The 55,688-nt window shown below is 47.1% G+C and carries 70 protein-coding genes, 1 rRNA gene and 1 other annotated feature (1 of these 72 running past the window's edge); all 71 genes read left to right on the forward strand.

The genetic code is table 11. The features are described 5' to 3' along the window. Window positions 1-249: 249 nt before the first annotated feature. A 5S ribosomal RNA gene (gene rrf, locus ABEA66_RS30465) occupies window positions 250-366 on the forward strand. Between the two features lie 215 nt (window positions 367-581). Further along, window positions 582-1,043 carry a CtsR family transcriptional regulator gene (locus ABEA66_RS30470; RefSeq protein ID WP_079915013.1) on the forward strand — a complete coding sequence of 154 codons (462 nt, stop codon included), beginning with the start codon at window positions 582-584 and terminating at the stop codon, window positions 1,041-1,043. A 12-nt stretch (window positions 1,044-1,055) separates the two neighbouring features. Further along, on the forward strand, window positions 1,056-1,574 hold the full coding sequence (mcsA, locus tag ABEA66_RS30475; protein WP_079915012.1) for a protein-arginine kinase activator protein McsA: 519 nt from the start codon (window positions 1,056-1,058) through the stop codon (window positions 1,572-1,574). Window positions 1,575-1,602: 28 nt separating this feature from the next. Next, complete coding sequence (gene mcsB / locus ABEA66_RS30480; protein WP_079915011.1) at window positions 1,603-2,676, forward strand: protein-arginine kinase McsB; 1,074 nt, start codon at window positions 1,603-1,605, stop codon at window positions 2,674-2,676. 58 nt (window positions 2,677-2,734) lie between these two features. Continuing rightward, on the forward strand, window positions 2,735-5,176 hold the full coding sequence (clpC, locus tag ABEA66_RS30485; RefSeq protein WP_192705823.1) for an ATP-dependent protease ATP-binding subunit ClpC: 2,442 nt from the start codon (window positions 2,735-2,737) through the stop codon (window positions 5,174-5,176). Window positions 5,177-5,329: 153 nt separating this feature from the next. Continuing rightward, on the forward strand, window positions 5,330-6,697 hold the full coding sequence (gene radA, locus ABEA66_RS30490; protein WP_079915009.1) for a DNA repair protein RadA: 1,368 nt from the start codon (window positions 5,330-5,332) through the stop codon (window positions 6,695-6,697). 321 nt (window positions 6,698-7,018) lie between these two features. Beyond that, a complete protein-coding gene (disA, locus tag ABEA66_RS30495; RefSeq protein WP_079915008.1) occupies window positions 7,019-8,095 on the forward strand; it encodes a DNA integrity scanning diadenylate cyclase DisA in 1,077 nt (358 codons plus the stop codon). Between the two features lie 74 nt (window positions 8,096-8,169). Further along, entirely contained in the window at window positions 8,170-8,904 is a 735-nt protein-coding gene (pssA, locus tag ABEA66_RS30500) for a CDP-diacylglycerol--serine O-phosphatidyltransferase (RefSeq protein WP_079915007.1), read from the forward strand. Window positions 8,905-9,055: 151 nt separating this feature from the next. Continuing rightward, complete coding sequence (locus ABEA66_RS30505; RefSeq protein ID WP_192705825.1) at window positions 9,056-10,150, forward strand: PIN/TRAM domain-containing protein; 1,095 nt, start codon at window positions 9,056-9,058, stop codon at window positions 10,148-10,150. Between the two features lie 52 nt (window positions 10,151-10,202). After that, window positions 10,203-10,907, forward strand: coding sequence for a 2-C-methyl-D-erythritol 4-phosphate cytidylyltransferase (gene ispD, locus ABEA66_RS30510; RefSeq protein WP_345593566.1), 705 nt, complete (start codon window positions 10,203-10,205; stop codon window positions 10,905-10,907). After that, on the forward strand, window positions 10,904-11,389 hold the full coding sequence (gene ispF / locus ABEA66_RS30515; RefSeq protein ID WP_079915004.1) for a 2-C-methyl-D-erythritol 2,4-cyclodiphosphate synthase: 486 nt from the start codon (window positions 10,904-10,906) through the stop codon (window positions 11,387-11,389). The genes ispD and ispF overlap by 4 nt, the downstream gene beginning before the upstream one ends. A 52-nt stretch (window positions 11,390-11,441) precedes the next feature. Next, the gene (gene gltX / locus ABEA66_RS30520; RefSeq protein WP_345593569.1) at window positions 11,442-12,899 is read left to right on the forward strand and encodes a glutamate--tRNA ligase; all 1,458 of its coding nucleotides are present in this window, start codon (window positions 11,442-11,444) and stop codon (window positions 12,897-12,899) included. A 379-nt stretch (window positions 12,900-13,278) separates the two neighbouring features. Beyond that, the gene (gene cysE, locus ABEA66_RS30525; protein WP_079915002.1) at window positions 13,279-13,941 is read left to right on the forward strand and encodes a serine O-acetyltransferase; all 663 of its coding nucleotides are present in this window, start codon (window positions 13,279-13,281) and stop codon (window positions 13,939-13,941) included. Then, window positions 13,932-15,329, forward strand: coding sequence for a cysteine--tRNA ligase (gene cysS / locus ABEA66_RS30530; RefSeq protein ID WP_345593571.1), 1,398 nt, complete (start codon window positions 13,932-13,934; stop codon window positions 15,327-15,329). The genes cysE and cysS overlap by 10 nt, the downstream gene beginning before the upstream one ends. After that, on the forward strand, window positions 15,326-15,763 hold the full coding sequence (locus ABEA66_RS30535; RefSeq protein ID WP_345593573.1) for a Mini-ribonuclease 3: 438 nt from the start codon (window positions 15,326-15,328) through the stop codon (window positions 15,761-15,763). The genes cysS and ABEA66_RS30535 overlap by 4 nt, the downstream gene beginning before the upstream one ends. Window positions 15,764-15,803: 40 nt before the next feature. Next, the gene (rlmB, locus tag ABEA66_RS30540) at window positions 15,804-16,544 is read left to right on the forward strand and encodes a 23S rRNA (guanosine(2251)-2'-O)-methyltransferase RlmB (protein WP_079914999.1); all 741 of its coding nucleotides are present in this window, start codon (window positions 15,804-15,806) and stop codon (window positions 16,542-16,544) included. 12 nt (window positions 16,545-16,556) lie between these two features. Next, window positions 16,557-17,075 carry an NYN domain-containing protein gene (locus tag ABEA66_RS30545; RefSeq protein WP_079914998.1) on the forward strand — a complete coding sequence of 173 codons (519 nt, stop codon included), beginning with the start codon at window positions 16,557-16,559 and terminating at the stop codon, window positions 17,073-17,075. Between the two features lie 125 nt (window positions 17,076-17,200). Further along, window positions 17,201-17,845: an RNA polymerase sporulation sigma factor SigH gene (sigH, locus tag ABEA66_RS30550; RefSeq protein ID WP_028552032.1), complete on the forward strand. Its 645-nt coding sequence runs from the start codon at window positions 17,201-17,203 to the stop codon at window positions 17,843-17,845. Between the two features lie 286 nt (window positions 17,846-18,131). Then, entirely contained in the window at window positions 18,132-18,281 is a 150-nt protein-coding gene (gene rpmG / locus ABEA66_RS30555) for a 50S ribosomal protein L33 (RefSeq protein WP_079914997.1), read from the forward strand. A gap of 18 nt (window positions 18,282-18,299) precedes the next feature. Next, entirely contained in the window at window positions 18,300-18,524 is a 225-nt protein-coding gene (gene secE, locus ABEA66_RS30560; RefSeq protein WP_079914996.1) for a preprotein translocase subunit SecE, read from the forward strand. 15 nt (window positions 18,525-18,539) lie between these two features. Beyond that, window positions 18,540-19,073 carry a transcription termination/antitermination protein NusG gene (gene nusG, locus ABEA66_RS30565; RefSeq protein WP_079915016.1) on the forward strand — a complete coding sequence of 178 codons (534 nt, stop codon included), beginning with the start codon at window positions 18,540-18,542 and terminating at the stop codon, window positions 19,071-19,073. A 43-nt stretch (window positions 19,074-19,116) separates the two neighbouring features. After that, a complete protein-coding gene (rplK, locus tag ABEA66_RS30570; RefSeq protein WP_079914995.1) occupies window positions 19,117-19,542 on the forward strand; it encodes a 50S ribosomal protein L11 in 426 nt (141 codons plus the stop codon). Between the two features lie 241 nt (window positions 19,543-19,783). Then, on the forward strand, window positions 19,784-20,476 hold the full coding sequence (gene rplA / locus ABEA66_RS30575) for a 50S ribosomal protein L1 (RefSeq protein ID WP_079914994.1): 693 nt from the start codon (window positions 19,784-19,786) through the stop codon (window positions 20,474-20,476). A gap of 54 nt (window positions 20,477-20,530) precedes the next feature. Further along, window positions 20,531-20,689, forward strand: a sequence feature (ribosomal protein L10 leader region). Between the two features lie 162 nt (window positions 20,690-20,851). Beyond that, complete coding sequence (gene rplJ / locus ABEA66_RS30580; RefSeq protein WP_192705831.1) at window positions 20,852-21,361, forward strand: 50S ribosomal protein L10; 510 nt, start codon at window positions 20,852-20,854, stop codon at window positions 21,359-21,361. A 54-nt stretch (window positions 21,362-21,415) separates the two neighbouring features. Beyond that, window positions 21,416-21,781, forward strand: a complete 366-nt coding sequence (gene rplL, locus ABEA66_RS30585) for a 50S ribosomal protein L7/L12 (protein WP_079914992.1) — start codon at window positions 21,416-21,418, stop codon at window positions 21,779-21,781. A 113-nt stretch (window positions 21,782-21,894) separates the two neighbouring features. Continuing rightward, window positions 21,895-22,491, forward strand: a complete 597-nt coding sequence (locus tag ABEA66_RS30590) for a class I SAM-dependent methyltransferase (protein WP_079915015.1) — start codon at window positions 21,895-21,897, stop codon at window positions 22,489-22,491. A 327-nt stretch (window positions 22,492-22,818) separates the two neighbouring features. Beyond that, entirely contained in the window at window positions 22,819-26,355 is a 3,537-nt protein-coding gene (rpoB, locus tag ABEA66_RS30595) for a DNA-directed RNA polymerase subunit beta (protein WP_345593582.1), read from the forward strand. Between the two features lie 101 nt (window positions 26,356-26,456). Next, entirely contained in the window at window positions 26,457-30,080 is a 3,624-nt protein-coding gene (rpoC, locus tag ABEA66_RS30600; RefSeq protein ID WP_345593584.1) for a DNA-directed RNA polymerase subunit beta', read from the forward strand. 188 nt (window positions 30,081-30,268) lie between these two features. Beyond that, window positions 30,269-30,526 (forward strand): ribosomal L7Ae/L30e/S12e/Gadd45 family protein, encoded by a 258-nt coding sequence (locus ABEA66_RS30605; RefSeq protein WP_079914989.1) that lies wholly within the window; start codon window positions 30,269-30,271, stop codon window positions 30,524-30,526. A 119-nt stretch (window positions 30,527-30,645) separates the two neighbouring features. Then, a complete protein-coding gene (gene rpsL, locus ABEA66_RS30610) occupies window positions 30,646-31,068 on the forward strand; it encodes a 30S ribosomal protein S12 (protein WP_079914988.1) in 423 nt (140 codons plus the stop codon). Between the two features lie 41 nt (window positions 31,069-31,109). Beyond that, on the forward strand, window positions 31,110-31,580 hold the full coding sequence (gene rpsG, locus ABEA66_RS30615; protein WP_079914987.1) for a 30S ribosomal protein S7: 471 nt from the start codon (window positions 31,110-31,112) through the stop codon (window positions 31,578-31,580). 35 nt (window positions 31,581-31,615) lie between these two features. Further along, window positions 31,616-33,691, forward strand: a complete 2,076-nt coding sequence (gene fusA, locus ABEA66_RS30620; protein ID WP_079914986.1) for an elongation factor G — start codon at window positions 31,616-31,618, stop codon at window positions 33,689-33,691. 33 nt (window positions 33,692-33,724) lie between these two features. Continuing rightward, a complete protein-coding gene (gene tuf / locus ABEA66_RS30625; protein ID WP_079914985.1) occupies window positions 33,725-34,915 on the forward strand; it encodes an elongation factor Tu in 1,191 nt (396 codons plus the stop codon). Between the two features lie 243 nt (window positions 34,916-35,158). Further along, window positions 35,159-35,467: a 30S ribosomal protein S10 gene (gene rpsJ, locus ABEA66_RS30630; protein ID WP_006212922.1), complete on the forward strand. Its 309-nt coding sequence runs from the start codon at window positions 35,159-35,161 to the stop codon at window positions 35,465-35,467. A gap of 52 nt (window positions 35,468-35,519) precedes the next feature. Beyond that, a complete protein-coding gene (gene rplC, locus ABEA66_RS30635; protein WP_079914984.1) occupies window positions 35,520-36,137 on the forward strand; it encodes a 50S ribosomal protein L3 in 618 nt (205 codons plus the stop codon). Window positions 36,138-36,163: 26 nt separating this feature from the next. After that, window positions 36,164-36,787 carry a 50S ribosomal protein L4 gene (gene rplD, locus ABEA66_RS30640; RefSeq protein WP_079914983.1) on the forward strand — a complete coding sequence of 208 codons (624 nt, stop codon included), beginning with the start codon at window positions 36,164-36,166 and terminating at the stop codon, window positions 36,785-36,787. Further along, a complete protein-coding gene (gene rplW, locus ABEA66_RS30645; protein ID WP_028552014.1) occupies window positions 36,787-37,077 on the forward strand; it encodes a 50S ribosomal protein L23 in 291 nt (96 codons plus the stop codon). The genes rplD and rplW overlap by 1 nt, the downstream gene beginning before the upstream one ends. Window positions 37,078-37,108: 31 nt before the next feature. Beyond that, window positions 37,109-37,939: a 50S ribosomal protein L2 gene (gene rplB, locus ABEA66_RS30650; RefSeq protein WP_079914982.1), complete on the forward strand. Its 831-nt coding sequence runs from the start codon at window positions 37,109-37,111 to the stop codon at window positions 37,937-37,939. Window positions 37,940-37,978: 39 nt separating this feature from the next. Continuing rightward, window positions 37,979-38,257 carry a 30S ribosomal protein S19 gene (gene rpsS, locus ABEA66_RS30655; protein WP_079914981.1) on the forward strand — a complete coding sequence of 93 codons (279 nt, stop codon included), beginning with the start codon at window positions 37,979-37,981 and terminating at the stop codon, window positions 38,255-38,257. Window positions 38,258-38,302: 45 nt separating this feature from the next. Next, on the forward strand, window positions 38,303-38,638 hold the full coding sequence (gene rplV, locus ABEA66_RS30660) for a 50S ribosomal protein L22 (protein ID WP_079914980.1): 336 nt from the start codon (window positions 38,303-38,305) through the stop codon (window positions 38,636-38,638). 13 nt (window positions 38,639-38,651) lie between these two features. Then, window positions 38,652-39,317 carry a 30S ribosomal protein S3 gene (rpsC, locus tag ABEA66_RS30665; RefSeq protein WP_079914979.1) on the forward strand — a complete coding sequence of 222 codons (666 nt, stop codon included), beginning with the start codon at window positions 38,652-38,654 and terminating at the stop codon, window positions 39,315-39,317. Between the two features lie 2 nt (window positions 39,318-39,319). Next, on the forward strand, window positions 39,320-39,754 hold the full coding sequence (gene rplP / locus ABEA66_RS30670) for a 50S ribosomal protein L16 (protein ID WP_079914978.1): 435 nt from the start codon (window positions 39,320-39,322) through the stop codon (window positions 39,752-39,754). Further along, window positions 39,744-39,944, forward strand: a complete 201-nt coding sequence (rpmC, locus tag ABEA66_RS30675; protein ID WP_079914977.1) for a 50S ribosomal protein L29 — start codon at window positions 39,744-39,746, stop codon at window positions 39,942-39,944. Before rplP ends, rpmC begins: the two co-directional genes overlap by 11 nt. 24 nt (window positions 39,945-39,968) lie before the next feature. Then, on the forward strand, window positions 39,969-40,232 hold the full coding sequence (rpsQ, locus tag ABEA66_RS30680; RefSeq protein ID WP_079914976.1) for a 30S ribosomal protein S17: 264 nt from the start codon (window positions 39,969-39,971) through the stop codon (window positions 40,230-40,232). Window positions 40,233-40,273: 41 nt separating this feature from the next. Then, a complete protein-coding gene (rplN, locus tag ABEA66_RS30685; protein WP_079914975.1) occupies window positions 40,274-40,642 on the forward strand; it encodes a 50S ribosomal protein L14 in 369 nt (122 codons plus the stop codon). 113 nt (window positions 40,643-40,755) lie between these two features. Further along, on the forward strand, window positions 40,756-41,109 hold the full coding sequence (gene rplX, locus ABEA66_RS30690) for a 50S ribosomal protein L24 (RefSeq protein ID WP_079914974.1): 354 nt from the start codon (window positions 40,756-40,758) through the stop codon (window positions 41,107-41,109). A 32-nt stretch (window positions 41,110-41,141) separates the two neighbouring features. Continuing rightward, window positions 41,142-41,684, forward strand: coding sequence for a 50S ribosomal protein L5 (gene rplE, locus ABEA66_RS30695; protein ID WP_079914973.1), 543 nt, complete (start codon window positions 41,142-41,144; stop codon window positions 41,682-41,684). Between the two features lie 33 nt (window positions 41,685-41,717). Further along, a complete protein-coding gene (locus ABEA66_RS30700) occupies window positions 41,718-41,903 on the forward strand; it encodes a type Z 30S ribosomal protein S14 (RefSeq protein WP_026326663.1) in 186 nt (61 codons plus the stop codon). 32 nt (window positions 41,904-41,935) lie between these two features. After that, window positions 41,936-42,334, forward strand: coding sequence for a 30S ribosomal protein S8 (gene rpsH, locus ABEA66_RS30705; protein WP_028552003.1), 399 nt, complete (start codon window positions 41,936-41,938; stop codon window positions 42,332-42,334). 31 nt (window positions 42,335-42,365) lie between these two features. Further along, window positions 42,366-42,908 (forward strand): 50S ribosomal protein L6, encoded by a 543-nt coding sequence (rplF, locus tag ABEA66_RS30710; protein ID WP_079914972.1) that lies wholly within the window; start codon window positions 42,366-42,368, stop codon window positions 42,906-42,908. Between the two features lie 50 nt (window positions 42,909-42,958). Further along, window positions 42,959-43,327 carry a 50S ribosomal protein L18 gene (gene rplR, locus ABEA66_RS30715; protein WP_079914971.1) on the forward strand — a complete coding sequence of 123 codons (369 nt, stop codon included), beginning with the start codon at window positions 42,959-42,961 and terminating at the stop codon, window positions 43,325-43,327. 29 nt (window positions 43,328-43,356) lie between these two features. Continuing rightward, a complete protein-coding gene (gene rpsE, locus ABEA66_RS30720) occupies window positions 43,357-43,854 on the forward strand; it encodes a 30S ribosomal protein S5 (RefSeq protein ID WP_028552000.1) in 498 nt (165 codons plus the stop codon). An 11-nt stretch (window positions 43,855-43,865) separates the two neighbouring features. Further along, on the forward strand, window positions 43,866-44,054 hold the full coding sequence (rpmD, locus tag ABEA66_RS30725; protein ID WP_079914970.1) for a 50S ribosomal protein L30: 189 nt from the start codon (window positions 43,866-43,868) through the stop codon (window positions 44,052-44,054). 37 nt (window positions 44,055-44,091) lie between these two features. Further along, window positions 44,092-44,532, forward strand: coding sequence for a 50S ribosomal protein L15 (gene rplO, locus ABEA66_RS30730; RefSeq protein WP_079914969.1), 441 nt, complete (start codon window positions 44,092-44,094; stop codon window positions 44,530-44,532). Then, window positions 44,532-45,833, forward strand: coding sequence for a preprotein translocase subunit SecY (gene secY, locus ABEA66_RS30735; RefSeq protein WP_079914968.1), 1,302 nt, complete (start codon window positions 44,532-44,534; stop codon window positions 45,831-45,833). Before rplO ends, secY begins: the two co-directional genes overlap by 1 nt. Before the next feature lie 84 nt (window positions 45,834-45,917). Continuing rightward, window positions 45,918-46,571: an adenylate kinase gene (locus ABEA66_RS30740; protein ID WP_079914967.1), complete on the forward strand. Its 654-nt coding sequence runs from the start codon at window positions 45,918-45,920 to the stop codon at window positions 46,569-46,571. Next, entirely contained in the window at window positions 46,568-47,317 is a 750-nt protein-coding gene (map, locus tag ABEA66_RS30745; protein WP_079914966.1) for a type I methionyl aminopeptidase, read from the forward strand. The genes ABEA66_RS30740 and map overlap by 4 nt, the downstream gene beginning before the upstream one ends. An 8-nt stretch (window positions 47,318-47,325) precedes the next feature. Beyond that, window positions 47,326-47,634, forward strand: a complete 309-nt coding sequence (locus ABEA66_RS30750; protein WP_079914965.1) for a KOW domain-containing RNA-binding protein — start codon at window positions 47,326-47,328, stop codon at window positions 47,632-47,634. Between the two features lie 2 nt (window positions 47,635-47,636). Next, entirely contained in the window at window positions 47,637-47,855 is a 219-nt protein-coding gene (gene infA / locus ABEA66_RS30755; protein ID WP_009676800.1) for a translation initiation factor IF-1, read from the forward strand. Window positions 47,856-47,913: 58 nt separating this feature from the next. Then, a complete protein-coding gene (gene rpmJ / locus ABEA66_RS30760) occupies window positions 47,914-48,027 on the forward strand; it encodes a 50S ribosomal protein L36 (RefSeq protein ID WP_003333770.1) in 114 nt (37 codons plus the stop codon). 16 nt (window positions 48,028-48,043) lie between these two features. Then, entirely contained in the window at window positions 48,044-48,412 is a 369-nt protein-coding gene (gene rpsM / locus ABEA66_RS30765) for a 30S ribosomal protein S13 (protein WP_079914964.1), read from the forward strand. A gap of 20 nt (window positions 48,413-48,432) precedes the next feature. Further along, window positions 48,433-48,828 carry a 30S ribosomal protein S11 gene (gene rpsK, locus ABEA66_RS30770; RefSeq protein WP_013921137.1) on the forward strand — a complete coding sequence of 132 codons (396 nt, stop codon included), beginning with the start codon at window positions 48,433-48,435 and terminating at the stop codon, window positions 48,826-48,828. A 125-nt stretch (window positions 48,829-48,953) separates the two neighbouring features. Beyond that, complete coding sequence (locus tag ABEA66_RS30775) at window positions 48,954-49,898, forward strand: DNA-directed RNA polymerase subunit alpha (RefSeq protein ID WP_079914963.1); 945 nt, start codon at window positions 48,954-48,956, stop codon at window positions 49,896-49,898. Between the two features lie 40 nt (window positions 49,899-49,938). Next, complete coding sequence (rplQ, locus tag ABEA66_RS30780) at window positions 49,939-50,304, forward strand: 50S ribosomal protein L17 (RefSeq protein WP_028552489.1); 366 nt, start codon at window positions 49,939-49,941, stop codon at window positions 50,302-50,304. A gap of 91 nt (window positions 50,305-50,395) precedes the next feature. Next, window positions 50,396-51,172: a tRNA pseudouridine(38-40) synthase TruA gene (gene truA / locus ABEA66_RS30785; RefSeq protein WP_345593630.1), complete on the forward strand. Its 777-nt coding sequence runs from the start codon at window positions 50,396-50,398 to the stop codon at window positions 51,170-51,172. A gap of 221 nt (window positions 51,173-51,393) precedes the next feature. Further along, window positions 51,394-51,831: a 50S ribosomal protein L13 gene (gene rplM / locus ABEA66_RS30790; protein ID WP_079914961.1), complete on the forward strand. Its 438-nt coding sequence runs from the start codon at window positions 51,394-51,396 to the stop codon at window positions 51,829-51,831. 20 nt (window positions 51,832-51,851) lie between these two features. Beyond that, window positions 51,852-52,244 carry a 30S ribosomal protein S9 gene (gene rpsI / locus ABEA66_RS30795; RefSeq protein WP_028552486.1) on the forward strand — a complete coding sequence of 131 codons (393 nt, stop codon included), beginning with the start codon at window positions 51,852-51,854 and terminating at the stop codon, window positions 52,242-52,244. A gap of 210 nt (window positions 52,245-52,454) precedes the next feature. Continuing rightward, complete coding sequence (locus ABEA66_RS30800) at window positions 52,455-53,147, forward strand: phosphoadenylyl-sulfate reductase (protein WP_345593636.1); 693 nt, start codon at window positions 52,455-52,457, stop codon at window positions 53,145-53,147. Window positions 53,148-53,164: 17 nt separating this feature from the next. Further along, complete coding sequence (sat, locus tag ABEA66_RS30805) at window positions 53,165-54,343, forward strand: sulfate adenylyltransferase (RefSeq protein ID WP_345593639.1); 1,179 nt, start codon at window positions 53,165-53,167, stop codon at window positions 54,341-54,343. Between the two features lie 70 nt (window positions 54,344-54,413). Next, window positions 54,414-55,169 (forward strand): N-acetylmuramoyl-L-alanine amidase CwlD, encoded by a 756-nt coding sequence (cwlD, locus tag ABEA66_RS30810; protein ID WP_079914958.1) that lies wholly within the window; start codon window positions 54,414-54,416, stop codon window positions 55,167-55,169. Window positions 55,170-55,226: 57 nt separating this feature from the next. After that, a protein-coding gene (locus tag ABEA66_RS30815) for an Mrp/NBP35 family ATP-binding protein (protein WP_345593641.1) crosses the window boundary here: on the forward strand, window positions 55,227-55,688 show its 5' end (the start). 621 nt of this gene lie beyond the right edge of the window; only the first 462 of its 1,083 coding nucleotides appear in the window; the start codon lies at window positions 55,227-55,229; the stop codon falls past the right edge of the window.

Genomic DNA, 55,688 nt, shown 5'->3' on the forward strand with positions numbered 1-55,688 from the left:
AGATAGGTTCGGGGTGGAAGCACGGCAACGTGTGGAGCTGACGAATACTAATCGGTCGAGGGCTTATCCATAACCCAAGAAAGTGAAGAGAAGCGTTGAAGCTTACTCCTAGTACTTTCTCGGGGCCCGGAATAAAACGGGAAACTAATTCACGAACTTTACGCATGTATTTCGTATCTAGTTTTCAGGGTGCAAGCCACCTTGAATGAAATGAAACTTAGATGTTTCCTGGCAGAAACATCGATACCGTTTGGTGATGATGGCGGAAGGGAACCACGCGTACCCATACCGAACACGAACGTTAAGCCTTCCAGCGTCGATGGTACTTGGACCGAAGGGTCCTGGGAGAGTAGAACGTCGCCAAGCAAATCCAAAAGTCTTTCCGTATAATACGGGAAGGCTTTTTTGCATTTACAGCATCTTTTGCATGAAACGACCTTGCCGCAGGGCATAAAAAAAATTGTAGAGTCAACAATAAATTGAGTGAGCTCCATAGTTGCAAATTTTCAGAAAACTGCTATAATGATATTAAAGTCAAAGAAAGTCAAAGTCAATTTACTTCTGGGAAGGAGGATGAATTGATGCGTAATGTCTCTGAAGTCATTGAACACTATTTGAAACAGATCATCCAGCAGAGCACTGACGGGATTGTGGAAATTCAGCGCAACGAGCTGGCGGATCAATTCGACTGTGTCCCTTCCCAAATCAACTACGTTATCAGTACACGGTTTACTTTGGAAAAAGGATACATCGTCGAAAGTAAACGCGGTGGCGGAGGCTATATCCGCATCCAGAAAATCGAGCTCAAGACCCATGGGCCGGTGCACGACCACATTTTCAAAACCATCGGAACCCACATCGATCAAACCGCTTCGGAAGGCTTACTGTATCAGCTAGAGGAGAACGGCTATCTCTCCCCTAGGGAAGCAGCGATTATGAGAGCCGCGATAGCGAGGGAAGTGCTGGTTTTGAAGTTGCCGCTGCGCGATGAGATCCGGGCAAAAATGTTAAAGGCTATGCTGATATCCTTGTTGAGCAAATAAGGAGGGACTTGTATGCTTTGTCAGGAATGTGGTAAAAAACAAGCTACATTGCATTTCACCAAAATCTTGAATGGTGAAAAGACCGAGTTCCATATTTGTGAATCATGTGCCCGTGAAAAGGGGGAGCTGATTCCAGGAACGCCGAACGGCTTTTCCATTCATAATCTTTTATCGGGACTTCTTGATTTTGAACCGTCCTCCCATAACTCTATGGCGGCCAAGGCGCCTCCAAGCCGATGTGAGCAATGCGGATTGACTTACTCGCAATTCAGCAAGCTGGGACGGTTTGGATGCAGCTCCTGCTATAAGTATTTTGGAGAAAAGCTTGATCCTTTGTTTAAACGAGTACATGGAAATATTCACCACACGGGAAAGGTTCCAAAACGTTCCGGTGGGTTAATTAAGCATAAGAGAGAAATCGAAACCTTAAAGAAAGAGCTGCTGGTGAAAATTGAGAAAGAAGAGTTCGAAGAAGCGGCTCATCTGCGTGACGTCATACGCGATCTGGAAAAAAAGGTAGCCGAAGGCTGAATTCCTTTTTGAGTAGGGAGGTGTACTTATGACAGCAAAACGATTTACAGAGCAGGCTCTAAGCGATTGGATGAAAGGTGACGGACCGGATTCGGACATTGTCATTAGCAGCAGAATCCGCATTGCAAGAAATTTGCAGTCTTACCCTTTCCCTATGCTGGCTACAAACCAGCAGTCCAAGGAAGTGCTGGATCAAGTATCGAAAGTTCTAAGCAATGAAGATCTTCATACCATCAGTCATTTTTCTCTGGTCCCGCTGGATGAATTGAACGAGCTGGAAAAGCGGGTGCTGGTTGAGAAGCATCTGATCAGCCCGGCTCTGGCCGACGAATCCCGTAACGGAGCCGTCATCCTGAGCGACAACGAATCGATCAGCATTATGGTGAATGAAGAGGACCATTTGCGAATACAATGCTTGTGCCCGGGTTTTCAAATCAAAGAGGCCTGGGATATGGCGAACCAGATTGACGATATTTTTGAGGTACAGCTGGACTACGCATTTGATGAGAAAAGAGGCTTTTTGACCAGCTGTCCGACGAATGTGGGAACGGGTATTCGGGCCTCCGTCATGATTCACTTGCCAGCACTGGTTCTGACCCAGCAGATTAACCGCATTTTATCGGCGATAACACAGGTGGGGCTTGCGGTTCGCGGTTTGTATGGCGAAGGCAGCGAGGCGCTGGGCAACCTGTTCCAAATTTCGAACCAAATTACGCTAGGGCAATCCGAGCAGGAGATCATAGACAACCTGCACGGAGTTGTAAGACAGCTTATCGAGCACGAACGGGCTGCCAGAGAGAAGCTCCAGTATGAAACGAAGGCGAAGCTTCTGGACCGTATCAGCCGCTCCTACGGGATTATGTCCTATGCGGCTATTATGGATTCCAAGGAAGCCGCTCAGCGCCTCTCAGACGTTCGATTGGGCATTGATTTGGGAATCATCAAGAATGTCCCCACGCAAGTCATGAATGAGCTTTTGGTCATGACCCAGCCGGGTTTTTTACAGCAATATGCAGGAGAAAAGCTTACTCCTGAAGAAAGAGACATAAGAAGAGCGCAGTTGATACGCGAGAAATTTTCGCAGGAGAAAGCTTCATGCTAATTAACGCACTCTTCCGGCGTGCTTTCGATCAATTTATTCTTTCATGGAGGTGTTACACATGATGTTTGGCAGATTTACGGAACGAGCGCAAAAGGTGTTGTCTTTGGCACAAGAAGAGGCCGTTCGTTTAGGTCATAATAATATCGGCACCGAGCATATTTTGCTGGGGCTGATTCGTGAAGGCGATGGTATCGCAGCCAAGGCGCTTATCGCTTTGGGGTTAGGACTTGAGAAGATTCAAGACGAGGTTGAGGCATTAATCGGCAGAGGGCAAGAACAGCCGACGAATATCGCTTATACGCCGCGCGCGAAAAAAGTGATTGAACTGTCGATGGATGAAGCCCGCAAGCTGGGTCACACCTATGTAGGAACCGAACATATTCTGTTGGGACTCATCCGTGAAGGAGAAGGCGTCGCAGCCCGCGTTCTGAATAATCTCGGGGTTAGCCTGAATAAGGCTCGCCAGCAAGTTCTTCAGCTGCTAGGCAGCAGCGAAGTGGTGTCTACGAACCATGGTAACACCGCTAACGCGAATACACCTACGCTGGACGGATTGGCTAGAGATTTGACGGCCTATGCCAAAGAAGGCAATCTGGACCCTGTGATTGGACGCAGTAAAGAAATCGAGCGCGTGATTCAAGTGCTTAGCCGCAGAACCAAGAACAATCCGGTCCTGATCGGGGAGCCGGGGGTTGGTAAGACGGCGATTGCCGAAGGGCTTGCGCAAAAAATTATTAATAACGAAATTCCTGAAACGTTAAGAGATAAACGGGTTATGACCCTGGATATGGGCTCGGTCGTTGCCGGTACGAAGTACCGCGGCGAATTCGAGGACCGTCTGAAAAAAATTATGGATGAGATTCGCCAAGCGGGTAACATCATCTTGTTCATCGACGAGCTTCATACATTGATTGGTGCAGGCGGAGCCGAGGGCGCAATCGATGCTTCCAACATTCTGAAGCCGGCGCTGGCTAGAGGCGAGCTGCAATGTATCGGTGCTACGACATTGGATGAGTACCGTAAGTATATCGAGAAAGACGCGGCGCTGGAGAGACGTTTCCAACCGATTACGGTGGATCAGCCATCTCCGGAAGAAGCGATTCAAATCTTGCACGGACTGCGTGATCGTTATGAAGCGCATCACCGTGTGAAAATTACCGATGAAGCGATCGAACAAGCAGTAAAACTATCCGACCGTTACATCACAGATCGATTCCTGCCGGATAAAGCGATCGACCTGATCGACGAGGCGAGCTCCAAAGTAAGGCTTCGCTCTTACACGGTACCGCCAGATCTGAAAAAGCTGGAAAGCAAGCTCGAGGATATCCGCAAGGAGAAGGACGCGGCGGTTCAAAGCCAAGAGTTCGAAAAAGCGGCTTCCCTGCGGGATACAGAGCAAAAGCTGCGTGAAGAGCTGGATTCGACCAAAAACGAATGGAAAGAAAAACAGGGACGTACCGATTCCGAAGTTACACCTGATGATATTGCTCAGGTTGTGGCAAGCTGGACCGGCATTCCGGTAGTGAAGCTGGCGGAAGAAGAAACCGAGCGTCTGCTGAAAATGGAATCCATCCTGCACGATCGCGTGATCGGGCAAGAGGAAGCCGTTAAAGCCGTCAGCCGGGCTATTCGCCGCGCTAGAGCCGGATTGAAAGATCCTAAGCGCCCGATGGGCTCCTTCATCTTCCTGGGACCTACAGGGGTTGGTAAAACCGAGCTGGCACGCGCTTTGGCCGAATCCTTGTTCGGTGACGAGAATGCCGTGATTCGGATCGATATGTCCGAGTATATGGAGAAGCATTCGACCTCCCGTCTCGTAGGGGCTCCTCCGGGATATGTAGGCTACGAAGAAGGCGGCCAGTTAACCGAAAAGGTTCGCCGCAAGCCGTACTCCGTCGTTCTGCTGGACGAAATTGAAAAAGCGCATCCGGAAGTATTCAACATCCTGCTGCAGGTGCTCGAGGACGGACGTCTGACCGATTCCAAAGGCCGCACAGTGGACTTCCGCAATACGCTGATCATTATGACCTCCAACGTCGGAGCCGACACCATCAAGAAAAATTCATCGCTGGGCTTCACAGCAATGCATGATGCCGGCAAGGATTACAACAATATGAAAGACAAAGTGATGGGCGAGCTGAAAAAGAGCTTCCGTCCGGAGTTCTTGAACCGGATTGATGAAATCATCGTGTTCCACTCCCTGGAGGAAAAACACATCGCCGAAATCGTAACCCTGATGGCCGAGGATCTTCGCAAGCGCCTGAAAGAGCAGGAAGTGGACTTTGTCTTGACGGATAACGCCAAGGCATTCCTGGCTAAAGAAGGCTTTGATCCGACTTACGGAGCAAGACCGCTGCGCAGAGCCATTCAGAAGCATATAGAGGATCGGCTGTCTGAAGAATTGCTTCGCGGACATATTTCCAAGGGCGATACGTTGACGATCGACGAGCAGGACGGGGAATTGACCGTGACTCGCAATCAAGGCGTTGCAACATCTTAATAAGCTTTTACGTTATACATCCTGTACCCTGACTCGGGTGCAGGATGTTTTTGCGTTTTATGGGGGATAAGGGTTTTCTTTACCCCCACAAAATGGTAAACTTTGATAAGATGCGATAGGCAACGGATGGAACATCAGCTAGGAGAATAATCAATGGCCAAACAAAAAACGAAATTTTGCTGCCAGGAGTGCGGCTATGAATCGCCGAAATGGCTGGGGAAATGCCCCGGCTGTCAAGCATGGAATACATTTGTGGAAGAAGTGGAAACCGTCACCAAAACGCAAGGCATCTCTTCTTCCTTACTGAAGTCGAAAGAAAAGCCTGTTTCGATCATAAATATTAAGAGCAGCGAAGAACAGCGTATCGTAACACGGAACAAAGAATTGAATCGGGTTCTTGGCGGAGGCCTGGTGCCGGGGTCGCTGCTGCTTGTCGGCGGAGACCCGGGGATAGGCAAATCTACGCTGCTGCTGCAAACCTCGCATGATTTGACCCTTAGTAATCAAAAGGTGCTGTACGTATCGGGTGAAGAATCGGTTAGGCAGACCAAGCTGAGGGCAGATCGGCTAAACGCAGCATCCGAACAATTGTTCGTGTTGTGCGAAACGAATCTGGAATTAATTGAAGCCGCGATTGAAGAGGTGCAGCCTGATTTTGTCGTTATCGACTCGATACAGACGGTATATCATCCTGCTATCGGCTCGGCCCCGGGAAGCGTTTCGCAGGTTAGGGAATGCACGGGTCATTTCATGCGAATTGCCAAGATCAAAGGCATTGCGACCGTTCTTGTCGGGCATGTGACCAAAGAGGGGGCCATCGCAGGCCCGAGAATGCTGGAGCATATGGTGGACTGTGTGCTTTATTTTGAAGGGGAACGTCACCATTCCTATCGTTTGCTCCGCGCGGTAAAAAACCGCTTCGGTTCAACGAATGAAATCGGCATTTTCGAAATGCAGGAGAGCGGACTAGTTGAAGTCAACAACCCTTCGGAGCTGTTTTTGTCCGAGAGGCCGCTCGGAGTATCCGGCTCTACTGTTGTAGCCAGTATGGAGGGAACCCGGCCGGTGCTCGTTGAGCTGCAGGCGCTGGTCTCTTCGACTAATTTTCCTTCCCCGCGGAGAATGTCAACCGGGATCGACCACAATCGGCTGGCATTAATCATAGCCGTACTTGAGAAGCGGATGGGCATGTTTTTGCAAAATCAGGATGCTTACGTTAACGTGGCCGGAGGGGTAAAGCTCGATGAACCGGCTGTCGATCTCGCTATAGCGGTCAGCATAGCCTCCAGCTTAAGGGAACAGCCTACCCAGCCGTTCGATGTGGTATTCGGCGAGGTGGGGCTGACAGGTGAAGTAAGAGGCGTATCGCGGGTCGATCAGCGGGTGAAGGAAGCCGAGAAGCTTGGATTTAAGCGGGTCATCGTTCCGGAAAAAAGCCTGAAGGGCTGGACTCCTCCAACCGGGATAGAAGTCATAGGCGTCAATACGGTAGCCGAGGCGTTAAAGGCTGCATTGGGATAAAGTAGCATTTTGGAAACCGATCCATACGGAAAGCGTAAAGTGATACGGGGGACCCCTGGGAAACGTGAGCGTCCGCTGTCGGGATATATAATATGAATTTCCTGATAACAACAGCGGCCGATAGCTGCCACCTGGAGACCGGAGCTATTACAGCATTCATAGAAATCTGACTTTCCCGTCGGAAAGTCCAATAGAGCTTACGAAGTAGGTTTTCCTACGGAAAACCCAAAGAGAATGCTTACGAAGTAGACTTTCCTACGGAAAGTCCAAGCAAAGCTTACGAAGTAGGTTTTCCTACGGAAAACCCTTAGGAGGGACAACATGAGCAAGGAAGAAACCAAAAGAGATATGAGCCAGCTTCTGCAGATGGTAGCGCCAGGGACCGCTTTCCGGGAAGGGCTCGAGAACGTGCTCCGGGCAAAGACAGGCGCGTTGATCGTCGTCGGTTACAGTCCGGAAGTGATGGAAATCGTGGATGGAGGCTTCTCTATTAACTGTGACTTCTCGCCGAACTATTTGTACGAGCTTGCGAAAATGGACGGTGCGATCATTCTAAGCGAAGATTTGAAGCGTATTCTGTACGCCAATACACAGCTGATACCGAATTCCTCCATAACCTCTTCCGAAACGGGGATTAGACACAGAACGGCAGAGCGCGTGGCCAAACAAACCTCCAAGCTCGTGGTGTCCATCTCCCAGAGACGAAATGTAATTACGCTGTATCAGGGGAATTTGCGGTATGCGCTGAAAGACATGGGAGTCATCCTGACCAAGGCGAACCAGGCGATTCAGACGCTGGAGAAATACAAGTCGGTGCTTGACCAAGCTCTGACCAATTTGGGCGCATCCGAATTTGAAGAGCTGGTTACGCTGCATGATGTAACGAATGTGGTGCAGCGCATAGAGATGGTGCTGCGCATCAAATCCGAGATTAAGCGGTACATTAATGAGTTGGGAACCGAAGGCCGTCTTATTAGTATGCAGCTGGAAGAGCTTGTCGGTGCGACGGAGCATGAGGCGCTTCTTTTGATCAAAGACTACGTCAGAGAATTGAATGAGGATAAGGTTAAAGATGTCCACCACAGCCTAAGACGACTTGCTACGGATGAAATGCTGGATCATTCTCATATCGCCCGGATTCTGGGCTACCCTCATGCCAGCATCAGCGCTGAGGATACGGTATCGCCTAGGGGTTACCGTGTGCTGAACAAGATTCCGCGTCTCCCGTCGGTGATCATCCAAAATTTGGTGGAGAAGTTCGGTCAGCTGCCTCATTTGATGATGGCTACCATCGACGAACTGGATGAAGTCGACGGTATTGGGGAAGTCAGGGCACGTGCGATCAAAGAGGGTCTGAAACGAATTCAAGATCAAGTACTCATTGACAGACATATTTAACTTGCATACAATCAGAAAGTAGCCTAATATAATAAGTTATATTAGGGTACAGTATAACCAGAGGTGGACAAATAATGCTAACTAAATCTATTCCCAATCTTTTTACATTAGGGAACTTGTTTTTAGGATTTATATCAATCATTCTTGCTTTTAACAAGGAAGCGGAGTGGGCGGCGATTATGGTCATTATTGCCATGCTGTGTGACGGCTTGGACGGTCGCGTAGCAAGAGCGCTGAATGCCCAGAGCGAATTCGGTAAAGAGCTGGACTCTTTGTCGGATGTCATTTCGTTCGGTGTTGCTCCGGCTTTTATTATGTATGTAGTCGCTTTTACCGACATGCCTGCTGCGGCGGCCTGGATCGTAACAGCGATCTTCCCGATTTGCGGTGCGCTTCGCTTGGCTCGGTTTAATGTGGTAGCCGGTGTTCCGGGGTATTTTATCGGTCTTCCGATTCCGGCAGCCGGAGGCGTTCTTTGTACGCTGGCGTTGTTCCATACCGAACTGAACACGATTATTTTGGTGTTGAGCACCCTGTTGTTATCGTACTTAATGGTTAGTACTGTGAAATATCCTAACTTCAAAAAAGTCGGTATTCCGAAAAAAGCCATCTGGATTACACCGATAGTCGTCGCTATCGCCGTATTCGTAGCTTATAAATTTCCGGGCACCTTATCCAAAATGATCTTTGTACCGCTGCTGTTATATGCACTGTACGGCTTAAAAAAAAACGTTGAACGCCTCCTGCCGAAACGGAGAAGAAAGAACAACTCCAGAGACGAGGCCAATTCCGAAACCAGATCTATGTAAGAACAGCGAAAATGAAAAGCATTTATTTTCCTTGAGAAGGGAAGTAAATGCTTTTTTTATTTTTTTCTTGAGCTGGAACGATTAGGCAGGAAACTTTTGGTTCATAATTGTAACGAGGTATTTTTAATTTCAACGTTTTGGAGGTGATTCTATGATGAAAAGATGGTTGCAATGTTTATTTGCAGTTATCGGGGGCGTGTTGGGATATGAGTGGAGTGATACCGTCGGACAACCATTTTTTAAAATCATAGAAACGGTGTTCGGTTTGGAGCAGGTAAGCGGAGAAGCTTACTGGATGATGTTTGCCGGAGTAGCGCTTTTTTATTTGGTTAGTTCCTGGACAGTGAATTATGGGCTGCAAATGATGCAAGCTAGCGAAGAGAAAGTATCGGCAATGCCTATTGCGGACATAATCGCAGGAACATTAGGGATGGTCCTTGGATTCTTGATGAGTGTGATGCTATTGACCCCGTTCGAGCAAGCAGGACTATTCTCGCCGCTTCTTCAAGTGATTTTCACGGTAATGTTCGGGATTATTGGCTTTCGTCTTGGCTATGTGAAGAGAGAAGAGCTTATCGTGCTGCTCACCAAAAGCAGTTCAGGCAAAGAACGAGGCTCAAATGAAGGAAAGGGTTTCGAGGAGCATAAAATTCTTGATACCAGCGTGATTATCGACGGACGTATTGCGGATATTTGTAAGACGGGGTTCATTGAAGGGACACTGGTCATTCCCGAGTTTGTGCTGGAAGAGCTGCAGCATATTGCGGATTCATCGGATTTGCTTAAGCGGAACAGAGGGCGACGGGGGCTCGATATTTTGAATAAAATTCAAAAGGAGCTCGAGGTGAAGGTGCTGATCTATGAAGGGGATTTTGAAGAAATCTCCGAGGTGGACAGCAAGCTGGTGAAGCTGGCTAAAGTGCTGCAGGGTAAAGTGATCACGAACGATTTCAATTTGAATAAAGTATGCGAGCTGCAAGGTGTCTCCGTTCTGAATATTAATGATTTGGCTAATGCCGTCAAGCCGGTCGTGCTGCCGGGTGAAGAAATCCTGGTTCAGGTCATTAAGGATGGTAAGGAGCACGGGCAGGGCGTTGCTTATTTGGATGACGGAACGATGATCGTGGTCGAGGGAGGCCGTGATTTCATCGGAACGACTCTGGATGTTCTTGTTACGAGCGTGCTGCAGACATCTGCGGGAAGAATGATTTTTGCCAAACCGAAACTATTGGAAAAAGCGCTCTAAAACGTATATGATAGGAAGAGTGCATCGTAAAGATAAGTAGTAGGTGAAGGCTATGAATCAGCTGGGAGTCGTAATCGTAGCGGCAGGGAAAGGCTCGCGGATGCGGACCGAGGAAAGCAAGCAATATTTGGAATTGGACGGTAAACCGATCCTGGTACATACGCTGGCGCTGTTCCAACGAATTGCCCAGGTCGATACGATCGTATTGGTCACAGGGGCAAACGATGTGGAACGCTGCAAGGCTTACGTGGAACAGTACGGGCTTCATAAAGTGCGTCATATCATTGTCGGCGGCAAGGAACGGCAGGATTCGGTGTACCGGGGGCTGCAGGCGCTTAAAGGAATCGTGGAATGGGTTATGGTCCATGACGGGGTACGCCCTTTTGCTGCAGAGGAGCACATCATGGCGTGCTGGCGTAAAGCCAAGGAGACCGAGGCCGCCGTGCTGGCCGTTCCAGTTAAAGATACCATTAAAGTAGTCGATCCGGAGGGAACGATCCAGTCCACCCCGGACCGGCGCAGCTTGTGGGCGATTCAGACCCCACAAGCTTTTCGTTTTTCCTTATTGCTTGAGGCCTATGAGCGTGCTGAGAAGGAGCAGTTTACAGGAACGGATGACGCTATGCTGGTAGAGAGGATCGGCACGCCGGTGCAGGTTGTGGAAGCGGATTATTATAATATCAAAATAACGACTCCTGAGGATCTTCCATGGGCGTCGTGGATCATACAAAATGTCAGGGGAGAGGACAAATCATGATTCGAGTGGGACAAGGATTTGACGTGCATCAATTAGTAGAAGGGCGTAAATGCATTATCGGGGGCGTAGAGATCCCGTATGAAAAAGGATTGCTGGGCCACTCTGACGCCGACGTGCTGCTGCATGCCATCAGCGATGCCATACTCGGCGCTCTCGGGCAGGGCGATATCGGCAAGCATTTTCCGGATACAGCGGCGGAATACAAGGATGCAGACAGCTACAAGCTGCTGTTGGACGTATGGAAGCTGGCGAAGGAAGCGGGATATAAGCTCGGAAATATCGACTCGACGATCATTGCCCAGAAGCCTAAGATGGCTCCGCACATTCCGGCTATGGTTCAAAGAATTGCGGAAGCGCTCGAGGCAGATCCTTCTCAAGTGAATGTCAAAGCGACGACGACGGAGCAGCTCGGCTTTACCGGACGGGGAGAAGGAATCGCCGCACAATCGGTTGTTTGTTTGATTCAAGGTGTGCTATCATAACTACTACCTATAGGGTTTAACGGTTTTTGCAGATAGGAGAGGAGCATCAGCAATGTCAGAACAATTTCGCGTAAGATATGCACCAAGCCCGACGGGCCATCTTCATATCGGTGGCGCGCGTACGGCTTTATTCAACTATTTGATCGCCCGTAAGAAGAACGGGCAGTTCATCATCCGGTTTGAGGATACGGACCAAACCCGTCACCTGGAATCGGGGATCGACAGCCAGCTGAACGGGTTGAAGTGGCTTGGCCTCGACTGGGACGAAAGCGTGGACGTAGGCGGTCCTTACGGCCCTTACCGTCAAACCGAGCGTCTGGACCTTTATCGTCCGTTTGTCGAGAAAATGCTGCAAAACGGTCATGCGTACCACTGCTATTGTTCCGAAGAGGATCTCGAGCAGGAGCGGGCGGAACAGGAGGCTAGAGGCGAGATGCCTCGTTATTCCGGCAAATGCCGTCATTTGACTCCGGAGCAGGTAGAGCAATTTAAAGCGGAAGGACGCAAGCCTTCCATCCGTTTCCGCGTGCCGGAAGACAAGATCATTGCGTTCGAGGATCTTATCCGCGACCATGTCGAGTTTGAATCCAACGGCATCGGTGACTTCATCATCGTGCGACCGGACGGCATTCCGACGTACAACTTCGCGGTTATTCTAGACGATCATTTGATGAACATCACTCTCGTTATTCGCGGCGAGGAGCACTTGTCCAATACGCCGAGACAAATTATGATGTATGAGGCTCTGGGTCTTCCTGTACCTGATTTCGCCCACTTGGCGCTGATCTTGAATCAGGACCGCAAAAAAATGAGCAAGCGTGACGAATCTATCATCCAGTTCATTGAGCAATATAAGGAGCTGGGTTACTTGCCTGAAGCGGTATTGAACTTTATCACGCTGCTTGGCTGGTCGCCGAAGGGGGAAGAAGAAATCTTCACCAAGGAGGAGCTGATCGCTCAGTTCGATCTGGATCGTCTCTCCAAGAGCCCGGCTGTCTTTGATATGGACAAGCTGAACTGGATGAACAATCATTATTTGAAGAAAGCGGAGCCTTCACGCGTAGTAGAGCTGGCGCTTCCGCATCTGCAAAAAGCGGGACGCGTTCCGCAGGAGCTTACGGCCGAGCAGCAAGAATGGGTGAGCCGCCTTATCGGGCTTAACCAGGATAGAATGCAGTATGCCGCCGAAATCGTGAAGCTCTCCGACCTCTTTTTCCAAGAGGATGTAACCGTGGAGGACGAGGAGGCGAAGGCCGTTCTGGCGGAGGAATACGTTCCTGTCGTACTGGGAAGCTTCCTGAAGCAAGTAGAGGAAGCAGAGTCATTCGCGGTGGAGAACATTCCCGGATTGCTTAAAGCAGTGCAGAAGGAAACCGGCTATAAGGGGAAACAGCTGTTCATGACGATCCGCGTCGCTCTGACGGGTCAAGTTCACGGGCCGGATTTGAACATGTCCTTGTATTTGCTCGGCAAGGATAAGGTCATTGCCCGACTGAAGAAGTTATTGTAAACCTTACGGTTTTTCGTTATACTAAGTAACATTAATAATTGATGATGGCGTTGAACAGGAGAGTACGATTGAGCAGGGATTTGCAGAGAGGGTGACCGGGCTTGCCGCGTAAAAGCGGGGCTTGTGCTGGAAGTTATCCATTCCCGTTAATCCGAATTGCACCTGGGAGCCGCACTGACGAGCTTTTTCCCCATGGGAAAACAGGGTAGTCATGCCGTCACGTTCACGTTACGAACGCCGAGATGGACGAGAATTGGGTCCGAAGCAGAGTGGAACCGCGCAATTTTTACGCCTCTGCAGCCTTTTACAGGCTGTAGGGGCTTTTTTCATTTCATGGGGTTGCTTGCATCTAGCTTGATGAGGAGAAAGGTGAGTCATCATGTTCAAGTCGATGAAAGAAGATATCGAAACGATTTTTGAGAACGACCCTGCTGCCCGCAGCTGGTTTGAAGTAGCTTTTACCTATTCCGGTCTGCATGCGCTCTGGGCGCATCGTGTGGCCCATTTTCTTTATAAGAGAAAATGGTTTACGACAGCAAGAATCATCTCCCAGTTCAGCCGCTTCATGACAGGGATTGAGATTCATCCGGGAGCTGTCATCGGCCGCCGGTTTTTCATAGACCACGGGATGGGTGTGATCATTGGAGAAACCTGCGAAATCGGCGATGATGTCGTTTTGTACCAAGGCGTCACGCTCGGGGGAACAGGGAAGGAGAAAGGGAAACGCCATCCGACGATCGGCAATAATGTTGTCATCGGCTCCGGCGCCAAGGTGCTTGGTTCCTTCACGGTCGGTGACAACTCCAACGTAGGCTCCAATGCGGTTGTACTTCGGGAGGTTCCTCCGAATTGTACGGTGGTAGGCAATCCGGGGCGGATTGTGAAGCGGGATGGCGTTCGTGTCGGAAGATTGGACCATAATAATCTGCCTGACCCGGTCGTTGATATGTTCCGTCAAATGCAAGAGCAAATCGATGATCTGAAGCAGCAAGTTCAAGAATTAAAGAACCAGAATGGAGGCGTTAACGAATCATGGCGCTAAAAATTTATAATACGCTGACTCGAGCGAAGGAGACGTTCCAGCCGCTAGAGCCGGGAAAGATCAAAATGTATGTGTGCGGCCCAACGGTTTACGACTATATCCACATCGGCAATGCCCGTCCTGTCATTTTCTTCGATGTGGTTAGACGTTATCTTGAGTTTATCGGCTATGACGTTACCTACGTTGTAAATTTTACCGATGTGGATGATAAGCTGATCAAACGAGCGGCTCAAATGGAGCTCACCGTTCCGGAAGTAGCGGATATGTTCATCCAGAAGTTTTACGAGGATACGGAAGGGCTGGGCGTCCGGAAAGCGACCTTGAATCCGCGTGTAACGGAAAACATCGATGAAATCATCGCTTTTATCGACGGGCTGGTTGAGAAGGGCTATGCTTATGAGAATGGCGGAGACGTCTATTTCCGTACGACGAAATTCGATGAATACGGTAAGCTGTCCCACCAAAACCTGGAGGAGCTTCAGTTCGGCATTCGTGTTGAGGTGGACGATCGCAAGGAAAATCCGCAGGACTTCGTCTTGTGGAAGGCGGCGAAGCCGGGTGAAATTTCCTGGTCAAGCCCATGGGGTGAAGGAAGACCGGGCTGGCATATTGAATGCTCCACGATGGTGCATAAGTATCTGGGGAATACAATTGATATTCACGGCGGGGGCCAGGATCTTCAATTCCCGCATCATGAGTGCGAGATTGCCCAGTCGGAGTGCTTTACCGGCCATACGATGGCCAATTACTGGATGCACAACGGATACATTAACATCAATAATGAAAAAATGTCCAAGTCACTCGGCAACGGCGTTAATGTGAATCAGCTGCTGAAGACGATCAGCCCGCAGGTCATCCGGTATTTCATGCTGTCCGCGCATTACCGCAATCCGCTTAACTTCAGCGATGAGACGATAGAGCAGGCCAAGAACGGATTGGCGCGTATCGACAATTGCATCGCCAACATTAAGCATCGACTTGCCAGCGCGGCAGAAGGAGCGGCGTCTGAAGAGGTGGCTCGATCCGTCGCAGAGGTTTTGAATCAATTCACAGCCAAAATGAACGACGACTTCAACACTCCGGATGCGATCACTTCCGTGTTCGAGCTGGTCAATATTGCGAATCCTTACGTTCAACTGGAGAACGTCACACAGGGAACGCTCAACCTGCTGCTGGAGCATTTTGAAAAGATGGATAGCATCCTGGGCATACTATCCAAAGCGGAAGAGGAGCTGCTGGATGAGGAGATTGAGCAGCTGATCGTGGAACGTACCGAGGCCAGAAAGTCCAAAAACTGGGCGCGTGCGGACGAGATTCGCAATTTGCTGACCGAGCGCGGCATCCTGCTGGAAGATACGGCACAGGGTATCCGTTGGCGGAGAAAATGATGAAAGATCCCATCCCTTTCGATTCCGATCTGTTCTGTTTTCCGCCGGCTAAAGACCCGCAGCAGTTAAACCCTCTCGTGCTTGCATATATTGGCGACGCGGTCTATGAAATGTTCATTCGGCAGTATGTCATCTCAAAAGCGAATCATCGGCCTAACCACCTGCATAAGCAGGCTACCCAATATGTGTCGGCACGGGCGCAAGCCAAGGCTTTGCAGGCATGGCTGCCTTTGCTTACCGAAGAGGAAACGGATGTTGTGAAGCGGGGCCGCAATGCCAAATCCGGAACGTCCGCCAAAAACGCGGACATTCTGGAATATCGCCACAGTACCGCCTTTGAATGCTTGATCGGATATTTGTATTACACGAAACGATTGGAAAGACTTCATTATTTGCTCATGCTGTCCCTGGAACGCGATGAGGGCAAAGTATAGCAGGGCAAGAGCCGATCGTCAAAAGAAGGAGAGACAACGTATGGAGGAATTTATCGCTGGCAAGCATTCCGTGCTGGAGGCGCTTCGCTCCGGAAGAACCATCAACAAGATATGGATTGCCGAAAATGCGCAAAAACAGCTGACCCAGCCTATTATTGCCGAAGCGAAGCAAAACGGGGTCATCGTCCAGACCGCCGATAAGCGCAAGCTGGACCAAATGGTCAACGATGTGCAGCATCAGGGTGTCGTAGCACAAGTGGCCGCCTATGATTATGTGGAAGTGGAGGATATTCTGGCATACGCCCAAAGCCGCAGCGAGGAGCCTTTCATCCTGATTCTCGATGAGATCGAGGACCCCCATAACCTGGGCTCGATTCTGCGGACAGCCGACTGTACCGGCGTCCATGGCGTGATTATACCGAAACGCAGATCCGTAGGTCTGACTGCCACGGTATCCAAAACCTCAGCCGGTGCAGTAGAATATGTGCGTGTGGCTAGGGTAACGAATCTGGCCCAGACGATAGAGCAGCTCAAGGAGCGGGGCATCTGGGTGGCCGGTACCGACGTCGCCGCGCAGCAGCCGCTGTACCAAACTAACCTGAACATGCCTCTCGCTCTGGTCATAGGAAACGAGAATAAAGGCATGGGCAGACTCATCAAGGAAAAATGCGACTTCCTGCTGAAGCTTCCGATGTTCGGGCACATCAATTCGTTGAATGCGTCGGTGGCGGCGTCCGTCTTTATGTACGAGGTTGTACGCCAACGTTTAACCGCGAAATAGACGGCTGGAAACATGATCCAGGAAATCCTCATTGTAGATGGATATAACATTATCGGTGCCTGGCCGGAGCTGCAAAAGCTAAAGGATATCAGCCTGGAGGAAGCGCGCGACCGGCTTATCGAGCTGTTGGCGGAATATCAGTCTTTTTCGGGAACCAGGGTGCTGCTTGTGTTTGACGCTTACTTCGTGCCGGGCCTCGGAGGTAAATATTTGCAAAGCAAGCTGTCTGTGTTTTATACCAAGGAAAAAGAGACGGCGGACGAGCTCATCGAGCGGCTCGTAACCGAACATATCGGGCGCCGCAAGCAAATTTATGTGGCGACCTCCGATATGACCGAGCAGCACGTGATCTTTGGCAAGGGAGCATTTCGTGTGCCGGCCGGAGAGCTTCTCAACAAGGTTAAGCAGTCCAAACGGGAAATTCAGCACAAGATACAGCATGAACCTACTGGAAAAAGAAACACATTTGACAGTAATTTGAAGGGCGACATGAAGGCTCTGTTCGAAAAATGGCGGAGAGGCCAGTCATAATCGGCTATTTCCGGTCTTTGGGTCTATGGAATTTGGTTGACGATGTTAGATTACATAATGTATACTTATCCTAGCTTTCATGGGAAATAAGGAATCGTAGTCTTGCCAGGCCGGAGGGATTGTCCGTGAGTGTCGACCTCAAAGAACTGAGAATGTACGAATATGACCTCAAGGCAGATGAAGACATTGTCGATGCGGTTCGCGACGGAGACAGCGACGCATTGGAGTACTTGATTAACAAGTACAAGAACTTCGTTCGAGCCAAAGCGCGCTCTTATTTTTTGATAGGAGCGGACAGGGAAGATATCGTACAGGAAGGTATGATAGGTTTATATAAATCGATCCGGGACTTTCGAGGGGATAAACTCGCCTCCTTTAAGGCTTTTGCGGAGTTATGTATCACCCGGCAGATCATCACGGCTATTAAGACCGCTACACGCCAGAAGCATATTCCTCTTAATTCTTACGTATCGCTGGACAAGCCCATTTATGATGAAGACTCTGACCGAACCTTGCTTGATGTGATCTGCGGTACCCGCGTGACGGATCCGGAAGAATTGATCATCAATCAAGAAGAGTTCAGCGGTCTGGAAGACAAGATGGGAGAGATTCTGAGCGATCTTGAACGCAGAGTGCTGATGCTTTATTTGGATGGCCGTTCCTATCAGGAAATAGCGGTAGATTTGGACCGTCATGTGAAGTCGATTGATAATGCTTTGCAGCGCGTTAAGAGAAAGTTGGAACGATATTTGGAAGTTAGAGACGCATAGAAGGCACCCCGTGGCATAGGCAGGGTGCTTTATTTTTTTTTATCCAGAAAGCTCTGGCCCGGTAATGATAGCATTCCTTTTCGATACAGGTTTACAGAATCGTCCCTTGGTCCATACTGGTACTTATAGGCGAAGGCGAATGGAGCGGTATAGTAGTAATAGGTTTCCCTTGACACCTAAATGGCGCTGTGCTAAAGTACATAGGTAGCCTTAAAACTGTAAGGCGTTTTTTTGCTGAACCTTTAAGGTTTAAAAAATTGAGGCTGGTCCGTAGGAGGTGTACATCATGCGGGTTATTATCACGTTAGCGTGCACGAACTGCAAGCAAAGAAACTATACGTCCAATAAAAATAAGCGCAACCATCCAGACCGCATGGAGTTGAAGAAGTTTTGCAAGTTTTGCAATGAACATACCGCTCATCGCGAAACTAGGTAGTTTCTTGGAGGTGTAGTTGTGTCCTTTTTGGCTAGAATGAGGCAAGGATTCGGCAACACGTTTTCTTTTTTTGTGGACAGCTGGTCCGAATTGAAAAAGGTGAAGTGGCCAAGTCGTAAGGAATTGACCAGCTACACGCTTGTCGTTCTGTTTACGGTTGTCTTCACGACCATTTACTTCTACGTACTTGATTTGGGCATTTCTGAGCTGCTTCGTCTTGTTTTTAATAAAACGGGAGCATAGGTGGCTAATATGGAAATGGAAAAAAGATGGTACGTCGTACATACCTATTCCGGGTATGAGAATAAGGTCAAGGCAAACTTGGAGAAGCGCGTTGAATCAATGGATATGAAGGACAAGATCTTTCGTGTTCTGGTTCCGATGGAAGAAGAGCTTGTGAATAAAGACGGCAAGAAGAAGACGGTTATGCGTAAGGTGTACCCGGGTTATGTTTTGGTCGAAATGATTCAAACCGATGACTCGTGGTATGTTGTGCGTAATACGCCGGGAGTAACCGGTTTTGTCGGTTCGACAGGATCGGGTTCGAAGCCTACGGCACTGCTTCCTGATGAAGTGGATGCTATTCTCAAGCATATGGGCATCGAAGAGCCGAAGCCGAAGATTGACTTCGAACTGAAAGAAACCGTTCGTGTGAAAGTGGGACCTTTTGCGAATTTTGTCGGGTCTGTAGAAGAAATTCTTATCGACAAGGCAAAGCTGAAGGTACATGTAAACATGTTCGGGCGGGAAACGCCTGTGGAGCTTGATTACCACCAGGTAGAAAAGCTCTAGGTCGTAGAGGTCCGCCACACTACGTACAAGGGGGTGTCACACAATGGCAAAAAAGGTTATCAAGATTGTTAAGCTTCAAGTTCCTGCTGGTAAAGCGAATCCGGCTCCGCCAATCGGTCCGGCTTTGGGTCAAGCAGGTGTTAACATCATGGCTTTTTGTAAAGAGTTCAACGCTCGTACTGCAGACCAAGCTGGTTTGATCATTCCGGTTGAAATCACAGTATTCGAGGACCGTTCCTTTACGTTTATTTGCAAAACTCCACCGGCTGCTGTATTGCTGCGTGTTGCTGCAAAAATCGAAAAAGGTTCCGGCGAGCCTAACAAAAAGAAAGTTGCTACAGTAAAACGTGCAACTGTCCGTGAAATCGCTGAACAAAAAATGCCCGATCTTAACGCTGCATCCGTTGAGGCTGCAATGCGCATGGTCGAAGGTACTGCTCGCAGTATGGGTGTTGTTATCGAGGACTAATTCCTGTTTCCAGGAAAAACGAGTGACAGCCGGCATAGCTTTGGCTATGTAATGGTTGCACAACGAGTGACAACTGACATGGCTCCGCCTATGTAACAGTTGCACTATCAGTGACAATCGACATGATTTATCTCATGTAACGATTGCACTATCAGTGACAACTGACATCATAGATATGATGTAACAGTTGCACTACAAGTGGGAGGATATTCCGCTAATACCACAGAGGAGGACAAACAAAGTGCCTAAACACGGTAAAAAGTATTTAGAAGCTGCTAAGCTTATTGATGCTGATGCGGTTTTCGAACCGTTGGAAGCTATTGAGCTTGTAAAAAAAGCGGCAACTGCTAAGTTTGACGAAACCGTTGAAGTAGCAGTACGTTTGGGTGTAGACCCGCGTAAACAAGACCAAGCTGTTCGTGGCGTAGTTGTATTGCCGCACGGTACTGGTAAAACGAAACGTGTTCTTGTATTTGCTAAAGGCGAAAAAGCAAAAGAAGCGGAAGCTGCTGGCGCTGACTTCGTTGGCGATCAAGACATGATTAACAAGATCCAACAAGGTTGGTTCGACTTTGATGTGTGCGTAGCGACCCCTGACATGATGAGTGAAGTGGGTAAGCTGGGACGTATCTTGGGTGGTAAAGGTTTGATGCCTAACCCTAAAGCCGGTACGGTTACGTTTGACGTAGCTAAAGCGGTTCAGGAGATCAAGGCTGGTAAAATCGAATACCGCTTGGATAAAGCTGGTCAAATCCATGCTCCTATCGGTAAAGTATCCTTCGATGCTGAGAAGCTGGCTGACAACTTCCGTGCATTGGTTGATGCTTTGAACAGAGCGAAGCCTGCGGCTGCTAAAGGTGTATACCTGAAAAACATCGCTGTTTCCTCGACTATGGGACCTAGCGCGCGTGTAAACGTACAAACCTTTAGATAAGGATAAGCTTGGCAGTTGACTTTTTAAGTCGCACATGCTAACCTATCTAAGTTGATAATCGAATATGACTTACCGTAGACAGCAGGTGCTGGTGAACAGCTTAATTTCCTGCCGAGGTGTTATGATATAGAATCGGTTTTCTTTGCTTCAACACAAAGAAACGTGAATCATCATGCCTTCGCATTGTCTGCGAAGGCATTTTTGCTTTAAGCGGAACCCTTCGCAGACATGACCGATAGAACGTAATGAACGGTGACTAGCGGAATGTTTACGAGTTAAGTTGATACGGTAACTGACGAGTCCGTTTTCTTCTTTGAAAACTTACTTTTTGATGACGGAGACCGTTTTCTCACGAAAACTTTAGGAGGTGCAAAAATGGCAAACGCGAAAATTCTTGAGCAAAAATCTCAGCAGGTTGCGGAAGTAACCGAGAAGCTGAAAGGCAGCTCTTGCACGATCGTTGCTGACTACCGCGGTTTGAACGTGGCTCAAGTTACTGAGCTTCGTAAGCAGCTGCGCGAAGCAGGCATTGAATTCCAAGTATTGAAAAACACTTTGGCTAGACGTGCTACCGCGAGTGCTGAACTGAGCGAGTTGAATGAGTACCTTACAGGTCCTACAGCCATCGCTTTCAGTAAAGACGATATCGTTGCTCCTGCAAAAATCTTGACGGCTTTTGCAAAGAAAAACGAGCATCTGAACGTTAAAGCAGGTGTAGTAGAAGGTAAAGTTGTTGATGTAAACCAAATCAAGGCACTGGCCGAGCTTCCTTCCAGAGAAGGCTTGCTGTCCATGTTGCTCAGCGTGCTCCAAGCTCCTGTTCGCAACTTCGCCCTTGCGGTTAAAGCTGTGGCAGAAAAAGACGGCGGCGCGCAAGAAGCTTAAGCTTCTTTCAATTTTAATCTCGTAAAACAATAAATTATTGGAGGTATATATACCATGAGTAAAGAGCAAATCTTGGAAGCCATTAAAGGCATGACAGTTTTGGAATTGAACGATCTTGTTAAAGCAATCGAAGAAGAATTCGGCGTAACTGCTGCAGCTCCAGTAGCTGTTGTAGCTGGCGGTGGCGCTGCTGCTGAAGCTGCTGAGCAAACAGAATTCGATGTAATTCTGGCTAACGCTGGCGCTTCCAAAATCAACGTTATCAAAGTTGTTCGTGAGATCACTGGTCTTGGTTTGAAAGAAGCTAAAGACTTGGTTGACGGCGCTCCAAAACCAATCAAAGAAAAAGTGGGCAAAGAAGAAGCTGATGCTATCAAAGCTAAACTTGAAGAAGCTGGCGCATCTGTAGAAGTAAAATAGTTTCTGTTTCCATTAAACCCCTTGGAGCTTGTTACTTCAGGGGGTTTTCTCTATCTTCATCGGGGTGGCCACAGCACGGACGATAGATAAGAACGTCTAGGGAGGTGAAGGAAATCAACGACCATTATTATTCACAAAAGCCGACTGCGGCACATGACGTACATACAGTGGAAGAGACACTGAGAGGACGCAAGTTTACCTTTAGTACCGATGCCGGAGTCTTTTCCAAAAAGGGGGTCGATTATGGGTCCAAGGTGTTAATAGCTGCAATGCAGCTGCCTGAAGATGCTCAGGTGCTTGACGTGGGCTGCGGATACGGACCGATCGGGCTTGCCGCTGCGATGTGTGTACCTCGAGGGAAGGTAACTCTTGTAGATATTAACGAAAGAGCAGTAGAGCTGGCTCGTTCCAACGCCCAGCGCAACCACATCACCAATGTGGAAATTTTGCAAAGCGATAAGCTGGCAGAAGTGCTCGACCGCAAATATGATGTTGTTCTGACGAACCCTCCTATTCGGGCGGGGAAAGAGACGGTGCATCAAATTTTTGAGCAGGCCTATGAGGTTCTGAATCCTGGCGGTGCATTGTGGGTCGTCATTCAGAAGAAGCAGGGAGCCCCTTCAGCCTTCGCCAAGCTGGAGAGTCTATTTTCGAAAGTAGCGGAAGTGGACAAGGATAAGGGCTATCGGATCTATAAAGCGGTGAAATAAGTGGGCTGTATGACAATTATGTTGACTTGACATTTTGTATGTGGTATTATTATAAAATGTCAGCATTAAGATTGGGTTATATGTCTTTAGTATGCTAAAATGTCAAGACATTTTTTCGCACCCGGGTGAATAAAGTTTAAGCATTCGACGTATAATGTTTAAATTTTAGGTAAAACCTACAAGGTATGGAGAAAATTATGGTAACATGAAAGTTGATGCATTTAGAAGCTTCCAAAAGAAGTATCACTTCAACAGTATTTACTCGAGAAGGCTTCAGGAGAGGCTTTTATTTTGTTCTATTGAGTAGACATGAGGGGTGAATCAAAGTTGGCGGGTCATCTTGTTCAATTAGGTCGACGCAAACGCAGGTCATACGCTCGGATTCATGAAGTTCTGGACGTTCCAAACTTGATTGAAATCCAACAAAAATCATACGAGTGGTTTTTGGAAGAAGGATTGCGTGAAATGTTTCAGGATATTTCCCCGATACAGGATTTTACGGGGAATTTGGTATTGGAGTTTATCGATTACAGCTTAGGAGAGCCTAAGTATTCGGTTGACGAGTCCAAAGAACGTGATGTTACTTACGCAGCTCCGCTTCGTGTGAAAGTGCGCTTGATCAATAAGGAAACTGGTGAAGTCAAAGAACAAGAAGTATTTATGGGAGATTTCCCTTTGATGACGGAAACAGGGACTTTTATTATCAATGGTGCCGAACGGGTTATCGTCAGTCAGCTGGTTCGTTCTCCTAGCGTCTATTTTAGCACGAAAGTGGACAAAAACGGCAAGAAAACATATACGGCTACCGTTATTCCTAACCGCGGCGCATGGCTGGAGTTAGAGACGGATGCCAAAGATATCATTTATGTTCGTATTGACCGTACTAGGAAGATTCCGGTTACTGTCCTGCTGAGAGCTCTTGGCTTTGGTACGGACGCGGAAATCTTGGACCTGCTCGGTGACGATGAGTATATCCGGAATACGCTGGATAAGGATAATACCGATTCTACAGATAAAGCATTAATTGAAATCTATGAACGTCTGCGTCCGGGCGAGCCGCCTACGCTGGATAATGCGAGAAGCTTGCTGGTAGCTCGTTTCTTCGATCCGAAGCGCTACGATTTGGCTAATGTCGGTCGCTATAAAATCAATAAAAAGCTTCACATCAAGAATAGATTGTTCAATCAGAGATTGGCTGAAACCTTGGTGGATTCCGAAACCGGTGAAATCATTGCAGAAGCAGGTCAATTGCTGGACCGTCGTCTTCTTGACGAGATTCTCCCTTATCTGGAGAATAACGTTGGATTCAAAGAGTATACGGCAGTTAACGGTGTAACGGAGATGGAGCGTATTCCTTTCCAATGCATCAATGTGTACTCTCCTATCGAAGACGGCAAGATCGTAAAAGTCATCGCCAACGGCAAGATCGATAAGTCGGTCAAAAACATTACGCCTGCAGATATCATTTCATCCATTAACTACTTCATCAATCTTCTGCATGGCATTGGCAGCACCGATGACATCGACCACCTGGGCAACAGACGTTTGCGTTCCGTCGGCGAATTGCTGCAAAACCAATTCCGTATCGGTTTGTCCCGTATGGAGCGTGTAGTTCGTGAGCGTATGTCCATTCAAGACGCTAACGTGATTACGCCGCAGGCTCTGATCAACATCAGACCGGTTATCGCTTCGATTAAAGAGTTTTTCGGAAGCTCCCAGCTGTCTCAGTTTATGGACCAAACGAACCCGTTGGCTGAGCTGACGCACAAGCGTCGTTTGTCCGCATTGGGTCCCGGCGGTTTGACGAGAGAGCGCGCTGGCTTTGAAGTCCGTGACGTTCACCACTCTCACTATGGCCGTATGTGTCCTATCGAGACTCCAGAGGGTCCAAACATCGGGTTGATCAACTCCTTGTCCACTTTTGCGAGAATCAATGAGTATGGCTTCATCGAAGCTCCATACCGTTGGGTAGATCCGAAGACGGGAGTCGTCACGGAGCAAATCGCATATTTGACGGCGGACGAGGAAGATAACTACGTTGTTGCCCAGGCGAACGCGGAGCTGACGGAAGAAGGCAAGTTTGCGAATGATTCCGTTATCGTTCGTTATAAAGATGATATTTTGACGCTGCCTAAGGCACGCGTTGACTATATGGATGTTTCTCCGAAACAGGTTGTGTCCGTCGCTACGGCTCTGATTCCGTTCCTGGAAAACGACGACTCCAACCGTGCCCTCATGGGTTCGAACATGCAGCGGCAAGCAGTGCCTTTGCTTATCCCTAAAGCGCCTCTCGTAGGTACGGGAATGGAGCATAAAGCGGCAAAGGATTCCGGCGTATGTATCGTGTCCAAGGTAGATGGTGTTGTTGAGCGCGTAACGGCTAACGAGATCTGGGTACGTCGTCAGCAAATGATAGACGGTAAACTCGTTAACGGTGATTTGATCAAGCATAAGCTTCATAAGTTTATGCGTTCCAACCAAGGTACTTGCATCAACCAGCGTCCGATTTGCCATAAAGGCGAGAAGGTTCGTGTCGGGGATATTTTGGCTGACGGACCATCTACGGAAATGGGCGAATTAGCATTGGGCCGCAACGTGGTCGTAGCGTTCATGACTTGGGAAGGCTACAACTACGAGGATGCTATCTTGCTTAGCCAAAAGCTAGTTAAAGAGGATGTGTACACATCCATTCATATTGAGGAATACGAATCCGAAGCGAGAGATACGAAGCTTGGACCGGAGGAAATTACGCGCGATATTCCAAACGTAGGTGAGGATGCGCTGAAGAATCTGGATGAGCGCGGTATTATTCGTGTCGGTGCCGAAATCGGCGCAGGTGATATTCTTGTTGGTAAAGTAACACCTAAAGGGGTTACGGAACTAACGGCGGAAGAGCGCTTGCTGCATGCAATTTTCGGTGAAAAAGCCCGTGAAGTTCGTGATACGTCCCTTCGCGTGCCGCACGGAACCGACGGTATCGTCGTTGACGTGAAAGTATTTACCCGTGAGAACGGCGATGAATTGCCTCCGGGCGTAAATCAGCTGGTTCGTGTCTATATCGCTCAAAAGCGGAAAATCTCCGAAGGCGACAAAATGGCCGGACGTCACGGTAACAAAGGGGTTATCGCGCGCATTCTGCCGGAAGAGGACATGCCGTTCTTGCCGGACGGAACTCCTGTTCAAGTCGTCTTGAACCCTCTGGGCGTTCCTTCGCGGATGAACATCGGTCAGGCGTTCGAGGTTCACTTGGGTATGGCTGCCAACTTGCTTGGTATTCATACAGCTACACCGGTATTCGACGGTGCTCGTGAATATGACGTATTCGATACGATGGAAGAAGCAGGTATGAACCGCAGCGGTAAAACAAAACTGTATGATGGTCGTACGGGTGAAGAGTTCGAACGCGAAGTTACCGTTGGGATCATGTACATGATTAAACTGGCGCATATGGTTGACGATAAAATCCATGCCCGATCTACTGGTCCTTACTCTCTTGTCACGCAGCAGCCATTGGGAGGTAAAGCTCAATTCGGCGGACAGCGTTTCGGGGAGATGGAGGTTTGGGCGTTGGAAGCTTATGGTGCCGCTTATACACTGCAAGAAATTTTGACCGTGAAATCCGATGACGTTGTCGGTCGTGTCAAAACATATGAATCGATTGTAAAAGGTGAAAACGTTCCTGAGCCTGGTGTTCCGGAATCCTTTAAAGTATTGATCAAAGAGCTTCAGAGCTTGGGTATGGACGTTAAGATCCTCTCTGGAGACGAGCAAGAAATCGAAATGAAGGAAATGGACGACGAAGACGAGGTAACTAGCGATAAGCTGAACCTTAATCTCGAAGGCGCGGAGTTAGGTGTAGAATAACGCAATGTTCGTGAGACCGTCAGGCTCTACAGAGGCAGCCTTAATAAGGCTTATGCTTACAATGCAGTTTTGTTCCACAAAACTTTAAGGAGGGTTGCTCCTTGATGGACGTTAACAACTTCGAATTCATGAAAATAGGCTTGGCCTCTCCTGAAAAGATTCGTTCATGGTCCCGTGGGGAAGTCAAAAAGCCGGAAACAATTAACTACAGAACGTTGAAGCCTGAGAAGGAAGGCTTGTTCTGTGAAAAAATATTTGGCCCTACAAAGGACTGGGAATGTCACTGCGGCAAATACAAACGCGTTCGTTATAAAGGCGTAGTTTGTGATCGCTGCGGCGTGGAAGTTACCCGTCAAAAGGTCCGTCGCGAACGGATGGGTCACATTGAGCTGGCGGCGCCGGTATCCCATATCTGGTACTTCAAAGGGATCCCGAGCCGCATGGGCTTGGCTTTGGATATGTCTCCTCGCTCTCTCGAAGAGATTATCTACTTTGCATCCTATGTAGTAACTGATCCAGGAGATACACCTCTTGAGAAAAAGCAACTGCTGTCGGAGAAGGAATACCGCAGCTACCGTGAAAAATACGGCTATGCTTTCCAAGCAGGCATGGGTGCCGAAGCGGTGAAAAAGCTGCTTCAAGACATCGATATCGACAAAGAAGTGGATATGCTGAAAGAAGAGCTCAAAACCGCCCAAGGGCAGCGTCGTAATCGTGCCATTAAGCGTCTTGAAGTTATGGAAGCATTCCGCAATTCGAAAAATATGCCGGAGTGGATGGTTCTGGATGTACTTCCGGTCATCCCGCCAGAGCTTCGCCCGATGGTTCAATTGGATGGCGGACGTTTTGCCACTTCCGACTTGAACGATTTGTACCGCCGTGTTATTAACCGGAACAACCGTTTGAAGCGTTTGTTGGATCTCGGCGCACCGGACATCATCGTTCAGAACGAGAAGCGCATGCTGCAGGAAGCTGTCGATGCGTTGATCGACAACGGCCGCCGTGGCCGTCCTGTAACTGGTCCTGGTAACCGTCCGTTGAAATCCTTGAGCCACATGCTCAAAGGTAAGCAAGGGCGTTTCCGTCAAAACTTGCTCGGTAAACGGGTTGACTATTCCGGTCGTTCCGTTATCGTAGTAGGACCAAGCTTGAAAATGTACCAATGCGGTCTTCCTAAGGAAATGGCATTGGAACTGTTTAAGCCTTTCGTTATGAAAGAGCTTGTGAACAAAGGTCTTGCCCACAATATCAAAAGCGCAAAGCGTAAAGTTGAGCGTGTAAGCCCTGAGGTGTGGGATGTTCTCGAAGAAGTAATCAAGGAGCATCCAGTTCTTCTGAACCGTGCCCCTACGCTGCATAGATTGGGTATCCAGGCTTTCGAACCGATCCTGGTAGAAGGCCGCGCCATCAAGCTGCATCCGCTCGTATGTACGGCGTATAATGCGGACTTCGACGGTGACCAAATGGCCGTTCACGTACCGTTGTCCTCTGAGGCACAAGCAGAAGCACGAGTGCTCATGCTTGCATCGGGTAACATCTTGAACCCGAAAGACGGTAAGCCGGTTGTTACACCTTCGCAGGATATGGTCTTGGGCAGCTTCTATCTGACCACGGATAACAAGTTTGCTAAAGGCGCTTTGACTATCGTTCGTTCTGTGCACGAAGCGGTTTCCTTATACCAACGCGGAGCTGCTGCACTGCACGCGCGTATTGCGATCCCGGCGAAAGTGCTCAATAAAACGAGCTTTACGCCTGAGCAGCAGGAAGCTATGCTCATTACGACGATCGGTAAAGTCATTTTCAACGAAATTTACCCTTCCGATTTCCCGTATATCAACGAGCCGACTAAGACTAACCTGTTGAACGGTGCGTCGGACCGCTATTTCGTATTTGAAAAGGGCGCGAACATCCGTAAGATCATGGAAGAGCTGCCTGAGTGTAAAGCCATCGGCAAAGAGTACTTAGGCTCCATTATTGCCGAATGCTTCCGCAAATATCATACGACTCAAACGTCGGTTATTTTGGACCGCATCAAGGAGCTGGGCTTTACCTACTCGACCAAAGCGGGAATTACGATCGCTGTATCCGACGTAACGGTTCCACCTGAGAAGGATGCGCTTCTGAAAGAGTCGGAAGATAAAGTTAATGTGGTAACGAACCAATATCGCCGTGGTCTGATTACGGACGACGAACGGTATGACCGCGTTATTGCGATCTGGAGTAAAACGAAGGATGAAATCACGGATATCCTGATGAAGTCCCTAGATAAATATAATTCCATTAACATGATGGTGGAATCCAAAGCACGGGGTAACAAATCGCAGATTACACAGCTGGGCGGTATGCGCGGTCTGATGGCGACGCCAACCGGACGTATCTATGAGTTGCCGATCAAATCGAACTTCCGTGAAGGTTTGACGGTCTTGGAGTACTTTATTTCTACACACGGTGCTCGTAAAGGTCTGGCGGATACGGCGCTTCGTACAGCGGACTCCGGTTACTTGACTCGTCGTCTCGTCGACGTTGCGCAAGACGTTATCGTTCGTGACGAAGATTGCGGTACCGATAAAGGCTTTATGGTTAGCCGTATTCAAGACGGTAAAGAGGTCATCGAAGATCTGTACGATCGTATCGAAGGCCGCTACGCGTTCGAAACGATTCGCGATCCGCAAACCGGCGAGGTTATTATCGGCCGCAATGAATTGATCGAAGCAAATATCGCTGACAGAATCATTGAAGCTGGTATCGAAAAGCTGCAAATCCGTTCCGTACTCAGCTGCCGCTCCAGACACGGCGTCTGCAAAAAATGCTACGGCCGTAACCTGGCGACAGGCAATCACGTGGAAATCGGGGAAGCTGTCGGTATTATCGCCGCTCAGTCCATCGGTGAACCGGGAACTCAGTTGACGATGCGTACGTTCCATACAGGGGGCGTTGCGGGAGACGATATCACGCAAGGTTTGCCGCGTATCCAGGAGCTGTTCGAGGCTAGAAATCCGAAAGGTCAAGCGATCATCACGGAAATTGATGGTACTATTAAAGATATCCGTGAAGCGAAAGACCGTCGTGAAATCGAAGTCCATGGCGAAGCTGAATCCAAAACGTATGCAGTACCTTACGGATCCCGTATCCGTGTATCGGTGAACCAGCACGTTGAAGCCGGTGACGAGCTGACGGAAGGTTCCATCGACCCTAAAGAAATGCTGCGTATCAAAGGTATCCGCGGCGTGCAGAACTATATCCTTCAAGAGGTTCAACGCGTTTACCGTAACCAGGGCGTTGAAATCAACGATAAGCATATCGAAGTTATGGTTCGCCAGATGCTTCGCAAAATCCGTATCGTTGACGCTGGAGATACAACTCTGCTGCCAGGCTCGTTCGTTGACATTCATGAATACGAGGAAGCGAACAAAGTTGCTCTGTTCGCAGACCTGGAACCAGCCGTTGCAAGACCGGTGCTGTTAGGTATTACCAAAGCATCCCTTGAGACGGATTCGTTCCTGTCCGCGGCATCCTTCCAGGAAACGACACGCGTATTGACTGACGCGGCTATCAAAGGCAAGGTCGACCAGCTGCTCGGCTTGAAGGAAAATGTTATCATCGGTAAACTCATTCCTGCAGGAACAGGGATGCCGAGATACCGCAATATCCGTATTACGAACCCGAATGAACCGGAAACCGATGAGAATCTGTCTGTAGAGATGGAAACTGTTACGGTAGAATAATAGCAAGAAGCCTACTAGACACTTGATGTCGAATAGAGAATGGATAAATGCTTGTCTTCACCTAAGAAAATGTGAATTATTTTCTTTTTGTGAAGACAAGCAATTTTCTTGACACAGTGTTCATGGGATGCTAATATATCGAAGTGTGCCAATTTATAATAGTCACCTGTGCTTTGGAGGATGTTTTTATGTCTTATGAAAAAGTGAAACAGGCAGCGAACATAAGCATAGGCACGAAGCAAGCGACAAGAATGGTGGAGCTAGGCAAGGCCACAGAGGTCTTTGTTGCTCAAGATGCAGATCCGCGAATAACGATAAAGATGGTTAACCTCTGCAAGAAAATGGGGGTTAAGGTAACATACGTTGATTCCATGAAGTTGTTAGGTAAGGCGTGTGGTATTGAAGTTGGAGCTGCAATGGCAGCTGTAGTGAATGAGTCAAACTGATGTTTTTGTCTGCAGAACAGCGATGTGATGATGGCAAAAACTTTTACTTTGTTCATTTACGATTCGCCTGGATCTGTGGGCTTAAATCATGAAACGCAAATTTGGAAGGAGGTGGCGACATGCCAACAATTAACCAGCTCGTTCGTAAAGGACGTCAAGCAAAAGTCGAAAAATCGAAATCTCCGGCTCTTCAAAAAGGTTTTAACGCTCTGAAAAGAGAAGCTACAGACCTGAGCGCTCCTCAAAAGCGCGGTGTATGTACTCGTGTAGGTACAATGACACCGAAGAAACCGAACTCCGCACTTCGTAAATACGCTCGTGTGCGTTTGACTAACCGTGTAGAGGTTACTGCCTACATCCCGGGTATCGGACACAACCTGCAAGAGCACAGTGTTGTTCTGATCCGTGGTGGCCGGGTAAAAGACCTTCCAGGGGTACGTTATCACATCGTTCGTGGTGCTTTGGATACATCCGGCGTTAACAACCGTATGCAAGCTCGTTCGAAATACGGTACGAAGCGTCCAAAAGCGAAAAAGTCCTAAAAACCAAAATAGAATGAACTTTTTGAGAAAGGGGGATAACTATGCCTCGTAAAGGTCCAGTTACTCGCAGAGACGTATTGCCAGATCCTATTTATAATAGCAAGCTGGTAACTCGTTTGATCAACCGCATTATGATCGATGGCAAAAGAGGTGTCGCTCAGACAATCCTTTATAACGCCTTCAATCTGATTCAAGAACGTACAGGTAAAGAGCCGATGGAAGTGTTTGAAGCAGCCATCAAAAACATCATGCCTGTTCTTGAAGTAAAAGCCCGTCGTGTAGGTGGTGCGAACTACCAAGTACCTATCGAAGTAAGACCAGATCGTCGTACGACTTTGGGTCTTCGTTGGTTGGTAAACTACTCCCGCCTTCGCGGTGAGAAAACGATGGAAGAAAGATTGGCTCAAGAAATTATTGATGCCAGCAACAACACAGGTGCTTCCGTTAAGAAACGTGAAGATACGCATAAAATGGCAGAAGCCAACAAAGCGTTCGCGCACTATCGTTGGTAAAATTCAATTCCTGATAATAGGAAGGAGACAACCTAATGGCTAGAGAGTTCTCCTTAAAAGATACGCGTAATATCGGGATTATGGCGCATATTGATGCGGGTAAAACGACTACAACGGAGCGTATCTTGTTCTACACAGGCCGTACTCATAAAATCGGTGAAGTGCACGAAGGTGCTGCAACGATGGACTGGATGGAACAAGAGCAAGAGCGCGGTATTACAATTACGTCTGCCGCTACGACTGCTTCTTGGAAAGGTCACCGCATCAATATCATCGATACCCCGGGACACGTTGACTTCACCGTTGAGGTTGAACGTTCCCTACGCGTGTTGGATGGAGCAGTAGGTGTGTTCAGTGCGAAGGAAGGCGTTGAGCCTCAATCCGAGACAGTTTGGAGACAAGCTGACCGTTACGGAGTTCCTCGTATTGCATACGTAAATAAAATGGACATCATCGGCGCGGATTTCTTGGGTGTAATTGAGCAAATGCGTGCAAGACTTGGCGCAAATGCAGTAGCTATCCAATTGCCGATCGGTGCTGAAAGTGATTTCGTTGGTATTATCGACTTGGTTGAACAAGTTGCCCACATGTTTAAAGACGATTTGGGTAAAGAAGTCGAAATCGTTGAAATCCCTGAAGAATACAAAGCAAAAGCGGAAGAGCTTCGCCTTGAACTCGTGGAGAAAGTTGCTGAGCTTGATGAAGAGCTTACAATGAAATACCTCGAGGGTGAAGAATTGACTGTTGAAGAGATCAAAAAAGCTCTTCGTCAAGGCGTTTGCCAAGTTAAGATCTTCCCTGTTGTTTGCGGTTCTTCTTACCGTAACAAAGGCGTTCAATTGATGATTGACGCTGTTGTGGATTATTTGCCAGCTCCTATCGACGTTCCTGACATTAAAGGAACTTTGGAGGACGGTACGGAAGTTACTCGTAAATCTGCTGACGATCAACCGTTCGCTGCTCTTGCGTTCAAGATCATGACGGATCCGTTTGTAGGTAAATTGACATTCTTCCGCGTATATTCCGGTATCTTGAGCTCCGGTTCGTACGTAATCAACTCCACAAAAGGCAAACGTGAAAGAATCGGCCGTATCCTTCAGATGCACGCTAACAGCCGTCAAGAAATCAGCGAAGTTTACTCCGGTGATATCGCGGCAGCCGTTGGTTTGAAAGATACGACAACCGGTGACACACTTTGCGATGAGAAGCATCCGGTAATCCTGGAGTCCATGAACTTCCCAGAGCCGGTTATCCAGCTTGCTGTTGAGCCTAAAACCAAGGCTGACCAAGACAAAATGGGTATCGCTTTGCAAAAACTGTCTGAAGAGGATCCAACTTTCCGTGCTCACACGGACGAAGAGACAGGTCAAACGATTATCGCCGGTATGGGTGAACTTCACCTGGAGATCTTGGTTGACCGTATGCTTCGTGAGTTCAAGGTAGAAACCAACGTGGGTAAACCACAGGTTGCTTACCGTGAAACATTCCGTCAAGCGGCTAAAGTTGAAGGTAAATTCGTTCGCCAATCCGGTGGCCGTGGTCAATACGGACATTGTTGGGTTGAGTTCGAACCTCTTGAGCCGGGAACTGGCTTCCAGTTCGAAAGCAAAATCGTCGGTGGTGCTATTCCTCGTGAATACATTGCTCCGATCCAAGCTGGTATTGAAGAGTCTATGAAAAACGGCGTATACGCTGGCTTCCCGCTGGTTGATATCAAAGCAACTGTCGTTGACGGTTCTTACCATGATGTTGACTCCAGTGAGATGGCGTTTAAAATTGCCGGCTCCATGGCTTTGAAAGCAGCTGCTGAAAAATGCCGTCCGGCATTGCTAGAGCCAATCATGAAGGTTGAAGTTACCGTACCGGAAGAGTACATGGGCGACGTAATGGGCGACCTGAACTCCCGCCGCGGACGTATCGAAGGTATGGACACCCGTCACGGTGCACAAATCATTCGTGCGAAGGTACCTCTTTCTGAAATGTTTGGATACTCCACTACTTTGCGTTCCAGAACACAAGGTCGCGGCGTATATTCTATGGAAATTTCCCATTATGAAGAAGTGCCTAAGTCCATTGCAGAAGAAATTGTTGCAAAGCACAAAGGCGCCTAATAATAAATGTCTATTTAAGGAGGCAATCTAACCATGGCAAAAGCGAAATTTGAACGTAATAAACCCCATGTTAACATTGGTACCATCGGTCACGTTGACCACGGTAAAACAACTTTGACAGCTGCTATCACAACTGTATTGTCCAAAAGATACGGCGGTGCTGCAGTAGCATTTGACCAAATCGACAAAGCTCCAGAAGAGCGCGAGCGCGGTATCACTATCTCCACCGCACACGTTGAGTATGAAACTCCTAACCGTCACTATGCACACGTTGACTGCCCAGGTCACGCTGACTATGTTAAAAACATGATCACTGGTGCTGCACAAATGGACGGAGCAATCCTGGTTGTATCCGCAGCTGACGGCCCAATGCCGCAAACTCGCGAGCACATCCTGTTGTCCCGCCAAGTAGGCGTTCCTTACATCGTTGTATTCTTGAACAAATGCGACATGGTTGAAGACGAAGAGCTTCTTGAATTGGTTGAAATGGAAGTTCGCGACCTGTTGAACGAATACGAGTTCCCAGGCGACGACACTCCAATCGTTCGCGGCGCAGCTCGTGAAGCTTTGCAAAACCCAGACGGTCCTTGGGCTGACAAAATCGTTGAGCTGTTCGAGCAAATCGATACTTACATCCCAACTCCTGAGCGCGACACTGACAAGCCTTTCTTGATGCCTGTCGAGGACGTATTCTCCATCACTGGCCGTGGTACAGTTGCTACAGGTCGTGTAGAGCGCGGTACTGTTAAAGTTCAAGACGAGATCGAAATCGTTGGTCTTGTTGAAGAAACTCGCAAATCCGTTGTAACTGGCGTAGAGATGTTCCGCAAATTGCTGGATTCCGCTCAAGCTGGTGACAACATCGGTGCATTGCTTCGTGGTGTAGACCGTAAAGATATCGAGCGTGGACAAGTTTTGGCTAAACCGGGTTCGGTTAAACCTCACACTAACTTCTCTGCTCAAATCTACGTTTTGACTAAAGAAGAAGGTGGCCGTCACAAGCCTTTCTTCACTGGATACCGTCCTCAGTTCTACTTCCGTACAACTGACGTAACTGGTATCATCAACCTTCCTGAAGGTACTGAGATGGTTATGCCTGGTGATAACATCACCGTTACGGTTGAACTGATCTCCCCAATCGCTATCGAAGAAGGTACTCGCTTCGCGATTCGTGAAGGCGGACGTACTGTTGGTGCGGGCGCGGTTGCTACCATCAGCAAGTAATTTTTGATAGAAAGAATCCCTTCATCTTCTGTAAGATGAGGGGATTTATTTTTTTAGGCAAAAACATAAAGATTTGCTTGCTATTTTGTTTCATATTTTATATAATAGTGAGCGTTGGTCTGTGACGTTGCGATGACGTGAGAGGTTGCTGACACACCCGGCCCCTTTGCCATAGGGACGGCGTCAGGAGATTTTCACTGAGTATGTCCGATACTAAATTGGGCGATAGAAGGAGGGAATACTATGGCAAAGCAAAAAATTCGTATTCGTTTGAAGGCTTATGATCACAGAGTACTTGATCAATCCGCTGAGAAAATTGTAGAAACTGCGAAACGTTCCGGTGCAGGCGTATCGGGTCCGATTCCGCTGCCAACGGAGAAGCAAATCATCACGATTCTTCGTGCGGTTCACAAATACAAAGACTCTCGCGAGCAATTCGAAATGCGCACACACAAGCGCTTGATCGATATTGTTAATCCAACGCCGCAAACAGTAGATGCTTTGATGCGTTTGGATCTGCCGTCCGGTGTGGACATCGAAATCAAACTATAATTCACATTGTGAATAAATAAATGAGCGTATATAAGGAAAAGAGGTGTCAACGATGAAAGGTATCTTAGGGAAAAAACTTGGAATGACCCAAGTGTTTACTCCAGAAGGTTTGGTGATTCCAGTAACGGTTATCCAAGCAGGTCCTTGCACAGTGCTGCAAAAGAAGGATGCTGAAAACGACGGTTACGAGGCGATCCAAATCGGCTTTGACGATAAGAAAGAAAAGAACGCGATTAAGCCTGAGTTGGGCCATGCGAAAAAAGCGGGCGCAACACCTAAGCGCTACGTAAAAGAAATTCGCGGTATGTCCGGATTTGAAGTTGGCCAAGAAATTAAAGCTGACTTGTTCGCGGCAGGCGAGTTCGTTGACGTAACAGGTACTTCCAAAGGTAAAGGATTCCAAGGCGTTATTAAAAGACATAATCAATCCACAGGTCCAATGGCTCACGGTTCCCGTTATCACCGCGGTCCAGGTTCCATGGGTTCGATCCAAGCTAACCGCGTTCCTAAAGGTAAAAACCTGCCAGGACATATGGGTAGCGAAACAGTAACCTTGCAAAATCTTGAAGTTATCAAAGTAGACACTGATCGTAACGTTATCTTGGTTAAAGGCTCCATCCCTGGTGCTAAAAACAGCTACGTTAGCGTGAAATCTACAGTTAAGAAATAAGTAAAGCAGGAAAGGAGGATTAACAGATGCCAAAAGTAGCATTATACAACGTTAGTGGTTCCCAAGTGGGAGAAGTTGAGTTGTCGGATTCCGTATTCGGTATCGAACCGCACACTCACGTATTGAACGAAGCAGTGTTGATGCAACGTGCTTCCCTTCGTCTTGGTACACATAAAGTAAAAGGTCGTTCTGAAGTTCGCGGCGGCGGTCGTAAGCCTTGGAAACAAAAAGGTACAGGCCGTGCTCGTCAAGGTAGTATTCGCGCTCCTCAATGGAAAGGTGGCGGTACCGTATTTGGTCCGACTCCGCGCAGCTACTCTTACAAACTTCCTAAGAAAGTCCGTCGTCTTGCGATTAAATCTGCATTATCTTCCAAGGTAATCGGAAATGAAATCATCGTGTTGGATCAATTGCAATTGACTCAACCTAAGACGAAAGAATTTGCAGCTATTCTTAGCAACTTGAAAGTGGATCGTAAAGCTTTGGTAGTAACAGCTGGTTACGAAGAAAACGTGGCATTGTCCGCACGCAACATTCCTGGCATCAAATTTGTGGTGGCTGAAGGAATTAACGTGCTTGATGTTATGGTATATGACAAGCTGATCATTACTAAGGATGCGGTACAGAAGGTAGAGGAGGTGTTTGCGTAATGAAGAACCCTCGCGACATTATTAAGCGCCCTGTGATCACTGAACGTACGAGTGATATGATGGCCGAGAAGAAATATGTCTTCGAAGTGGAACTCCGTGCGAACAAGACGGAAATTAAACAGGCCATTGAGTCTATTTTCAAAGTGAAAGTAACGAATGTTAACACATTGAGAATGCCTGCTAAGCCTAAGCGCTACGGTCGTCATTCCGGATATACATCCGAGTGGAAAAAAGCGATTGTTTCCTTGAGCGCAGACAGCAAAGAACTCGAATTCTTCGAGAACGCGTAATCTAATTTTTTGAAGTAAGGAGGGAATCCAAGTGCCAATCAAAAAATATAAACCAACATCACCAGCACGTCGTGCTATGTCGGTTTCTACATTCGAAGAAATTACAACTTCAACACCTGAGAAATCGTTGTTGGCTCCACTTAGCAAGAAAGCGGGCCGCAACAATCAAGGTAAAATTACGGTTCGTCACCAAGGCGGTGGCCACAAGCGTAAATACCGGATTATCGATTTCAAACGGACCAAAGACGGAATACCTGGACGCGTTGCTACAATCGAGTATGATCCAAACCGTTCGGCTAACATCGCTTTGATTCATTACGCGGATGGTGAGAAACGTTACATCATCGCTCCTAAAGGTTTGAAAGTGGGAGACCAAATTTTCTCCGGCGCAGATGCGGATATCAAAATCGGTAATGCATTGCCGCTTGAGAACATTCCTGTAGGTACGGTTATCCACAACATCGAGCTGAAGCCAGGTAAAGGCGGACAATTGGTTCGTGCAGCTGGTACAGAAGCTCAATTGCTTGGTAAAGAAGATGAGTATGTAACAGTTCGTCTTTCTTCCGGCGAAGTAAGAAAAGTACTGAAAGTTTGCCGCGCTACAATCGGTTCCGTAGGTAACGAAGACTACGAATTGGTTAAGATCGGTAAAGCTGGACGTTCCCGCTGGTTGGGTCAAAGACCTGAAGTGCGCGGGGTAGTAATGAACCCTAACGATCACCCTCACGGTGGTGGTGAAGGCCGCGCTCCAATCGGACGTAAATCCCCGATGTCTCCATGGGGTAAACCGACTCTGGGTTATAAAACTCGTAAAAAAGGTAAAGCTTCTGATAAATATATCGTTCGTCGTCGTACGAAGTAATATGAATCTCGTCACGATTATTGAAGGGAGGAACGAAACATGGGTCGCAGTTTAAAAAAGGGTCCTTTCGTGGATGACTATCTTTTGAAGAAAGTCGAAGCGCAAGGTGATACTACGAAAAAACAAGTCATCAAAACTTGGTCTCGCCGTTCTACCATTTTCCCGCAATTCATTGGTCACACTTTTGCGGTGTATGATGGCAGAAAGCACGTACCGGTGTATGTAACGGAAGATATGGTTGGACACAAACTGGGTGAGTTTGCTCCAACTCGTACTTACAAAGGTCATGATGACGACAAGAAAACAGGCAAGCGCTAATCGTAGCGTTTGGTAATATGAGTGTCAATGAGAGGAGGTACTTCCATGCCAGAAGCAAAATCCATTGCAAGATTCGTACGTATTGCTCCTCGTAAGGTGCAATTGGTTATCGACTTGATCCGCGGCAAGCAAGTAGGAGAAGCTATTGCGATTCTGCGTCATACGCCGAAAGCAGCATCCCCGATTGTGGAGAAGGTATTGAACTCCGCTATCGCTAATGCTGAGCATAACTACTCTATGGACCCTAACAACCTGGTGATTTCCCAAACCTTTGTTAACCAAGGTCCAACAATGAAGAGATTCCGTCCTCGCGCTATGGGACGTGCGAGCCGTATCAATAAACGTACCAGCCACATTACTGTAGTGGTATCTGAAAAATAAGGAGGGATAACGTGTGGGTCAGAAAGTAAACCCGGTAGGACTTAGAATTGGTATTATCCGCGATTGGGAATCCAAGTGGTACGCTGGCAAAGATTTCGGCGATCTGCTGCTTGAGGACGTGAAAATCCGCGAGTATTTGAAAGAAAAGCTGAAGGAATCGGCTGTTTCTCATATTGATATTGAACGTGCTGCGAACCGTGTTAATGTTACTATTCATACGGCGAAGCCTGGTATGGTTATCGGTAAAGGTGGCTCTGAGGTTGAAGTTATTCGTAACTACATCTCCAAGCTGACTAACGGTAAGAAAATCCACATCAATATCTCTGAAATCAAAAACCCTGAGCTGGACGCAATCTTGGTTGCAGAAAGCATTGCTCAACAATTGGAGCGTCGTGTTTCGTTCCGTCGTGCGATGAAACAAGCGATCCAAAGAACGATCAGAGCTGGAGCAAAAGGGATCAAAACATCAGTAAGCGGTCGTTTGGGTGGAGCGGAAATCGCCAGAACGGAAGGATACAGCGAGGGTACAGTTCCTCTTCATACATTGCGTGCGGATATCGACTATGGTACAGCGGAAGCTCATACTACTTATGGTCGTATCGGTGTAAAAGTATGGATCTATCGTGGCGAAGTTCTTCCAACGGCTAAGAAAAAGGCTGTAACGGAAGGAGGCAACTAATCATGTTAGTTCCTAAACGTGTAAAACACCGTAAAGAACATCGTGGTAACATGCGCGGCCGTGCTAAAGGCGGTACGGAAGTGCATTTCGGAGAATATGGTTTGCAAGCTATGGAACCAGCTTGGGTAACTAACCGTCAAATCGAAGCTGCCCGTATTGCTATGACTCGTTATATCAGACGTGGCGGTAAAGTTTGGATCAAAATTTTCCCTGCGAAGCCAATTACTCAAAAGCCTCTTGAGGTCCGGATGGGTAGCGGTAAAGGTAACGTGGAAAAATGGGTTGCTGTTGTTAAGCCAGGTAAAATCATGTTCGAACTTGCCGGCGTAAGTGAAGAGATTGCTCGCGAAGCAATGCGTCTTGCTTCTCACAAGCTGCCGATCAAAACGAAGTTTGTTAAAAGAGAAGATGTAGGTGGTGAAGCAAATGAAAGCTAGTGAATTTCGCAACTTAACCACTGCTGAGATTGAACAAAAGGTTGCCGGATTTAAGGAACAACTCTTTAACCTCCGTTTTCAACTGGCTACCGGTCAACTGGAGAACCCAGTTCAGATTCGAGAAGTCCGCAAAGAGATTGCTCGTGCAAAGACTATTTTGCGTGAAAGAGAACTGGGTATCATTAGTTAATGAATGAGAGAGGAGGATCTCCCAATGAGTGAACGTAACGAACGTAAAACTCAGGTAGGTAAAGTCGTAAGTAACAAAATGGATAAAACCATCGTTGTTGCTGTTGAGACTTACAAAAAGCACGATCTTTACCACAAGAGAATCAAATATACTAAGAAATTCAAAGCCCATGACGAAAACAACGAAGCTCAAATCGGTGACGTTGTAAGAGTAATGGAAACTCGTCCGATCTCCAAAGACAAGCGCTGGAGACTGGTTGAAGTTGTAGAAAAAGCGATTATCGTTTAAGATATGCTAATTGTATCAATTCCGGAAGGAGGGTTTAGACAATGATTCAACCTCTATCTCGTTTAAATGTGGCTGACAACTCTGGCGCTAAGAAACTTATGTGCATCCGCGTATTGGGTGGTACTGGCCGTCGCGTAGGACACATCGGTGATTTGATCATCTGCTCCGTGAAAGAAGCAACACCAGGGGGCGTTGTCAAAAAGGGCGATGTAGTTAAAGCAGTTATCGTTCGTACGAAAAGCGGCGCTCGTCGTAAAGACGGTTCTTACATCAGCTTTGATGAGAATGCAGCGGTTATCGTAAAAGAAGATAAGAGTCCTCGTGGTACTCGTATCTTTGGACCAGTTGCTCGTGAACTTCGTGACAGAGATTTCATGAAAATTGTTTCTCTTGCACCAGAAGTTATCTAATAAAGAAGACCCTCGGTGGAGGGGCTACTTACGAAGTTAGCGTTCATGGAACGCTAAGCAAATGTCTTACGATGTGGGTTTTCTTGAGAAAACTCTTAGGAGGTGGAATTTCGATGCCAAACAAAGGTAAGAAGCTCGAATCTTACAACAATAAATTGCACGTGAAAAAAGATGACAATGTGTTCGTGATTACAGGTAAGGACAAAGGTAAAAAAGGTCGTGTAATCGCAGCATATCCTCGTGAGAACCGCGTGTTGGTTGAAGGTGTGAACATGATCAAGAAGCATGCTAAGCCTTCCCAAGCGAATCCACAAGGCGGTATTATTTCGCAAGAAGCGCCAATTCACGTATCTAACGTGATGCTGGTTGATCCAAAGAGCGGCCAACCTACCCGTGTAGGTTACAAAGTATTGGACAACGGTAAAAAAGTGCGCGTAGCAAAAAAATCCGGTGAAGTCATCGACTAATCGTATAAGTTAGGAAAGGAGGTACATGAAACATGGCAGCAAGATTAAAAGATCGTTTTCTGAACGAAGTTACTCCTTCGTTAATGCAAAAGTTCAGCTATTCCACTGTTATGCAAGTGCCTAAAATTGAGAAAGTCGTTATCAACATGGGTGTTGGTGAGGCGGTTTCCAATTCCAAAGTACTTGATGTAGCAGTTCAAGACCTTCAACTTATTGCAGGTCAAAAGCCAGTAGTAACTAAGGCGAAAAAATCTATCGCAGGTTTCAAACTGCGTGAAAATATGCCAATCGGTGTTAAAGTTACATTGCGCGGCGAGCGTATGTATCACTTCTTGGACAAATTGTTCAACGTGGCACTTCCTCGTGTTCGTGACTTCCGCGGTGTTTCCAACAAAGCATTCGACGGACGCGGTAACTACACACTTGGTCTTAAAGAGCAATTGATTTTCCCTGAAATCGAGTACGATAAAGTGGATAAAGTTCGTGGTATGGATATCGTTATCGTAACGACAGCTAAAACCGACGAAGAATCCCGTGAATTATTAACCCAATTAGGAATGCCGTTTACGAAGTAATCGAAACGGTACCAAGCGGAGGTGTAAAAGTAAGTGGCAAAAACTTCGATGAAAGTGAAGCAGCAGCGCCCTCCTAAATTCAAGGTGCAGGCGTATACTCGCTGCGAACGCTGTGGTCGTCCGCATTCCGTTCTACGGAAATTCAAAATTTGCAGAATTTGTTTCCGTGAATTAGCATACAAAGGCCAGATCCCTGGCGTTAAAAAGGCAAGCTGGTAATAACCCTAGTTTCGGGAAGGAGGTTCACAAATATGGTGATGTCAGATCCAATTGCAGATATGCTTACTCGCATTCGTAATGCAAACGTAGTGCGTCATGAGACAGTTGAAATTCCGGCTTCGAAGATCAAGAGAGAAATCGCTGAGATCCTCAAGAAGGAAGGCTTTATCCGTGATGCTGAATATATCGAGGATAACAAGCAAGGGATTATCCGTCTCTTCTTGAAATACGGTCCTAACAACGAACGTGTTATCTCCGGTCTGAAAAGAATCAGCAAGCCGGGCTTGCGTGTTTACACTCAAAGCCAAGAAGTACCTCGTGTACTTGGCGGTTTGGGTATCGCGATTATCTCGACTTCCAAAGGCGTTATGACCGACAAGGAAGCTCGTCAATCCAAAGCAGGCGGAGAAGTTATCTGCTACGTGTGGTAATACAGAATTAAAATGAACGGAGGTGCAAACCATGTCCCGTATTGGTCGCAAGCCAATTACAATCCCAGGCGGAGTTAATGTAACTTTGGACAATACTTTAATTACTGTTAAAGGTCCTAAAGGAACATTGTCCCGTGAATTACACAGAGACATGAAGGTGGTTGTTACAGAAAACGAAATTTCTGTAGAGCGTCCTTCTGATAATAAATTACATCGCTCCTTACACGGTACGACTAGAAGTGTTGTTGCCAACATGGTTAATGGCGTAACCGAAGGATTCGCGAAATCTCTTGAGTTGGTTGGTGTCGGTTACCGCGCTAACAAAACTGGCAACAAGCTGGTTTTGAACGTAGGTTACTCCCACCCAGTAGAAATCGAGCCTGAGAACGGCATCGAATTTGAAGTTCCTTCTAACACTAAGATCATCGTTAAAGGTATCGATAAAGAGTTAGTCGGTGCAACGGCTGCTAAAGTACGTTCCGTACGTGAGCCTGAGCCTTATAAAGGTAAAGGTATTAAGTACGAAGGCGAGCGTATTCTTCGTAAAGAAGGTAAAGCAGGTAAGAAGAAATAAGGTCGCCTAGAGCGATAATTTCTTATCCAAGTTGAAAGGAGTGACCTCGAATGATTACAAAAGGTGATAAAAATAAAGCCCGTTTGAAAAGACACCTGCGTGTTCGTAAGAAAATTCAAGGTACGACTGAACGTCCACGTTTGAATATCTTCCGTTCCTCCAAGCACATGTACGCTCAATTGATCGACGATGTGAAAGGTGTAACGATTGCTGCAGCTTCCACTCAAGATAAAGAGTTGAAAGAAAGCATCGGTAACGGCGGTAACGTGGAAGCAGCTCGCAAGGTCGGAGCTTTGATTGCAGAGCGTGCTAAAAAGAACGGTGTTCAACAAGTTGTTTTTGACCGTGGTGGATACTTGTATCACGGACGTGTGCAAGCATTGGCTGACGCTGCTCGTGAAGCAGGTCTTGAATTCTAATCAAAACATAAACAAGGAGGTAAAGTCACTTGCGTATTGATCCCAATACTTTAGAGTTAACTGAAAAAGTTGTTAACATTAATCGCGTTGCTAAAGTAGTAAAAGGCGGACGTCGTTTCAGCTTCAGCGCATTAGTAGTTGTAGGCGACGGTAAAGGCTGGGTAGGCGCAGGAATCGGTAAAGCTGGTGAAGTACCTGATGCAATCCGCAAAGGTATTGAAGATGCCAAGAAAAACCTGATTCATGTACCTATCGTTGGCACTACGATTCCTCACTTGGTAATCGGAAAATTCGGCGCAGGAAGCGTATTGTTGAAACCTGCATCCAAAGGTACTGGAGTTATCGCCGGTGGTCCAGTTCGTGCCGTATTGGAGCTTGCTGGTGTAGGCGACATCTTGACAAAATCCTTAGGTTCTTCTAACTCCATCAACATGGTTAATGCTACATTGGAAGGTTTGCAGCGTCTGAAGCGTGCTGAAGAAGTTGCAAAACTGCGTGGCAAAACTGTTGAAGAACTGTTAGGTTAGGAGGGATAACCATGGCTAAGCAATTACAAATTACCCTCAAGCGCAGTCTGATCGGTCGTCCAGAAGGACAACGTCGTACAGTTGCAACTCTTGGACTTCGCAAGCTGCACCAAACAGTTACACAACAAGACAATGCTGCTATCCGCGGCATGGTCAATCAAGTGAGTCACTTGGTAGAAGTTAAAGAAATCGAAGCATAAATCCGATTAATAAAATGCATTAGAGGAGGTGCAAACGATGAAGTTGCATGAACTTAGTTCTGCCGAAGGATCCCGCAAAACACGCAAGCGCGTAGGCCGCGGTATCGGAAGTGGAATGGGAAAAACAGCTACTCGCGGACATAAAGGGCAAAACGCTCGTTCCGGCGGTGGTGTTCGTCCAGGTTTTGAAGGAGGTCAAAACCCTCTATATCGTCGCTTGCCTAAGCGTGGTTTCACTAACAGATTCCGTAAGGAATTCGCGATTGTGAATCTGACTGAGCTTAACAAGTTTGCTGCTGGTACGGAAGTTACTCCTGAATTGCTGCTTGAATCCGGCATTGTGAAAAATGCAAGAGACGGCATCAAGGTTCTGGGTAACGGCGAAATCACTGTACAGCTGAACGTGAAAGCTAATAAGTTCTCTCAATCTGCGGTAGAGAAAATTCAGGCTGCCGGCGGTAAAACCGAGGTGATTTAATGTTTCGTACCATATCCAATATTTTTAAAGTGGACGATTTACGGAAAAGAATCATTTTCACCTTACTGGTTTTAATCGTCTACAGAATTGGTGCTTTCATTCCGGTACCTAACATCAACACAGATATTTTGAAGCTTCAAGATCAGGCCAATTCCAGTGATGTATTTGGCTTGCTGAACACCTTTTCCGGCGGCGCCCTGTTCCAATTCTCCATCTTCGCGATGGGAATTATGCCTTATATCACAGCCTCGATCATAGTTCAGCTATTATCGATGGATGTGATACCAAGGTTTGCGCAGTGGGCTAAAGAAGGGGAAGTAGGCAGACGGAAGTTAGCGCAAATTACCCGTTATGGTACAATCGTGTTGGGGCTGGTTCAAGCGTTTGGTTTGGCGATCGGATTTAACCGAATCTACGCTGGCCTTGTTGTGAATCCTACATTCGCAACATATGCTTTAATTGCGATCGTTCTTACAGCGGGAACTGCATTTCTGATGTGGTTAGGGGAACAAATCACTGAAAATGGAATTGGAAATGGTATTTCCATGATCATCTTTGCGGGGATTGTTGCTGCGATTCCTACCGGAATCTCGCAAATCGTCAAAACTCAGTTTGCAGAAGCTGGCGATGCACTATTCTTGAACATCCTTAAGATGGTCATTATAGCTATCGTCGTCATCGCACTGATTGCCGGAGTCATCTTTATTCAACAAGGTGTACGTAAAATTCCGGTTCAGTATGCAAAACGTGTTGTTGGCCGTAAAATGTATGGTGGACAATCGACACATATCCCTTTAAAGGTTAATGCAGCAGGCGTAATTCCGGTTATCTTTGCCCTTTCGCTGCTAGTATTCCCTCCAACGCTCGCAAGCTTCTGGAGAGGCAATCCGGTAGCGGACTGGATCATTACGAACTTGAACTATACACATCCTGTCGGGATGGTTTTGTATGTGCTGCTTATCATTGGATTCACGTTCTTCTACACGTTTGTTCAGATCAACCCTGAGCAAATGGCGGAACAGATGAAGAAAAACGGAGGCTACATTCCAGGGATTCGTCCAGGGAAGACGACTTCGGTTTACTTAACCAAAGTGATGACTCGCATTACTTTGTCTGGTGCTTTGTTCCTGTCCGCGGTTTCTATCCTGCCAATGCTTCTCGGAAGTGTGGCCGGCTTGCCGAACTCGGTAAGAATCGGCGGTACTTCTTTGCTGATTGTTATCGGTGTTGGATTGGAAACGATGAAGCAAATCGAATCCCAATTGATCAAGCGTCATTACAAAGGCTTCATTAATAAATAGCAAATAGGTTCTGGTAGTTATTTATTAGCTATCGGCACCTATTGTGCTGTTAGCATCGTTTGATGCGATGGGGAGGAAATCATTATGAACGTGATTTTTATGGGACCTCCTGGTGCAGGAAAAGGTACACAGGCGGAAGGAATCGTTAATGAGTTTCAAATCCCGCATATCTCGACCGGTGATGCTTTCCGCTTGGCAATGAAGCAGGAAACACCGCTTGGTTTGGAAGCAAAAAAATATGTGGATCAAGGTTTGCTCGTTCCGGATGAAATCACCATTGGTATCGTAAAGGAACGTCTGCAGCAGCCGGATTGCAATAAAGGCTTCTTGCTGGATGGTTTTCCAAGAACCATTTCTCAAGCTGAAGCACTGGATGACATCATGGCCTCTTTGGGCAGAAGCATAGACCATGTAATCAACTTAAAAGTAGACCGCAGTCTGCTTTTGGCTCGATTGACTGGTCGAAGAATCTGCAAGGCATGCGGAGCTACGTATCATATCTTGTTTAACCCTCCAGCACGTGAAAATGTGTGTGATAAATGTTCTGGCGAATTGTATCAAAGATCAGACGATACCGAAGAAAAAGTAGGCACCCGTCTTGATGAATACACGAGCAAAACAGCACCTCTATTGTCGTATTACCGTAACAAAGGAAACTTACGTGAGGTTAACGGCGAGCAAGAAATAAGTGCGGTTACTACACAAATCATTTCACTATTGCGAGGGCAAGCGGAATGATCATTTGTAAGTCTGCAGCTGAATTGGAATTAATGAGAGAAGCCGGCCGCATAGTGGCCGATACGCATCTTTTGTTGCAAAAGGCCATTCAGCCCGATATTACAACTAAAGAGCTGGATCAAATCGCAGAAGAATATATTCGCAGTCAGGGCGCTACCCCATCTTTTAAAGGCTATAACGGTTTTTCTGGCAGCATCTGTGCTTCAGTCAATGATGAATTGGTTCACGGCATACCCAGTGGGCGTAAGCTTAAAGATGGCGACATCATCAGCATTGATATCGGTGCAAACTACAAGGGATATCATGGTGACTCTGCTTGGACCTATGGAGTAGGGAATATTTCAGATACAGCCAAGAAGTTGTTGGAAGTAACCGAGAGATCTCTATATGCCGGTCTTGCGGAAGCCAAACCGGATGCGCGATTGTACACTATCTCTCACGCGATTCAAAAATGCGTCGAGAATGAAGGTTTTTCAATTGTTCGAGAGTATGTAGGACATGGTGTAGGTAGAGAGCTTCATGAAGAACCTCAAATTCCGAATTACGGCTTACCTGATCGAGGACCTCGATTGAAGCCTGGTATGGTATTAGCGATTGAGCCTATGGTCAATGTAGGGGAGCGATACGTCAAAACCCTAGAGGACAACTGGACAGTCGTTACAGTGGATGGCACACTGTGCGCGCATTTCGAGCATACCATTGCTATTACCCCGGATGGGTATGAAATACTCACTAAATCTCGGTAGGTGATAGAGTGGATTCGGTAAACATTCCACAGCTCGGACAACTCGTTAGGATCATTCGTGGTAAGGACTCCGGGAAGTACGCCGTTATAATCAGCGTCGAAGACCAACGATTCGTATGGATTGCCGACGGCGACAAACGGAAGTTCGACCAGCCTAAGAAGAAAAACTTGATTCATCTCGAGTTACTGCAAACAATCAGCAGCGAAGTAGTGGATAGCTTGAAAGAAAGCGGTCGTGTGACGAACGGAAAGTTACGCTTCGCACTAAAGAAGTACGTGGATCCAATGAATTCAGAAGCACATGAGAAAGGAGAATGACTGTGGCCAAAGAAGATGTAATTGAAGTTGAAGGTACAGTGATTGAACCTCTTCCGAATGCAATGTTTAAGGTGGAGCTTGAGAATGGTCATAAGATACTTGCTCATGTATCCGGAAAGATCAGAATGCACTTTATCCGGATCTTGCCTGGTGACAAAGTGACTGTGGAGCTTTCCCCTTATGATTTGACCAGAGGCCGTATAACCTATCGTTTTAAATAGATACGAGTTAGTCTTACGAAGTTAGTTTTCTTACGAAAACTCACAGGAGGTAATAAACATGAAGGTAAGACCATCGGTCAAACCGATCTGCGAAAAATGCAAAGTCATTCGCCGCAAAGGCAATGTAATGGTAATTTGCGAAAACCCTAAGCATAAACAAAAACAAGGATAAGGAGGTGCTCCTATAAATGGCACGTATTGCTGGTGTAGACTTGCCGCGTGACAAACGCGTAGTTATTGCTTTGACCTACATTTTCGGTATTGGCAGAACAACTTCCGAGAAAATTCTGGCTTCTACTGGTGTTGACGCATCGACTCGTGTTCGTGACCTGACTGAAGACGAAGTAAGTAAACTTCGCGATGCAATTGACAAAACCGTTAAGGTGGAAGGCGACCTTCGTCGTGAGATCGCTCTTAACATCAAACGCTTGATTGAGATCGGATGCTATCGTGGTGTTCGTCACCGCCGCGGCTTACCTGTTCGTGGTCAACGTACTAAAACTAACGCTCGTACGCGTAAAGGTCCTCGTCGTACTGTAGCTAACAAGAAAAAATAGTAAAGGAGGTTAACAATTAAATGGCTAAACCGAAAAAAGTTGTTCGTACAAAACGTCGTGATCGGAAAAATATCGACTCTGGAGTGGCACATATCCGCTCTACGTTTAACAATACGATTGTAACTATTACCGACCCGCACGGTAATGCAATTTCTTGGGCAAGTGCTGGTAACCTGGGCTTTAAAGGCTCGCGTAAAAGCACACCGTTCGCTGCACAAATGGCCGCTGAGTCCGCAGCTAAAGCAGCAATGGAACATGGTATGAAAGCCGTTGAAGTTATGGTTAAAGGTCCTGGCGCTGGTCGTGAAGCTGCGATTCGTTCGCTGCAAGCTGCAGGTTTGGAAGTTAACCTGATTAAAGACGTGACTCCAATTCCACATAACGGTTGCCGTCCTCCAAAACGTCGTCGTGTCTAATTCAGGATTGCAAAAGAGTGGTATAAATATCCAATAAGTGTGAATACTGTTTGGATAGGCATACTGCACGTTCTATGCGTCTTAAGTTATCCAGAGGGAAACGACGTTTTGAAGGAGGGTTATAAATGATCGAAATCGAAAAGCCGAAAATAGAAACCGTATCATTGAGTGAGGATGGCACTTACGGTAAGTTTGTTGTAGAGCCTCTTGAAAGAGGTTATGGAACGACCTTAGGGAACTCGCTTCGCAGAATCCTGTTGTCCTCTTTGCCGGGGGCAGCAGTGACTTCGGTTCAAATCGACGGAGTCCTGCACGAGTTCTCCACCGTACCTGGTGTCATGGAAGATGTTACGGAGATTATCCTTAACCTTAAAGGGCTATCGTTGAAGATTCATTCCGACGAGGAGAAAGTGTTGGAAATCGACGCAGAAGGTGAAGGGCCCGTTGTAGCCGGCGATATTCGTGGTGATAGCGATGTGGAGATCCTTAATCCGGATTTGCATATTGCTACGCTTGCCTCCGATGCACGTCTTCACATGCGAATTCATGCTAATCGGGGACGCGGATACGTTCAAGCGGATAAGAACAAGAAGGAAGATCAGCCAATCGGCGTAATTCCAATTGACTCGATCTATACTCCGATTACCCGTGTGAATTACAGCGTAGAGAACACTCGCGTCGGCCAAGTTACCAACTATGATAAACTAACCCTCGAAGTCTGGACCGATGGAAGTATTCGACCTGAAGAGGCCGTAAGCTTGGGCGCTAAAATTTTAACAGAGCATTTGATGCTGTTTGTCGGCTTGACCGATGAAGCTAAGGATGCCGAGATTATGGTGGAAAAAGAAGAAGATAAGAAAGAAAAAGTGCTCGAGATGACGATCGAAGAGCTGGATCTTTCTGTTCGTTCTTACAACTGCCTGAAGCGCGCAGGTATTAATACGGTTCAAGAATTGATTACGAAAACGGAAGAAGACATGATGAAGGTTCGTAATCTTGGACGTAAATCCCTTGAAGAGGTTCAAGAGAAGCTCGAAGAGCTTGGACTTGGTCTCCGAATGGAAGACTAAAACGTCAGGTTATAATTAAGCAGAAGGAGGTTGCACACAAATGGCATACCAAAAGTTGGGTCGTGATTCCAGCGCACGTAAAGCTCTTTTCCGTGACCTGGTAACCGACTTGTTCATACATGAGCGCATCCAAACTACTGAAGCTAAGGCTAAAGAGCTGCGCTCTATTGCAGAAAAACTAATTACGTTGGCAAAACGCGGAGATCTTCATGCTCGCCGTCAAGTTGCTTCCTTTGTTCGTCGTGAAGCAGCTAACGAAAATCAAGACGCGATCCAGAAGCTATTCTCTGAATTGGCTCCACGTTACGCTGAACGTCAAGGCGGTTACACCAGAATCTTGAAGCTGGGTCCTCGCCGCGGCGATGCAGCGCCAATGGTATATTTAGAATTAGTAGATCGTGCATAAAAAGGATGGGAAAGGGTGGACGGGATCTCTTGATTCTGATGAAACCCTTTTTTTTGTAGCCTAAGCTTGAACGGTTTAATGGAGGACGGCCGTGAGGAATATATGCATGACCGTCAGTTATGACGGGACAGCTTACAATGGTTTTCAAACACAGCCTAGCTTAAATACGATTCAGGACGTGCTGGAACAAGCCGTGCACTCTCTAACCGGAGAAAAGGTTAAATTGACTTCGTCGGGCAGGACGGACGCAGGGGTTCATGCGAGAGGTCAAGTTATTAACTTCTATACAGAATCGAAGATTCCTATCGAGAGATGGTGTATGGCGCTTAATACAAGACTACCGGATGATATTGTCGTAAGCGGCGCTAGAGAGGTAGATTTATCTTTTCATGCGACCCGATCAGCTGTACAAAAGACGTATCGTTACTCCATCCGCTGCGGCCGTCATCCTGACCTGTTTAAACGTCATATGGAGTTTTACCATCCGACTGCTTTGAACACGGATGCTATGGCAGAAGGGCTCAAATGGTTAATCGGTACACATGACTTTACATCCTTTTGCTCCGTCAGATCCACGAAATTGTCCCACGTCAGAACGTTATTCGACGCCAGGCTGGAATGTGAACCTGTGGACCCTCAGCTTCAATCGTTTACCATTCATATATATTTGACCGGCAACGGCTTTTTATACAACATGGTTCGAATCGTAGCAGGGACCTTGATCCAGGTGGGAGAAGGCAAACGTTCAAGTGAATCGATCCGCGACATTCTGGAAGCCCGCAACCGGGCTAAAGCCGGACCTACAGCTGTGCCTCATGGGCTTATGCTCTGGGAAGTATTATATAATCTAGATACAATCATTACTTGATTTGTCGCAGATTTTATAGTACAATATCACTTGGCGTTTCTTGATCGGCTATCCCACGGCCCCGGGTCAAGGAAAAGGCTAACCTTAATTTAACGATAACTATAAACGAATGATACAGATAGATTGATGATGGAATGGCAGATGTCTTCATGTTCATCACATGACTGTGTCGTTTCATCCAACTAGTAACGAAGTGAACAATTGTTTAGGAGGAACTATTCATGCGTACCACATATATGGCTAAGTCAAATGAAGTAGAGCGCAAATGGTACATCATTGACGCAACAGATAAAACTCTGGGCCGTCTTGCGAGCGAAGCTGCCAGCATTATCCGCGGTAAGCACAAACCGCAATTTACGCCTCACGTTGATACTGGGGATTTCGTAATCGTAATCAATGCAGAAAAAATCAGATTGACTGGTAAAAAGCTGCAAAACAAAATGTACTATCGCCACTCTTTGTACTCTGGCGGTTTGAAAGTAACATCCGCTCAAGATTTGCTTAATACAAAACCAGAACGTGTACTTGAATTCGCAATTCATGGCATGCTTCCAAAAAATCGCCTTGGCGATAGCATGAAGACAAAATTGAAAGTATATGCCGGTTCTGAGCATCCGCATCAAGCACAACAACCTGAAGTTTGGGAACTTCGCGGTTAATTTAAAGGGAGGGCTGTTTTGTGGCACAAGTTCAATATTATGGAACAGGTCGTCGTAAGCACTCGGTAGCTCGTGTACGTTTGGTACCAGGTGAAGGACGCATCATTATTAATAAACGTAACCTTGATGAGTATTTTGGTCTTGAGACTTTGAAGTTGATCGTTAAACAACCGCTTAACTTGACAGAAACATTGGGTAAATACGATGTTTTGGTTATTGCTAACGGCGGCGGTATTTCCGGACAAGCAGGAGCAATCCGTCACGGTATTTCCCGTGCATTGCTGAAAGCTGATCCTGAATTGCGCGGTTCCTTGAAAAAGGCAGGCTTCCTGACTCGTGATCCTCGTATGAAAGAGCGTAAAAAGTACGGCTTGAAAGCAGCTCGTCGCGCTCCTCAATTCTCCAAACGTTAATATCAAGCATTATCGCTTATACAAGAACCTTTTCACTATTTCGGTGGAAAGGTTTTTTTGTTTTTCGAATCACCTTTGCCTGGGCTCACCATATGATAGGTAATGGCCCAACAAAATTTTAAATTGACAAAAAGTCCCGTCGCGTTATAATGATATATAACAAAACACATTAATATACTCGGAATTAATACGGTGAGAGGGTGGATAAACATGAATTTGTTTGAAAAAGAAAAATTAATTCAAGAGGCGGCAGAACAATTCGAGAATCAGTCCCCGGAAGCATTGATTGCCTGGGCCGTTGAGAAATTCCCTAACATCACTTTGGCCTGTAGCTTTGGGGCAGAGGACGTCGTATTAGTCGATATGCTCCAGAAGGTAAGCCCTAAGACAGATATTTTTTACTTAGATACTAACGTGCATTTCAAAGAGACTTACGAAACTCGCGATAAGCTGCAGCAGCATTATGGTGTTGAGTTCGTGCAGGTTCTTCCCAAGCTGACCTTAGCAGATCAGGCCGCTCAATTTGGTGACGAGCTCTGGAAAAGCAACCCTACGCAATGCTGCAACATCCGTAAGGTAGATCCTTTGTCGGATATTTTGAAAAACTATGATGCCTGGATTACGGGAATTCGCCGAGATCAAGCTCCAACAAGAGCAAACGCGAAGAAAGTGGAGTACGATACGAAATTCGGCTTGGTGAAATTCAACCCTCTTGCTTCCTGGACTTCTGAAGATGTATGGAATTATATCCGCAGTCATAATATTATTTATAATCCGCTGCATGACCGGAACTATCCAAGTATCGGATGCGAGCACTGCACACGTCAAGTAGCTGCAGGTGAAGATCCTCGTGCAGGACGCTGGTCCGGCTTTGAGAAAACGGAATGTGGCCTTCATAAATAAGGAGGTTTCACGAGCCCATGGCTGAGACAATTCGTCCACATGGCGGCACATTAATTAACCGTGTCGCGGTAGGAGCCGAGAGAGAAGGACTATTGGAGCTGGCCAAGAACTTATACCCTATACAAATTAATGCATGGACGATTTCGGATCTTAATCTCATCGGTATTGGCGCTTTTTCACCACTCACAGGATTTCTTGGGAAAGAAGATTACGATTCTGTTGTAGAGAACATGCGTTTGGCAGATGGGACCGTGTGGAGCATCCCGATTACATTGTCTCTGGAGGATTACGTTGCGGATGAGATTAAAGTTGGGGAGCAAGTAGCTTTAGTAGGAGAGCAGGACGGTGTTATTTACGGTATTTTGGACGTTCAAAGCATTTATGAGGTCGATCAGAAGAACGAAGCAGTTAAGGTGTTTAAAACCGATGACGAAGCCCATCCGGGGGTTCAGAAGCTGCTGTCGCGGCCTTCCATCTATGCAGGCGGCCCGATCCGGGTATTGAATCGTCCTGAGCCGGGGCAATTTGCTGAGTTTTATTTTGATCCTGCGGAAACCCGCCGTATTTTCTCGGAAAAGGGCTGGAAAACCGTAGTTGGCTTCCAAACTAGAAATCCGGTTCACCGTGCCCATGAATATATCCAAAAAAGCGCTATGGAAATCGTCGATGCTCTGTTCTTGAACCCTCTCGTAGGTGAAACCAAATCGGATGATATCTCAGCTGATGTTCGCATGCGCAGCTATTTGGCGTTGCTGGAAAACTATTACCCAAAGGATCGTGTATTTCTAGGAGTATTTCCAGCCGCTATGCGCTATGCAGGGCCTCGTGAAGCCATCTTTCATGCAATGGTTCGTAAGAATTACGGCTGCACGCATTTCATTGTCGGTCGTGACCATGCCGGCGTAGGCGATTACTACGGTACTTATGAAGCACAAGAAATTTTCAGCAACTTCACAAGCGAAGAGCTGGGAATTACTCCATTGTTCTTCGAGCACAGCTTCTTCTGCACCAAGTGCGGCAATATGGCTTCCAGCAAAACATGTCCGCATGACAAATCGGAACATCTCCATTTGTCCGGAACAAAGGTAAGAGCTTTGCTGCGTAGCGGCCAATGTCCTCCTCCGCAATTTACACGCCCCGAGGTGGCGGAGATTTTGATAGAAGGTATGAAGGAACAGTTCGAACCAACCAATTGATAGCATATTTGTCCACCCTGTCCCATATAGATGATTAAGAGTCTATGGGGATGCGAGGTGGATTTTTTTTATGTTTAAGAGGAGGAAAAGGGTCGTCGTATGGTTGACCATGCACAGCAGCTTGAAACTGGTAATGTCTTTTTTGCTTGTACTTCTAATGCTGTTTATGTTTACGTACGAGCTTCCTGCGACCAAAACATGGACATACTGGACGATGCCGCTTTCCGGGAAAAAAATTGCTCTGGACCCTGGCCACGGAGGGCCAGATGGCGGCGCTGAGAGTAAGGACGGAATCATTGAAAAGGATATTAATCTGGCGATAACGATGTACCTTAGGGACTATTTGCAGGAAGCAGGCGCCATGGTCGTCATGACGAGAGAAAGCGATCAAGATTTGGCGGAACCATCGACCAAAGGGTACAGCAAGCGAAAGACAGAGGATTTGCTGGCTAGAGCACAATTTATTTCTCAACAAAAGGCCGATCTATTCGTCAGTATTCATTTGAATAGTATTCCTTCGGATAAATGGTCCGGGGCTCAAACATTTTATTATCCGAACCATCAGGATAACGGGTTGTTAGCGGCGTTAATCCAAGATGAAATCAAGAAAAACTTGAATAATACAGATCGCGTAGCGAAGCCGGTCGATAATGTCTATTTATTAAAGACGTTAAAAATCCCGAGTGCTTTGGTTGAGGTAGGTTTCTTATCGAATCCATCGGAAGCGCAGCTGCTGAAATCTCCCGAATACCAGAAGAAGGTGGCGGCTTCGGTCTATCAAGGAATATTGCGGTATTACTCCGGCGAAAAAGTAGGTAACTTATAAAATTGTGATATAATAAAATGAAACCACTATTCTTATTTTCGGCTGGGGTGTGAAAACGTGCTAACCAAAGAACAATTAGTAGAGGCCGTTCGTCATCTGAAGGACCCGGAATTTCAGCTTAGCTTGGCTGAATTGCAGCTTATTAGAGATTTTCTTATCAAAGAAAATCGGGTATCTGCGACCGTGCTGCTTTCTAATGAGGACGAAGCTTATCGTACAAATATTCAAGAACAAATCACTACCGCATTCCAGAAAGCCGGCGCTTCCGAGGTTCATCTTCGGTTTCGTCCTATGACGGAATATGACCGTAACGAGGCGGCTCGAAAGCAGCAGGAGCATGCATCGCAACCGGTTCAGGAAGCGGCGCCAGCTCGCAATATCCTGGACCCGGAATCGGGCGTTCACTTTATAGCAGTCGCAAGCGGTAAAGGCGGGGTCGGTAAATCGACCGTCACAGTGAATCTGGCTGTAGCCTTGGCGAGATTAGGGAAGAAAGTAGGTCTTATCGACGCCGATATT

The organism is Paenibacillus vulneris, assembly GCF_039543185.1.
GTDB lineage: Bacteria > Bacillota > Bacilli > Paenibacillales > NBRC-103111 > Paenibacillus_S > Paenibacillus_S vulneris.

What these genes read in the sequence shown, in the direction of transcription:
- rpsG (WP_079914987.1), top strand. Translation starts at nt 31,110, where the DNA reads ATGCCTCGTAAAGGTCCAGTTACTCGCAGAGACGTATTGCCAGATCCT.
- rplX (WP_079914974.1), top strand. Translation starts at nt 40,756, where the DNA reads ATGCCAAACAAAGGTAAGAAGCTCGAATCTTACAACAATAAATTGCAC.
- rpmG (WP_079914997.1), top strand. Translation starts at nt 18,132, where the DNA reads ATGCGGGTTATTATCACGTTAGCGTGCACGAACTGCAAGCAAAGAAAC.
- rlmB (WP_079914999.1), top strand. Translation starts at nt 15,804, where the DNA reads ATGGAGGAATTTATCGCTGGCAAGCATTCCGTGCTGGAGGCGCTTCGC.
- ABEA66_RS30775 (WP_079914963.1), top strand. Translation starts at nt 48,954, where the DNA reads ATGATCGAAATCGAAAAGCCGAAAATAGAAACCGTATCATTGAGTGAG.
- rplN (WP_079914975.1), top strand. Translation starts at nt 40,274, where the DNA reads ATGATTCAACCTCTATCTCGTTTAAATGTGGCTGACAACTCTGGCGCT.
- rplD (WP_079914983.1), top strand. Translation starts at nt 36,164, where the DNA reads ATGCCAAAAGTAGCATTATACAACGTTAGTGGTTCCCAAGTGGGAGAA.
- rpmJ (WP_003333770.1), top strand. Translation starts at nt 47,914, where the DNA reads ATGAAGGTAAGACCATCGGTCAAACCGATCTGCGAAAAATGCAAAGTC.
- rplR (WP_079914971.1), top strand. Translation starts at nt 42,959, where the DNA reads ATGATTACAAAAGGTGATAAAAATAAAGCCCGTTTGAAAAGACACCTG.
- rpmC (WP_079914977.1), top strand. Translation starts at nt 39,744, where the DNA reads ATGAAAGCTAGTGAATTTCGCAACTTAACCACTGCTGAGATTGAACAA.
- rplO (WP_079914969.1), top strand. Translation starts at nt 44,092, where the DNA reads ATGAAGTTGCATGAACTTAGTTCTGCCGAAGGATCCCGCAAAACACGC.
- rplJ (WP_192705831.1), top strand. Translation starts at nt 20,852, where the DNA reads ATGGCAAACGCGAAAATTCTTGAGCAAAAATCTCAGCAGGTTGCGGAA.
- rpsK (WP_013921137.1), top strand. Translation starts at nt 48,433, where the DNA reads ATGGCTAAACCGAAAAAAGTTGTTCGTACAAAACGTCGTGATCGGAAA.
- rplF (WP_079914972.1), top strand. Translation starts at nt 42,366, where the DNA reads ATGTCCCGTATTGGTCGCAAGCCAATTACAATCCCAGGCGGAGTTAAT.
- cwlD (WP_079914958.1), top strand. Translation starts at nt 54,414, where the DNA reads ATGTTTAAGAGGAGGAAAAGGGTCGTCGTATGGTTGACCATGCACAGC.
- mcsB (WP_079915011.1), top strand. Translation starts at nt 1,603, where the DNA reads ATGACAGCAAAACGATTTACAGAGCAGGCTCTAAGCGATTGGATGAAA.
- ABEA66_RS30605 (WP_079914989.1), top strand. Translation starts at nt 30,269, where the DNA reads ATGTCTTATGAAAAAGTGAAACAGGCAGCGAACATAAGCATAGGCACG.
- rplK (WP_079914995.1), top strand. Translation starts at nt 19,117, where the DNA reads ATGGCAAAAAAGGTTATCAAGATTGTTAAGCTTCAAGTTCCTGCTGGT.
- rpsQ (WP_079914976.1), top strand. Translation starts at nt 39,969, where the DNA reads ATGAGTGAACGTAACGAACGTAAAACTCAGGTAGGTAAAGTCGTAAGT.
- nusG (WP_079915016.1), top strand. Translation starts at nt 18,540, where the DNA reads ATGGAAAAAAGATGGTACGTCGTACATACCTATTCCGGGTATGAGAAT.
- rpsJ (WP_006212922.1), top strand. Translation starts at nt 35,159, where the DNA reads ATGGCAAAGCAAAAAATTCGTATTCGTTTGAAGGCTTATGATCACAGA.
- radA (WP_079915009.1), top strand. Translation starts at nt 5,330, where the DNA reads ATGGCCAAACAAAAAACGAAATTTTGCTGCCAGGAGTGCGGCTATGAA.
- rplC (WP_079914984.1), top strand. Translation starts at nt 35,520, where the DNA reads ATGAAAGGTATCTTAGGGAAAAAACTTGGAATGACCCAAGTGTTTACT.
- rpsS (WP_079914981.1), top strand. Translation starts at nt 37,979, where the DNA reads ATGGGTCGCAGTTTAAAAAAGGGTCCTTTCGTGGATGACTATCTTTTG.
- rpsM (WP_079914964.1), top strand. Translation starts at nt 48,044, where the DNA reads ATGGCACGTATTGCTGGTGTAGACTTGCCGCGTGACAAACGCGTAGTT.
- ABEA66_RS30505 (WP_192705825.1), top strand. Translation starts at nt 9,056, where the DNA reads ATGATGAAAAGATGGTTGCAATGTTTATTTGCAGTTATCGGGGGCGTG.
- rpmD (WP_079914970.1), top strand. Translation starts at nt 43,866, where the DNA reads ATGGCTAAGCAATTACAAATTACCCTCAAGCGCAGTCTGATCGGTCGT.
- clpC (WP_192705823.1), top strand. Translation starts at nt 2,735, where the DNA reads ATGATGTTTGGCAGATTTACGGAACGAGCGCAAAAGGTGTTGTCTTTG.
- cysE (WP_079915002.1), top strand. Translation starts at nt 13,279, where the DNA reads ATGTTCAAGTCGATGAAAGAAGATATCGAAACGATTTTTGAGAACGAC.
- rplE (WP_079914973.1), top strand. Translation starts at nt 41,142, where the DNA reads ATGGCAGCAAGATTAAAAGATCGTTTTCTGAACGAAGTTACTCCTTCG.
- rpsH (WP_028552003.1), top strand. Translation starts at nt 41,936, where the DNA reads ATGGTGATGTCAGATCCAATTGCAGATATGCTTACTCGCATTCGTAAT.
- ispF (WP_079915004.1), top strand. Translation starts at nt 10,904, where the DNA reads ATGATTCGAGTGGGACAAGGATTTGACGTGCATCAATTAGTAGAAGGG.
- rplP (WP_079914978.1), top strand. Translation starts at nt 39,320, where the DNA reads ATGTTAGTTCCTAAACGTGTAAAACACCGTAAAGAACATCGTGGTAAC.
- ispD (WP_345593566.1), top strand. Translation starts at nt 10,203, where the DNA reads ATGAATCAGCTGGGAGTCGTAATCGTAGCGGCAGGGAAAGGCTCGCGG.
- rplM (WP_079914961.1), top strand. Translation starts at nt 51,394, where the DNA reads ATGCGTACCACATATATGGCTAAGTCAAATGAAGTAGAGCGCAAATGG.
- rplW (WP_028552014.1), top strand. Translation starts at nt 36,787, where the DNA reads ATGAAGAACCCTCGCGACATTATTAAGCGCCCTGTGATCACTGAACGT.
- ABEA66_RS30470 (WP_079915013.1), top strand. Translation starts at nt 582, where the DNA reads ATGCGTAATGTCTCTGAAGTCATTGAACACTATTTGAAACAGATCATC.
- sat (WP_345593639.1), top strand. Translation starts at nt 53,165, where the DNA reads ATGGCTGAGACAATTCGTCCACATGGCGGCACATTAATTAACCGTGTC.
- fusA (WP_079914986.1), top strand. Translation starts at nt 31,616, where the DNA reads ATGGCTAGAGAGTTCTCCTTAAAAGATACGCGTAATATCGGGATTATG.
- gltX (WP_345593569.1), top strand. Translation starts at nt 11,442, where the DNA reads ATGTCAGAACAATTTCGCGTAAGATATGCACCAAGCCCGACGGGCCAT.
- mcsA (WP_079915012.1), top strand. Translation starts at nt 1,056, where the DNA reads ATGCTTTGTCAGGAATGTGGTAAAAAACAAGCTACATTGCATTTCACC.
- ABEA66_RS30545 (WP_079914998.1), top strand. Translation starts at nt 16,557, where the DNA reads ATGATCCAGGAAATCCTCATTGTAGATGGATATAACATTATCGGTGCC.
- pssA (WP_079915007.1), top strand. Translation starts at nt 8,170, where the DNA reads ATGCTAACTAAATCTATTCCCAATCTTTTTACATTAGGGAACTTGTTT.
- cysS (WP_345593571.1), top strand. Translation starts at nt 13,932, where the DNA reads ATGGCGCTAAAAATTTATAATACGCTGACTCGAGCGAAGGAGACGTTC.
- disA (WP_079915008.1), top strand. Translation starts at nt 7,019, where the DNA reads ATGAGCAAGGAAGAAACCAAAAGAGATATGAGCCAGCTTCTGCAGATG.
- ABEA66_RS30535 (WP_345593573.1), top strand. Translation starts at nt 15,326, where the DNA reads ATGATGAAAGATCCCATCCCTTTCGATTCCGATCTGTTCTGTTTTCCG.
- rplL (WP_079914992.1), top strand. Translation starts at nt 21,416, where the DNA reads ATGAGTAAAGAGCAAATCTTGGAAGCCATTAAAGGCATGACAGTTTTG.
- tuf (WP_079914985.1), top strand. Translation starts at nt 33,725, where the DNA reads ATGGCAAAAGCGAAATTTGAACGTAATAAACCCCATGTTAACATTGGT.
- rpsL (WP_079914988.1), top strand. Translation starts at nt 30,646, where the DNA reads ATGCCAACAATTAACCAGCTCGTTCGTAAAGGACGTCAAGCAAAAGTC.
- ABEA66_RS30800 (WP_345593636.1), top strand. Translation starts at nt 52,455, where the DNA reads ATGAATTTGTTTGAAAAAGAAAAATTAATTCAAGAGGCGGCAGAACAA.
- secY (WP_079914968.1), top strand. Translation starts at nt 44,532, where the DNA reads ATGTTTCGTACCATATCCAATATTTTTAAAGTGGACGATTTACGGAAA.
- map (WP_079914966.1), top strand. Translation starts at nt 46,568, where the DNA reads ATGATCATTTGTAAGTCTGCAGCTGAATTGGAATTAATGAGAGAAGCC.
- rplV (WP_079914980.1), top strand. Translation starts at nt 38,303, where the DNA reads ATGCCAGAAGCAAAATCCATTGCAAGATTCGTACGTATTGCTCCTCGT.
- ABEA66_RS30740 (WP_079914967.1), top strand. Translation starts at nt 45,918, where the DNA reads ATGAACGTGATTTTTATGGGACCTCCTGGTGCAGGAAAAGGTACACAG.
- rplQ (WP_028552489.1), top strand. Translation starts at nt 49,939, where the DNA reads ATGGCATACCAAAAGTTGGGTCGTGATTCCAGCGCACGTAAAGCTCTT.